Source organism: Micromonospora sp. NPDC005707, from assembly GCF_040631005.1.
In the GTDB taxonomy this organism is placed as follows: domain Bacteria; phylum Actinomycetota; class Actinomycetes; order Mycobacteriales; family Micromonosporaceae; genus Micromonospora.
On sequence record NZ_JBEXYR010000002.1, the window covers coordinates 338206 to 392787 of the forward strand.

66 protein-coding genes and 1 riboswitch (2 of these 67 cut by a window edge) are annotated in these 54582 nt (G+C 72.1%); of the genes, 10 read left to right on the plus strand and 56 right to left on the minus strand.

What is annotated here, in order from left to right; genetic code table 11:
- The 3 genes in view from nirB to ABZ452_RS04090 are tightly spaced (each overlapping or abutting the next) and all read left to right on the plus strand, a layout consistent with a single transcriptional unit that may run on beyond the window.
- Window positions 1-550: the final stretch of a nitrite reductase large subunit NirB gene (gene nirB / locus ABZ452_RS04080; RefSeq protein WP_357938731.1), read on the plus strand. Its footprint begins 1964 nt before the window's first position; the window shows 550 of its 2514 coding nt (coding positions 1965-2514); its start codon lies off the left edge, out of view; it ends in the stop codon at window positions 548-550.
- Window positions 547-894 (plus strand): nitrite reductase small subunit NirD, encoded by a 348-nt coding sequence (gene nirD, locus ABZ452_RS04085; protein ID WP_357938733.1) that lies wholly within the window; start codon window positions 547-549, stop codon window positions 892-894. Before nirB ends, nirD begins: the two co-directional genes overlap by 4 nt.
- Window positions 894-1982 (plus strand): uroporphyrinogen-III synthase, encoded by a 1089-nt coding sequence (locus ABZ452_RS04090; protein WP_357938735.1) that lies wholly within the window; start codon window positions 894-896, stop codon window positions 1980-1982. The genes nirD and ABZ452_RS04090 overlap by 1 nt, the downstream gene beginning before the upstream one ends.
- Window positions 1983-2002: 20 nt before the next feature.
- Here ABZ452_RS04090 and ABZ452_RS04095 read toward each other — a convergent pair whose 3' ends face one another.
- The 4 genes from ABZ452_RS04095 to ABZ452_RS04110 all read right to left on the minus strand — a co-directional run bounded on the left by ABZ452_RS04095 (window position 2003) and on the right by ABZ452_RS04110 (window position 6463).
- Window positions 2003-2620: an ATP/GTP-binding protein gene (locus ABZ452_RS04095; RefSeq protein WP_151463698.1), complete on the minus strand. Its 618-nt coding sequence runs from the start codon at window positions 2618-2620 to the stop codon at window positions 2003-2005.
- Complete coding sequence (locus ABZ452_RS04100) at window positions 2601-2963, minus strand: DUF742 domain-containing protein (RefSeq protein ID WP_091262733.1); 363 nt, start codon at window positions 2961-2963, stop codon at window positions 2601-2603. The genes ABZ452_RS04095 and ABZ452_RS04100 overlap by 20 nt, the downstream gene beginning before the upstream one ends.
- Window positions 2964-3029: 66 nt before the next feature.
- Complete coding sequence (locus ABZ452_RS04105; RefSeq protein ID WP_151463699.1) at window positions 3030-3437, minus strand: roadblock/LC7 domain-containing protein; 408 nt, start codon at window positions 3435-3437, stop codon at window positions 3030-3032.
- Window positions 3434-6463: a sensor histidine kinase gene (locus ABZ452_RS04110; RefSeq protein WP_357938738.1), complete on the minus strand. Its 3030-nt coding sequence runs from the start codon at window positions 6461-6463 to the stop codon at window positions 3434-3436. The genes ABZ452_RS04105 and ABZ452_RS04110 overlap by 4 nt, the downstream gene beginning before the upstream one ends.
- A gap of 447 nt (window positions 6464-6910) precedes the next feature.
- On the opposite strand from ABZ452_RS04110, the gene ABZ452_RS04115 reads away from it, so the two are divergent.
- Entirely contained in the window at window positions 6911-8092 is a 1182-nt protein-coding gene (locus tag ABZ452_RS04115; protein WP_357938740.1) for an ABC transporter substrate-binding protein, read from the plus strand.
- A 55-nt stretch (window positions 8093-8147) separates the two neighbouring features.
- Here the strand turns inward: ABZ452_RS04115 and ABZ452_RS04120 are convergent, their stop codons facing one another.
- Both ABZ452_RS04120 and ABZ452_RS04125 read right to left on the minus strand, forming a co-directional pair.
- On the minus strand, window positions 8148-8945 hold the full coding sequence (locus ABZ452_RS04120) for an ABC transporter permease (protein ID WP_357939095.1): 798 nt from the start codon (window positions 8943-8945) through the stop codon (window positions 8148-8150).
- A 142-nt stretch (window positions 8946-9087) separates the two neighbouring features.
- Window positions 9088-10116, minus strand: coding sequence for an ABC transporter substrate-binding protein (locus tag ABZ452_RS04125; RefSeq protein WP_357938742.1), 1029 nt, complete (start codon window positions 10114-10116; stop codon window positions 9088-9090).
- 287 nt (window positions 10117-10403) lie between these two features.
- Here ABZ452_RS04125 and ABZ452_RS04130 point away from each other — a divergent pair, with 287 nt between their 5' ends.
- The 4 genes from ABZ452_RS04130 (at window position 10404) to ABZ452_RS04145 (ending at window position 16149) form a co-directional block, all read left to right on the plus strand.
- The gene (locus ABZ452_RS04130; protein WP_357938744.1) at window positions 10404-11186 is read left to right on the plus strand and encodes an ABC transporter ATP-binding protein; all 783 of its coding nucleotides are present in this window, start codon (window positions 10404-10406) and stop codon (window positions 11184-11186) included.
- Between the two features lie 2 nt (window positions 11187-11188).
- Window positions 11189-12139, plus strand: a complete 951-nt coding sequence (locus tag ABZ452_RS04135; RefSeq protein ID WP_357938746.1) for an LLM class F420-dependent oxidoreductase — start codon at window positions 11189-11191, stop codon at window positions 12137-12139.
- The gene (locus tag ABZ452_RS04140; RefSeq protein WP_357938748.1) at window positions 12136-12444 is read left to right on the plus strand and encodes a cupin; all 309 of its coding nucleotides are present in this window, start codon (window positions 12136-12138) and stop codon (window positions 12442-12444) included. The genes ABZ452_RS04135 and ABZ452_RS04140 overlap by 4 nt, the downstream gene beginning before the upstream one ends.
- A 75-nt stretch (window positions 12445-12519) precedes the next feature.
- On the plus strand, window positions 12520-16149 hold the full coding sequence (locus tag ABZ452_RS04145; RefSeq protein ID WP_357938750.1) for a hypothetical protein: 3630 nt from the start codon (window positions 12520-12522) through the stop codon (window positions 16147-16149).
- 45 nt (window positions 16150-16194) lie between these two features.
- Here the strand turns inward: ABZ452_RS04145 and thiC are convergent, their stop codons facing one another.
- The 7 genes from thiC to thiE all read right to left on the minus strand — a co-directional run bounded on the left by thiC (window position 16195) and on the right by thiE (window position 22011).
- Window positions 16195-17787: a phosphomethylpyrimidine synthase ThiC gene (gene thiC, locus ABZ452_RS04150; RefSeq protein WP_357938752.1), complete on the minus strand. Its 1593-nt coding sequence runs from the start codon at window positions 17785-17787 to the stop codon at window positions 16195-16197.
- Window positions 17788-17804: 17 nt separating this feature from the next.
- Entirely contained in the window at window positions 17805-18593 is a 789-nt protein-coding gene (gene thiD, locus ABZ452_RS04155; protein ID WP_357938754.1) for a bifunctional hydroxymethylpyrimidine kinase/phosphomethylpyrimidine kinase, read from the minus strand.
- Entirely contained in the window at window positions 18590-19210 is a 621-nt protein-coding gene (locus ABZ452_RS04160) for a thiamine phosphate synthase (RefSeq protein ID WP_357939097.1), read from the minus strand. The genes thiD and ABZ452_RS04160 overlap by 4 nt, the downstream gene beginning before the upstream one ends.
- A 125-nt stretch (window positions 19211-19335) precedes the next feature.
- Window positions 19336-20115 carry a thiazole synthase gene (locus ABZ452_RS04165; RefSeq protein WP_357938755.1) on the minus strand — a complete coding sequence of 260 codons (780 nt, stop codon included), beginning with the start codon at window positions 20113-20115 and terminating at the stop codon, window positions 19336-19338.
- Window positions 20112-20312: a sulfur carrier protein ThiS gene (thiS, locus tag ABZ452_RS04170; protein ID WP_357938757.1), complete on the minus strand. Its 201-nt coding sequence runs from the start codon at window positions 20310-20312 to the stop codon at window positions 20112-20114. Before thiS ends, ABZ452_RS04165 begins: the two co-directional genes overlap by 4 nt.
- Entirely contained in the window at window positions 20303-21391 is a 1089-nt protein-coding gene (gene thiO, locus ABZ452_RS04175; RefSeq protein ID WP_357938759.1) for a glycine oxidase ThiO, read from the minus strand. Before thiO ends, thiS begins: the two co-directional genes overlap by 10 nt.
- On the minus strand, window positions 21385-22011 hold the full coding sequence (gene thiE / locus ABZ452_RS04180) for a thiamine phosphate synthase (RefSeq protein ID WP_357938761.1): 627 nt from the start codon (window positions 22009-22011) through the stop codon (window positions 21385-21387). Before thiE ends, thiO begins: the two co-directional genes overlap by 7 nt.
- Window positions 22006-22115: riboswitch (TPP riboswitch) on the minus strand. Its footprint overlaps the gene before it by 6 nt.
- 122 nt (window positions 22116-22237) lie before the next feature.
- Between thiE and ABZ452_RS04185 the strand changes: the two genes are divergently transcribed.
- A complete protein-coding gene (locus ABZ452_RS04185) occupies window positions 22238-23140 on the plus strand; it encodes a DUF559 domain-containing protein (protein ID WP_357938763.1) in 903 nt (300 codons plus the stop codon).
- A 429-nt stretch (window positions 23141-23569) separates the two neighbouring features.
- On the opposite strand, the gene ABZ452_RS04190 is transcribed toward ABZ452_RS04185, so the two are convergent.
- The 3 genes from ABZ452_RS04190 to ABZ452_RS04200 are packed head-to-tail and all read right to left on the minus strand — an operon-like array spanning window position 23570 to window position 26880.
- On the minus strand, window positions 23570-24532 hold the full coding sequence (locus tag ABZ452_RS04190) for an aldo/keto reductase (protein WP_357938765.1): 963 nt from the start codon (window positions 24530-24532) through the stop codon (window positions 23570-23572).
- A 21-nt stretch (window positions 24533-24553) separates the two neighbouring features.
- Entirely contained in the window at window positions 24554-26233 is a 1680-nt protein-coding gene (locus ABZ452_RS04195) for an ATP-binding cassette domain-containing protein (protein WP_357938767.1), read from the minus strand.
- Between the two features lie 41 nt (window positions 26234-26274).
- Window positions 26275-26880, minus strand: coding sequence for a methyltransferase (locus tag ABZ452_RS04200; RefSeq protein WP_357939099.1), 606 nt, complete (start codon window positions 26878-26880; stop codon window positions 26275-26277).
- A gap of 126 nt (window positions 26881-27006) precedes the next feature.
- Here ABZ452_RS04200 and ABZ452_RS04205 point away from each other — a divergent pair, with 126 nt between their 5' ends.
- On the plus strand, window positions 27007-28221 hold the full coding sequence (locus tag ABZ452_RS04205) for a hypothetical protein (protein WP_357938769.1): 1215 nt from the start codon (window positions 27007-27009) through the stop codon (window positions 28219-28221).
- Window positions 28222-28278: 57 nt separating this feature from the next.
- Here the strand turns inward: ABZ452_RS04205 and truA are convergent, their stop codons facing one another.
- The 40 genes from truA to ABZ452_RS04405 form a co-directional block, all read right to left on the minus strand.
- Window positions 28279-29112, minus strand: a complete 834-nt coding sequence (gene truA, locus ABZ452_RS04210) for a tRNA pseudouridine(38-40) synthase TruA (RefSeq protein WP_357938771.1) — start codon at window positions 29110-29112, stop codon at window positions 28279-28281.
- Between the two features lie 67 nt (window positions 29113-29179).
- On the minus strand, window positions 29180-29746 hold the full coding sequence (gene rplQ / locus ABZ452_RS04215) for a 50S ribosomal protein L17 (protein ID WP_357938773.1): 567 nt from the start codon (window positions 29744-29746) through the stop codon (window positions 29180-29182).
- 34 nt (window positions 29747-29780) lie between these two features.
- Window positions 29781-30803, minus strand: a complete 1023-nt coding sequence (locus ABZ452_RS04220) for a DNA-directed RNA polymerase subunit alpha (protein WP_007073009.1) — start codon at window positions 30801-30803, stop codon at window positions 29781-29783.
- A gap of 96 nt (window positions 30804-30899) precedes the next feature.
- Window positions 30900-31526, minus strand: coding sequence for a 30S ribosomal protein S4 (gene rpsD / locus ABZ452_RS04225; RefSeq protein ID WP_262283046.1), 627 nt, complete (start codon window positions 31524-31526; stop codon window positions 30900-30902).
- A 13-nt stretch (window positions 31527-31539) separates the two neighbouring features.
- On the minus strand, window positions 31540-31947 hold the full coding sequence (rpsK, locus tag ABZ452_RS04230) for a 30S ribosomal protein S11 (protein ID WP_148430066.1): 408 nt from the start codon (window positions 31945-31947) through the stop codon (window positions 31540-31542).
- Window positions 31948-31965: 18 nt separating this feature from the next.
- Complete coding sequence (gene rpsM / locus ABZ452_RS04235; RefSeq protein WP_154228713.1) at window positions 31966-32346, minus strand: 30S ribosomal protein S13; 381 nt, start codon at window positions 32344-32346, stop codon at window positions 31966-31968.
- 263 nt (window positions 32347-32609) lie between these two features.
- Window positions 32610-32723, minus strand: a complete 114-nt coding sequence (rpmJ, locus tag ABZ452_RS04240) for a 50S ribosomal protein L36 (protein ID WP_043965539.1) — start codon at window positions 32721-32723, stop codon at window positions 32610-32612.
- 92 nt (window positions 32724-32815) lie between these two features.
- A complete protein-coding gene (gene infA, locus ABZ452_RS04245; protein WP_007073013.1) occupies window positions 32816-33037 on the minus strand; it encodes a translation initiation factor IF-1 in 222 nt (73 codons plus the stop codon).
- A gap of 274 nt (window positions 33038-33311) precedes the next feature.
- A complete protein-coding gene (locus ABZ452_RS04250; RefSeq protein ID WP_357938775.1) occupies window positions 33312-33830 on the minus strand; it encodes a DUF1707 domain-containing protein in 519 nt (172 codons plus the stop codon).
- Window positions 33831-33963: 133 nt separating this feature from the next.
- Window positions 33964-34815 carry a type I methionyl aminopeptidase gene (gene map, locus ABZ452_RS04255; protein WP_357938777.1) on the minus strand — a complete coding sequence of 284 codons (852 nt, stop codon included), beginning with the start codon at window positions 34813-34815 and terminating at the stop codon, window positions 33964-33966.
- 90 nt (window positions 34816-34905) lie between these two features.
- Window positions 34906-35559 carry an adenylate kinase gene (locus ABZ452_RS04260; RefSeq protein WP_357938779.1) on the minus strand — a complete coding sequence of 218 codons (654 nt, stop codon included), beginning with the start codon at window positions 35557-35559 and terminating at the stop codon, window positions 34906-34908.
- Window positions 35560-36885 carry a preprotein translocase subunit SecY gene (gene secY, locus ABZ452_RS04265; RefSeq protein ID WP_357938781.1) on the minus strand — a complete coding sequence of 442 codons (1326 nt, stop codon included), beginning with the start codon at window positions 36883-36885 and terminating at the stop codon, window positions 35560-35562.
- Between the two features lie 235 nt (window positions 36886-37120).
- On the minus strand, window positions 37121-37564 hold the full coding sequence (gene rplO, locus ABZ452_RS04270; protein ID WP_355347940.1) for a 50S ribosomal protein L15: 444 nt from the start codon (window positions 37562-37564) through the stop codon (window positions 37121-37123).
- Entirely contained in the window at window positions 37564-37746 is a 183-nt protein-coding gene (rpmD, locus tag ABZ452_RS04275; protein WP_013473693.1) for a 50S ribosomal protein L30, read from the minus strand. The genes rplO and rpmD overlap by 1 nt, the downstream gene beginning before the upstream one ends.
- Window positions 37746-38360: a 30S ribosomal protein S5 gene (rpsE, locus tag ABZ452_RS04280; protein ID WP_091262790.1), complete on the minus strand. Its 615-nt coding sequence runs from the start codon at window positions 38358-38360 to the stop codon at window positions 37746-37748. Before rpsE ends, rpmD begins: the two co-directional genes overlap by 1 nt.
- Window positions 38361-38393: 33 nt before the next feature.
- The gene (gene rplR / locus ABZ452_RS04285; protein WP_151463669.1) at window positions 38394-38783 is read right to left on the minus strand and encodes a 50S ribosomal protein L18; all 390 of its coding nucleotides are present in this window, start codon (window positions 38781-38783) and stop codon (window positions 38394-38396) included.
- Complete coding sequence (rplF, locus tag ABZ452_RS04290) at window positions 38780-39322, minus strand: 50S ribosomal protein L6 (protein WP_357938783.1); 543 nt, start codon at window positions 39320-39322, stop codon at window positions 38780-38782. The genes rplR and rplF overlap by 4 nt, the downstream gene beginning before the upstream one ends.
- A 16-nt stretch (window positions 39323-39338) precedes the next feature.
- Window positions 39339-39746 (minus strand): 30S ribosomal protein S8, encoded by a 408-nt coding sequence (gene rpsH / locus ABZ452_RS04295; RefSeq protein ID WP_013288624.1) that lies wholly within the window; start codon window positions 39744-39746, stop codon window positions 39339-39341.
- A 96-nt stretch (window positions 39747-39842) separates the two neighbouring features.
- A complete protein-coding gene (locus ABZ452_RS04300; RefSeq protein WP_007073023.1) occupies window positions 39843-40028 on the minus strand; it encodes a type Z 30S ribosomal protein S14 in 186 nt (61 codons plus the stop codon).
- Window position 40029: 1 nt separating this feature from the next.
- Entirely contained in the window at window positions 40030-40599 is a 570-nt protein-coding gene (rplE, locus tag ABZ452_RS04305) for a 50S ribosomal protein L5 (RefSeq protein WP_357938785.1), read from the minus strand.
- On the minus strand, window positions 40599-40919 hold the full coding sequence (gene rplX, locus ABZ452_RS04310; RefSeq protein ID WP_192579888.1) for a 50S ribosomal protein L24: 321 nt from the start codon (window positions 40917-40919) through the stop codon (window positions 40599-40601). Before rplX ends, rplE begins: the two co-directional genes overlap by 1 nt.
- On the minus strand, window positions 40916-41284 hold the full coding sequence (rplN, locus tag ABZ452_RS04315) for a 50S ribosomal protein L14 (RefSeq protein ID WP_007073026.1): 369 nt from the start codon (window positions 41282-41284) through the stop codon (window positions 40916-40918). Before rplN ends, rplX begins: the two co-directional genes overlap by 4 nt.
- A 98-nt stretch (window positions 41285-41382) precedes the next feature.
- Entirely contained in the window at window positions 41383-41658 is a 276-nt protein-coding gene (gene rpsQ, locus ABZ452_RS04320) for a 30S ribosomal protein S17 (protein ID WP_091262798.1), read from the minus strand.
- The gene (gene rpmC, locus ABZ452_RS04325) at window positions 41655-41891 is read right to left on the minus strand and encodes a 50S ribosomal protein L29 (protein ID WP_013288628.1); all 237 of its coding nucleotides are present in this window, start codon (window positions 41889-41891) and stop codon (window positions 41655-41657) included. Before rpmC ends, rpsQ begins: the two co-directional genes overlap by 4 nt.
- Window positions 41891-42316 carry a 50S ribosomal protein L16 gene (gene rplP, locus ABZ452_RS04330; RefSeq protein ID WP_073834927.1) on the minus strand — a complete coding sequence of 142 codons (426 nt, stop codon included), beginning with the start codon at window positions 42314-42316 and terminating at the stop codon, window positions 41891-41893. Before rplP ends, rpmC begins: the two co-directional genes overlap by 1 nt.
- Before the next feature lie 3 nt (window positions 42317-42319).
- Window positions 42320-43192, minus strand: coding sequence for a 30S ribosomal protein S3 (rpsC, locus tag ABZ452_RS04335; protein ID WP_091262800.1), 873 nt, complete (start codon window positions 43190-43192; stop codon window positions 42320-42322).
- Window positions 43192-43647 carry a 50S ribosomal protein L22 gene (rplV, locus tag ABZ452_RS04340; protein ID WP_073834929.1) on the minus strand — a complete coding sequence of 152 codons (456 nt, stop codon included), beginning with the start codon at window positions 43645-43647 and terminating at the stop codon, window positions 43192-43194. The genes rpsC and rplV overlap by 1 nt, the downstream gene beginning before the upstream one ends.
- Before the next feature lie 40 nt (window positions 43648-43687).
- Window positions 43688-43969 (minus strand): 30S ribosomal protein S19, encoded by a 282-nt coding sequence (gene rpsS, locus ABZ452_RS04345; RefSeq protein WP_007073032.1) that lies wholly within the window; start codon window positions 43967-43969, stop codon window positions 43688-43690.
- Between the two features lie 12 nt (window positions 43970-43981).
- Complete coding sequence (gene rplB, locus ABZ452_RS04350) at window positions 43982-44821, minus strand: 50S ribosomal protein L2 (protein ID WP_088976123.1); 840 nt, start codon at window positions 44819-44821, stop codon at window positions 43982-43984.
- A gap of 12 nt (window positions 44822-44833) precedes the next feature.
- Window positions 44834-45136, minus strand: a complete 303-nt coding sequence (gene rplW, locus ABZ452_RS04355; protein WP_091317975.1) for a 50S ribosomal protein L23 — start codon at window positions 45134-45136, stop codon at window positions 44834-44836.
- Window positions 45133-45783 carry a 50S ribosomal protein L4 gene (gene rplD, locus ABZ452_RS04360; protein WP_355638003.1) on the minus strand — a complete coding sequence of 217 codons (651 nt, stop codon included), beginning with the start codon at window positions 45781-45783 and terminating at the stop codon, window positions 45133-45135. Before rplD ends, rplW begins: the two co-directional genes overlap by 4 nt.
- Window positions 45780-46445, minus strand: a complete 666-nt coding sequence (gene rplC / locus ABZ452_RS04365) for a 50S ribosomal protein L3 (RefSeq protein ID WP_357938788.1) — start codon at window positions 46443-46445, stop codon at window positions 45780-45782. The genes rplD and rplC overlap by 4 nt, the downstream gene beginning before the upstream one ends.
- An 11-nt stretch (window positions 46446-46456) precedes the next feature.
- Window positions 46457-46765 (minus strand): 30S ribosomal protein S10, encoded by a 309-nt coding sequence (rpsJ, locus tag ABZ452_RS04370; protein ID WP_007073037.1) that lies wholly within the window; start codon window positions 46763-46765, stop codon window positions 46457-46459.
- 353 nt (window positions 46766-47118) lie between these two features.
- Window positions 47119-48312, minus strand: a complete 1194-nt coding sequence (gene tuf / locus ABZ452_RS04375) for an elongation factor Tu (protein ID WP_355061519.1) — start codon at window positions 48310-48312, stop codon at window positions 47119-47121.
- A gap of 225 nt (window positions 48313-48537) precedes the next feature.
- Window positions 48538-50634, minus strand: coding sequence for an elongation factor G (gene fusA, locus ABZ452_RS04380; protein ID WP_357938790.1), 2097 nt, complete (start codon window positions 50632-50634; stop codon window positions 48538-48540).
- 75 nt (window positions 50635-50709) lie between these two features.
- Window positions 50710-51180: a 30S ribosomal protein S7 gene (gene rpsG / locus ABZ452_RS04385; RefSeq protein ID WP_088647009.1), complete on the minus strand. Its 471-nt coding sequence runs from the start codon at window positions 51178-51180 to the stop codon at window positions 50710-50712.
- Window position 51181: 1 nt separating this feature from the next.
- Window positions 51182-51556, minus strand: coding sequence for a 30S ribosomal protein S12 (gene rpsL / locus ABZ452_RS04390; RefSeq protein WP_007465318.1), 375 nt, complete (start codon window positions 51554-51556; stop codon window positions 51182-51184).
- A 535-nt stretch (window positions 51557-52091) separates the two neighbouring features.
- On the minus strand, window positions 52092-52514 hold the full coding sequence (locus ABZ452_RS04395) for a hypothetical protein (RefSeq protein ID WP_357939101.1): 423 nt from the start codon (window positions 52512-52514) through the stop codon (window positions 52092-52094).
- A 623-nt stretch (window positions 52515-53137) separates the two neighbouring features.
- Complete coding sequence (locus tag ABZ452_RS04400) at window positions 53138-53506, minus strand: hypothetical protein (protein WP_357938792.1); 369 nt, start codon at window positions 53504-53506, stop codon at window positions 53138-53140.
- A 110-nt stretch (window positions 53507-53616) separates the two neighbouring features.
- Window positions 53617-54582 carry the 3' end of a DNA-directed RNA polymerase subunit beta' gene (locus ABZ452_RS04405; RefSeq protein ID WP_357938794.1) on the minus strand. The gene runs 2922 nt beyond the window's last position, so 966 of the gene's 3888 nt are visible here — the last part of the coding sequence; its start codon lies beyond the right edge, outside the window; the stop codon is at window positions 53617-53619.

The following is a 54582-nucleotide window of genomic DNA, read 5'->3' on the forward strand; positions in this document are numbered from 1 at the left end:
CCCGCACAAGCTGAAGTCCGCGGTCTCCGGCTGCGCCCGGGAGTGCGCCGAGGCCCGGAGCAAGGACTTCGGCGTCATCGCCACCGAGAGCGGCTGGAACCTCTACGTCGGCGGCAACGGCGGCTTCCGGCCCCGGCACGCTGACCTGTTCGCCACCGACCTGAGCACCGCCGAGCTGGTCACCCTCATCGACCGGTTCCTGATGTTCTACGTCCGCACGGCCGACCGGCTGCAGCGCACCGCCGCCTGGATCGAGGCGATGGACGGCGGCCTGGACCACCTCCGTTCGGTGCTCGTGGACGACGCGCTGGGGCTCTGCGCCGACCTCGACGCGGCCATGGCCCGGCACGTCGCCGGATATTCCGACGAGTGGCGGGACGTGCTGGAGGACCCGGAGCGGCTGCGCCGCTTCACCTCCTTCGTGAACGCCCCCGACGTGCCCGACCCGTCCATCACGTTCGCCGTCGAACGCGGCCAGCCGGTGCCCGCCCGCGGCGCCGACGGTCGCCGCCCGCCGGTCGCGCTGGGCGTTCCGGAGGTACGGCGATGAGCGCCCCGACGATGCTGGCCTGGACGGCCGTCTGCCCGCTCGACCGGCTGGACCCGGACCGAGGCGTGGCCGCCCTGGTCGACGGGGTGCAGGTGGCCCTCTTCCGGACCGGCGGCGAGCTGTACGCGGTCGACAACCTCGACCCGGTCGGCGGCGCGCAGGTGATGTCCCGGGGGATCGTGGGCAGCCGTGGCGGCCTGCCGACGCTCGCCTCCCCGCTGCACAAGCAGGTCTACGACCTGACCACCGGGCGGTGCCTGGACCTCCCGGACGTGGCGCTGCGGCGGCACGAGGTGCGCTGCCGGGACGACCTGGTCGAGGTGCGGGTACGACAGGAGGGGTGATGCGGGAGGAACTGGCCGGCTTCACCATCGGGGTCACCGCGGACCGGCGACGCGACGAGCTGGCCGCGCTGCTCCAGCGGCGCGGCGCGCGGGTGGTGCTCGCCCCGGCGCTGCGGATCGTGCCGCTGGCCGACGACACCGACCTGCGCGAGGCCACCCGGGCCTGCCTGGAGCGCCCGCCGGACGTGCTGATGGCCAACACCGGGATCGGGATGCGCGGCTGGCTGGAAGCGGCCGAGGGCTGGGGGCTCGCCGAGCCCCTGCGCGGCGTGCTGTCCCGGTCGTACGTGGTGGCCCGCGGTCCCAAGGCCACCGGGGCGATCCGCGCGGCCGGGCTGCGCGAGCACTGGTCCCCCGCCTCGGAAAGCTGCGACGAGGTGGTCGAGCACCTGGTCCGGCGCGGGGTGGCCGGCCTGGTCGTCGCGCTGCAACTGCACGGCGAGCGGCAGCCGGAGTGCACCGAGGCGCTGGAGTCGGCCGGGGCCACGGTGATCGAGGTGCCGGTCTACCGCTGGGCGCCGCCGACCGACCCGGCGCCGCTGCACCGGCTGATCGACCTGGTCGCCGGGCGGATGGTCGACGCGGTCACGTTCACCTCCGCCCCGGCGGCCGAGGCGCTGCTGCGGGCGGCCGGGGACCGGACCGAGACGGTGCTGGCGGCGCTGCGCGGGGACGTGCTGGCCGGCTGCGTCGGTGCGGTGACGGCCGAGCCGCTGGTGCGGCGGGGAGTGCCGGTGAGCGCCCCGACCCGGGCCCGGCTCGGCGCCCTCGTGCGGACGATCGTCGACGAGTTGCCCCGCCGGACGGTGACCGTGAAGGCCGGCGGTCACCTGCTGACCCTGCGCGGGCACGCCGCGGTGGTGGACGGCGACCTGCGCCCGCTCGCGCCGGCCCCGATGGCGGTGCTGCGGGCGCTCGCGGCCGCGCCCGGGAAGGTGCTGTCCCGCACCGCCCTGCTGCGTACCCTGCCCCGGGGCGCGGACGAGCACGCGGTGGAGATGGCGGTCGCCCGCCTGCGGGTCGGGCTCGACGCCCCCCGCGTGGTGCAGACCGTGGTGAAGCGCGGCTACCGGCTGCGGGTCGACTGACCCGCCGCCGGGCCGGGGAGTCAGCCGACCGGGGCCGCGAAGCCGTGCTCGGCCTGGAGCCGGAGCATGGCGTGCTCGACCACCGTCACGAGCACCTGCTTGACCGACTCGCGCCGCCGCGCGTCGCACATCACCAGCGGCACGTCCGGCGAGATGGCCAGCGCCTCGCGGACCTCCTCCAGCTCGTACTGCGGCGCGTCGTCGAACCGGTTCAGCGCCACCACGTACGGCAGGTTGCGGTTCTCGAAGTAGTCCAGCGGCGCGAAGGCGTCGGTGATCCGGCGGGTGTCCACCAGCACGGCGGCGCCCACCGCGCCCCGGATGATCTCGTCCCACATGAACCAGAAGCGGGTCTGGCCCGGCGTGCCGAAGAGATAGAGGATCAGGTCCTCGGCCATGGTGATCCGGCCGAAGTCCATGGCGACCGTGGTGGTCTCCTTGCCGGGCACCTTCGACGGGTCGTCGATGCCGACGCCGGCCGCCGTCATCAGCGCCTCGGTGGTCAGCGGCTGGATTTCGGAGATAGCGCCGACCAGGGTGGTCTTGCCCACCCCGAAGCCGCCCGCGATGACGATCTTCGCGGAGATGATCTCCCGGCTGCGGTTCGCCCCCGCGGGGTCATAGTTCGCGAAGTCCACTTAGCACCCTTCCAAGCAGGTTCATCCGCGCCGCGAACCCTGTGGCGGGAGCGGCGGTGTGTAGCGTCAGCAGGCCCTCGGCCACCATGTCGGCGACCAGCACCCGGGTGACGCCCAGCGGCATCCGGGTGTAAGCGGCGATCTCCGCCAGCGACTGTGCCCGGCCCTCACAGACCGAGGCGATGCGGTACTTGTCGTGCCCGGCGAACCGCGCCTCGGCCGACTGGGTGGGCGTGCACGACAGCACCGCCTCGAGCGCGATGTTCTGCAACGGCTCGGTGCGGCCACGGGTGACCGCGTACGGCCGCACCAGCGCGCCACGCGGGTCTCGTCGTGGTTCCATCTCGCGATCACCTCCCCTCGTACGGAGCCGGACGGGCTCCGGGTCACCAGGTCACCGGACGGCCGGTCAGGGCCGGACGGCGTCCCTCGGAAGCGGGACCAGCGCCTGGCCGACCCGTTCCACCAGCAGCGCCATCTCGTAGCCCACCTGTCCGACGTCGCAGCTCCGCGCGGCCAGCACGGCCATCGACGAGCCGTCGCTGATCGACATGAGGAAGAGGTATCCGCTGTCCATCTCGATGACGGTCTGGAGCACCCCGCCGGCGCTGAACATCCGGGCGGCGCCCTCGGTCAGGCTCACCACGCCGGAGGTGATCGCGGCGAGCTGGTCGGCCCGATCCGTCGGCAGGTCGCGGGAGGAGGCGAGCAGCAGCCCGTCCGCGGACACCGCCACCACGTGGGCGATGCCCGCCACGCTGTCGGCGAAGTTGGTGAGCAGCCAACCCATGTCCTGCATGGCCGCTGGCCTGTTCATCGGTTCGTCTCCTTGGTCGAGTTGCTGTTCAGGTCCGCGCCGGCCGTCCGACCCCGCTGCACACCGCGGTGGTAGGCCGACAACAGGCCGCGTACTTCGTCCGGGGTGCGCCGGGCGGCCGCCCGGCTGCCCTTCGGCTCGATGCCGCCGGGCACGAGCTGGGCCTGCGGCACCCGCTTGGGCAGGCCGGAACGGGTGGTGCCGGCGTTGCTGGGCTCCGCGGCCTTGCTGGCCCGCGACCACCCCTCGTCGGCCGCCGTGCGCCAGGCCTCCGGGTCGATCGGCGGCGGTGCCGGCGCGGGCTCGGGCACGGCCGCGGCGGGCGCCGGGGACGGGACCGCCGGCGGGGTGTACGGCGGCGGTGTGGTCAACCCCGCCGCCCGGGCGCCCGGGGTACGGGTCGGCAGCGGCGGCAGCGGCGGCGCGCCGACGGGCTGCGCGGTCGCGGCGGGCTGGGCCGGGGCCGGTGGCTCTTCGTCGAACCGGGGCCGGGTGAAGATGGTGGTCTCGTCCTCGCCGTGCGAGCGGAACCAGACCGCCTCCATCTCCCGGAAGATCGGCGCCTCCGCCGGGCGGGCCGACCGGGCCACCACCGGGGCGGCCGGGGCGGGCTCGACCGCCGGCGCGGCCGGCTGGTAGGCCGGCGGCGCCACCGGGGCAGCCGTCGCCGCCTCGCCGCCCGGGGTCCGGTGCGGCAGCGGATCGAGGGCGGGTTGGCCGACCGTCTGCCCACCCGCCGACCAGCCGGCGCCGGAGACCGGGGCCGGCGCGACGGGGACGGGCGGCGCGGCGGCGACCGGCGCGGGAGCTGGCACGGTGGGCAGCGCGCCGGTCGCGCCGAACTGCACGGCCGGGGCGGTGTCCCGGGCCTCGGCGGGCGCCTGCCAGCGGGCGGGCGGCGGGGTGGCGGCGCTGCGCCACTGGTCGGCCAGGGTGGCCGTGCCGGCCCGGCCCGCGCCGGCGAGCGCGTCGGCGGCGCCCAGCTGGCTGAGCGGGGACTGCTCGACAGCGAGCGGCTGGCGCGGGCGGGTCAGCGGGGCCTGGCCCCGGTTCGCTGGCAGCACCACGGTGGCGTTCGGCAGGGTGACCTGGGCGACGGTGCCGCCCTCGACGTTGCGGCGCAGCTCGACCCGGATCCCGTAGCGGGAGGCGAGCCGGCTGACCACGGCCAGGCCCATGAGCCGGAACGCGGCCACGTCGACCGTGGGCGGGGCGGCCAGCCGGCGGTTGAGCGAGTCGAGCTGCTCGTCGCTGAGCCCGAGGCCGCGGTCCTCGACCTGGATGAGCACGTAGTCGCGGATCCGGCGGCCGTCGGCCACCACGATGGTGTTCGGCGGCGAGAACCGCGTGGCGTTGTCCAGCAGCTCGGCGACCAGCCGGACCACGTCGTTGACCGCGTGCGCGGCGACCGAGATGTCGGTGTCGACCGTGCCGAACTCGATCCGGTTGTAGAGCTCCACCTCGGACTGGGCGGCGCGCAGCACGTCGACCAGGAGCGCGTCGTCGCGGCGCGGCACGGCCGAGTCGGCGCCGGCCAGCACCAGCAGGTTCTCGTCGTTGCGGCGCATCCGGGTGGCCAGGTGGTCCAGCTCGAAGAGCTGGGCCAGCCGCTTCGGGTCCTCCTCGCTGCGCTCGATCGCGTCCAGCTCGCCGATCATCCGGTCGACCAGGCTCTGCGAGCGGCGGGCCAGGTTGAGGAACATCGCCGAGACGCTGGTCCGCAGCGCGGCCTGTTCGGCCGCCACCCGGACCGCCTCCCGGTGGACCACGTTGAAGGCCGACGCCACCTGGCCGACCTCGTCGCGGTTGGTCAGCTTGATCGGGTCCCGGACCTGCTGGACGATCTCGTCGACGCCGCCGTCGCCGATGGCGTTGACGTTCTGCAACCGGCTCACCGCGTCGGGCAGGTCGTGGTTGGCCACCGCCAGCGCGCCCTCGCGCAGCCGGCGCAGCGAGTCGTTGAGCGAGCGGGCCAGCACCACGGCCAGCGTCACGGCGATGGCCAGGGTGAGCAGCACCAGCAGGCTCTCCACGACGGCCTGCCGGATGACGTCGGTGCGCACCGCGTCGGCGTCGGCGAGCAGCTGGTTCAGCAGCTCGATCTCGGCCCACCGCATCAGGTCGCCGACCGCGCCGACGGCCGCGGCGGCCTCGTTCTGGTTGACCAGCGGAGCCTGCCCGACCGAGCGGGAGATGTCGTTGGCTACCCGGTCGGAGAGCTGCACGGCGTCACCGGAGACGGTGCGGTCCACCAGGGACCGCTGGGCCGGCTCGGCGGCCCGGGAGAAGGACAGCAGGGCCTCCTGCTGGCCGGTCAAAGTGGCCACGAAGGAGGAGAACTGCTCCTCGTCGATCCGGCCGGTGGAGAGCGCGGTGAAGGCGACCGCCTCCTCCTCGGCGACCTCCGCCTTGGCGTGGGCGAAGGCGGCCACCGCGCGGCGGGCGTCGGCAAGGGCCTCCGCACCGGGCTGCTGGGCCAGCGTGTCGCCGTACGCGACGAGGTCGTCGAGGATGATGCCGTAGCGCAGGCTCGCCTCGGAGACCGGCATCTGCTGCCGGTCCAGCACCTCCTGGCGGGTCCCGTTGAGCGTTCCCAGGTGATCGTCGATCACCTTGAGCCGGTCGCGCACCGAGGCCGGCACGTCGCCGAGCTTGCCCCGCTCCTCCTGGTAGGCGGCGATCCGCTCGTCCGTGCTCCGGACCCGCAGGTTGTAGGCGTCCGGCTTCTGGTTGGGCGCGACCAGAAAGGACGCCGCCGCCATCCGCTCCTTGTGCAGGTCCTGGGTGAGCGCCGAGACGTCGATCGACAGTGCGGTCAGCGACCGGATCCGGTTGGCCTCGTACGCGCCCTCGCCGACCGAGACGAGTCGGATAGTTGCCAGTGCGATGACAGCCGCCACCGGAACGACGAGGATGAGGGCGAGCTTGGAGCGGATCCGCGCGTCACGCAGCCGAGGCAGTCGCCGTCGCCGGTTCCGCTGATCGGCGTCGGGGCTCTCGGGCAGGGTCGTAGGTCCGGTGCTCACGACATCGCCTCCGTCGTTTCTTCCACGCTTGACCCGCCGACCCGTGCCTGGTGCAGCGGCCAGCGCCACGCGCGGCACGGCCGCGATTTCATCAGACGAGATCCTGTTTGGGAAGCGGCAGTGAGGCAGAAAACGGTCGGGGCCGACGGAACCCGTGATCCGATCACCTAATACCTTCTTTTCTCCAGCCCCCTGAACAGGGCATGTGACTCCAGAGTGGTCGGACGTATCTGCGCAGTAATTGTCGGTTAACGTTCTGTGTCCCCAGCATGTGGGACGGCTGTCCCGAAACGACTCCCGACATCCGCGCTTGACCACAGGGCCCGGCATTGGCAAGGTTTTGCAGGCTTCGCGCACACCGTACGGCACACCAATCCCGATCCTCTACTGAGGACGGACGAGCGGCGGTGGTCGGGCGCTGGCCCGCGCCGCACCTGGAGGACTGAGTTGAGCCCCATCCGCTCCGCGAGCATCGCGGTGCTCGCATCGGCCGTGCTGGCCACCACGCTCACCGGCTGCGGGATCGGCGGGGAACCGCAGGACACCAGTCCGATCGTGATCGCCGCGGACCTCGAACTGTCCGGTGCCTCCGCGTCGATCGGGAAGGTCTACCAGCGGGCCCTGGAACTGAAGAAGGAGCAGTTGAACGCCTCCGGCGCACTGGGTGGCCGGAAGATCGAACTGAAGGTGAAGGACAACCGCTCCGACGCCGCGGAATCGTTGCGGAACATCAACGATTTCAGCGCTGACTCACGGGTCAGCGCCATCATCATGGGCGGTTGCAACGAATGTGCGATCGGCGCCGCTCGCACGATCGGTGAGAAGCGCATTCCCACCATCGCGCTCGCCTCCTCCGGGGAGGTCACGGAACCCGTCGCCGAACGCCGCTATGTCTTCAAGCTGGCACCGAATGCGGCGGACAGCGCCGCGGCCCTCACCGCCGAGATGGTCCGCCGCAACATCCGCAAGGTGGCCGTGCTGCACAGCGCCGACAAGTACGGCGAGGAGGGGCTGGCCGCGTTGGTCAGCCAGTTCGCCAAGGCCGACATCAAGCTGACCCGTGCCGAGTCGGTGCGGACCACCGACACGGAGGTCAGCACCCAGATCGGCAGCCTGGTCGCCAAGAAGCCCGACGCGATGGTCGTCTGGGCCCCGCCGGAGCAGGCGTCGCTGGCGGCCGCCACGGCCCGGCAGAGCCGCTACACGGGCGCGCTCTTCTTCGACGCCTCGGCGGCCGGTGACCTCTTCCTGGGCGCCTCCGCCCGATCCACCGAGCAGACCACGCTGATCTTCACCCAGACCATGGTGATCGACGACGTCATCGCCACCACCCCGGCCAAGGCCGCCCGGCGGCAGTGGTTCCAGGAGTACACGGCCCGGTTCGGCGGCTACAACGGCTTCTCCTCGTTCGCCGCCGACGCCGTCCAGCTCATCGCCGACGCCGAGCTGCGGGCCGGCGGCAAGCCGGGCGAGGTGGACCGGGGCGCCCTGCGCGAGGTCCTGGAGACCGCACAGCTCGACGGCCTCTCCGGGCCGATCCGGATGACCCCGGACAACCACTCCGGCCTGATGCCGCAGGCGCTGACCACGCTCGTGGCGCGCGGCGGCCGCTGGCGCCTGGCCGGTTAGTGGTCGCGGCTGCTCCCGGCGGGAGGCGGGAGACGTCTCCTGCCGGGAGCAGCCGTCAGCGGGCCGAGGTGGTGGCGCGGACCCACGGCAGGGCCAGGCGCTCGACCAGGCTGAGGGCCGAGTAGAGCACGATGCTCATCAGCGCCACCAGCACGATCGCCGCCCACGCGGTCGGGGTGTCGCCGGCGCCGTTGTACTGGAGGATCTGGTAGCCCAGCCCCGGCTGGTCCGAGTAGAACTCCCCGATCACCCCGCCGATCGCGGCCAGCGGCATGGCCACCTTCAACCCGACGAAGATCTGCGGCAGCGCGGCCGGGAAGCGGACCTTCCGGAACGCCTGCCACCAGGACGCGTTCAGCGAGCGGCCCAGCTCGGCCAGGTCCGCCGGCGTGGTGGTCAGCCCGGTCGCCGTGGAGAGCACGATCGGGAAGAAGCAGAGCAGGAACACCATGGTCAGGATGGGCTTCTGTCCCCAGCCCACCGAGATCACCAACAGCGGGCCGAAGGCGATCTTCGGCACCGCGTTGACCGCCACGAGCAGCGGGGCGAACATCCGCTCCACCCGGCCGGACGCGGCCAGCGCCATGCCGATCAGCACCCCGGCGAGCGACGAGAGCAGGAAGCCGAGCAGGGTCATCCAGGTGGTGATGCCCAGTGCCGGCAGCAGCACGTCGGTGGTGTCGACCAGCGAACGCCACACCGCCTGCGGCGGGGGCAGCGCGGCCGGGTGGACCAGGTGCAGCCCCGACGTGACCAGCCACCAGGCGGCCACCGCGATGACCAGCCCGAGCGCCGGCAGGCCCACCGCCGCCGGGCGTACGACGAGCCGGCGGGCATCCGCGGCGGGCTCCACGGTGGCCGGCGCCTCGGCCCGGGTCCCGGTCAACTGCGTCAACGTGTCCTCCTCTTTCGGCCGGCGCGACGACCGGCACGCGAAGGGGGTGCGCCCCACCGGGTGTCCCGGCGGGCCGCACCCCCGTTGCCCGAGCCGACCGTCAGGCCTTCGGCGCGAGGTTGAAGTCGATGATCTGGTCGGGGGTGAGGTTCTGCTTGAGCGCGCCCGCGCCCTGGAGCAGGGCGATGGTCTTGGCGACCCGCTCGTTGTCCACGGTGCCGATGGCGGTGCCGGAGTTGTTGGAACGGACGTACGCGGCCATCAGCTGGAGCTCGGCGGCGGCGGCGGCCGGGTTGGCGGCCGGCACGTTCTTCTTCAGGATCTCGCCCGCCTCGTCCGGGTGGGCCAGCGAGTATTCGAGGCCCTTCAGCAGCGCCGTGGTGAAGCGCTTGACCATCTCCGGCTTCTCCTTGGCGATCTTGCTGGACGTGACCAGCACGTTGCCGTAGAGGTCCTGCATCACGTTGCTGTAGGGCAGCACGACCGGCGTCTTCTTGGTCACCGTCTGGATGGTGGGCTGGCCGACCACGAACTGGCCGATGCCGTCCACCGCGCCCGAGCCGAGCAACCCGATCAGGCCCTGCGCGTCACCGTTGACCCAGGTCACCTTGCTGGCGTCGATGCCGGCCAGCTTGGCGTACGTCGGGAAGAGCATGCGCACGACGGAGGTGGGGGTGTCGGCGAGCTTCTTGCCCTCGAGGTCCTTCGGGGTGGCGATGTTCTTGCCCTCGACCGTGGCGATGGCGGCCATGGTGCGCTGCTGGATCGCGGCGACGGCGACGAAGTCCTTGGCCTGCCCGTTGGCGAGGAGGAGGATGGCGCCGGTCAGGTCGACCGGGGCGAAGTCCGCCTGCCCACCGGCGACCTGGACCACCCCACCGGTGCCCTGGCCGGGCTTGATGTCGACGTCGAAGCCGGCCTCCTTGAAGAAGCCCTTGTCCTTCGCCACCCAGGCGTAGGAGTCACGGCCGAAGTTGCCGAACGAGGTGAGGTAGGTCACCTTCTCCAGCGCCGCGCCGTTGCCGCCCTTGGCATCGTCCGACTTGTCCGAGTCGCTGCTGCAACCGCCGACGAGGGCGAGGGCGGTGGCCAGCGCTGCGGCGGCGACCGTACGGGTCAGCCTTCTCATCAGTGCACCATGTCCTTTCCGACCAGGGCACGTTCGCCCGGTCGGGTCGTGGGTCCGACGGTGTCGGCAGGAGGGGGAAGCCGACAGGATCGTCGTGAGGGGACTCTTCGCGCGCAACAGCGTACGAGAAGGCCGATGACGTCCGGCGGGCGTACGGGTTGCGGAACGGAAACGAAGTTGCCTGACGGAAAGGAGACTGACGTCCACCCTGGATAGTGCTATAAGGACGGCCGCCCGCTACGCTAGCCCGGCTCACGATCGCGACTGTGGAAGGGAGCCGGCGGGCGATGATCCGACTGTCCGGGGTGTCCCGCACCTTCGACGGCCGCTCGGGGCGGGTCGAGGCGCTGCGCGGCATCGACCTCGACGTCGCCGAGGGTGAGTTCGTCGCTATCCTCGGCCGCTCCGGGTGCGGCAAGTCCACCCTGCTCCGCATGGTCGCCGGGCTGCTCCCGGTCACCGAGGGCGAGATCACCGTGGCCGGCACGCCGATCACGAAGCCCCGCCAGGACATCGCCATGCTGTTCCAGCGGCCCGCCCTGCTGCCCTGGCGCACGGTGCTGGACAACGTCCTGCTTCCGGTGGAGATCTTCGGCTGGAGCCGGGCCAAGCACCGCGACCGGGCCCGCGAGCTGCTGGAGATGGCCGGGCTTGGCGGCTTCGAGAAGCGCCTCCCGCACGAGCTCTCCGGCGGCATGCAGCAGCGGGTCTCGCTCTGCCGGTCGCTCATCGGCGAGCCGCGGGTGATGCTCATGGACGAACCCTTCTCCGCGCTCGACGCGCTCACCCGCGAGGAGCTCTCCGGCGAACTCCAGCGGGTGCACATGGAGACGAAGGCGACCATCGTCTTCGTCACCCACTCGATCGACGAGGCGGTGCTGCTCGCCGACCGGGTCGTCGTGCTCAGCCCGCGCCCCGGCCGGATCCGCGAGGTGGTCGAGGTGGCCGTGCCCCGGCCCCGCACCCTGGGCCGCCACGCGCACCTGGCCGAGGTGGCCCGGATCAGCGCCGAACTGCACGAACTACTCATGGAGCGCGACGCCGGCGGCGTCGTCGCGGGAGGACTCTGACCATGCGGGTGTCCGTCTTCACCGAGCCGCACCGCGGGGCGAGCTACGACGACCAGCTCCGGTTCGCCCGGCTGGTCGAGGAGACCGGCTTCGACGGCTTCTTCCGGGCCGACCACTACCGGGCCATGGGCGACGAGCCCGGGCTGCCCGGCCCCACCGACGCCTGGCTGACGCTCGCCGCGCTGGCCCGGGAGACCTCCCGGATCCGGCTCGGCACCCTGGTCACCTCGGCCACCTTCCGGCTGCCCGGACCGCTGGCCGTGATGGTCGCCCAGGTCGACCAGATGAGCGGCGGCCGGGTCGAGTTGGGCATCGGCGCCGGCTGGTACGAGCGCGAGCACACCGCCTACGGCATCCCGTTCCCGGCCGTCACCGAACGGTTCGACCGGCTGGCCGAGCAGCTGGAGATCGTCACCGGGCTGTGGCGCACCCCGCCCGGCGAGACCTACAGCTTCACCGGGGACCACTACCGGCTGGTGGACGCGCCCGCGCTGCCCAAGCCGGTCCAGCAGCCCGGCCCGCCCGTGATCGTCGGCGGCCGGGGCCCGAAGCGCACCCCCGAACTGGCCGCCCGGTACGCCGACGAGTTCAACATGCCGTTCAAGACCGTCGCCGAGACGGCCGCCGCGTACGAGCGGGTCGCCGAGGCGTGCGACCGGACCGGCCGCACCGCGTCCGGGCGGGCGCCGCTCGTGCTCTCCGCCGGCATCGTGGTGGCCATCGGGCGCACCGACGCCGAGGCGCAGCGCCGGGCCGCGCCGCTGCACGTCAAGAGCGCGCTCCCGCCGGAGGACCCGGTGGTCGGCTCCCCCGCCCAGCTCGTCGACCGGCTCGGCGAGTTCGCCGCCATCGGGGCCACCCGGGTGCACCTGCGGCTGATCGACTTCGACGACCTCGACCACGTGGAGCTCATCGCCGCCGACGTGCTTCCCGAACTGGACGGACCACGATGACCGAACTCTCCGCCGACCTCGAACTCGGCCCGGTGGGCCAGGAGATCGTCTTCGAGAACGACCGGGTACGCGTCTGGCACATCCGCCTGGAGCCGGGCGAGCGGCAGCCGCTGCACCGGCACGACCACCCCTACCTCGTGGTGGCGGTCCAGGGCGCGAAGAACGTGGTGCAGACCATCGACGGCACCACCATCGACGCCGACGAGCCGACCGGCGGGGTGGTCTACCGCGACCCCGGCGCCGTGCACATGCTGACCAACGTCGGTGACACCACCTACCTGGCCCGGCTCGTCGAGCTGAAGTAGCCACGCCGACGCCATCTCGCCGCGCCACGGGTGGCAAGGTGGCGATCGGGTGCACCGGGCCGTAACGTGCCCGACATGGCCTTTCGGACGTGGGGCAGGCTGCTGCTCACGGCGCTCGGGGTGAGCGTGCTGGCCGGGGCCGGCCAGCTCGGCATCGCGTACGGCTTCGGCGTCGTACGCCTCGACGGCGCGTTCGTCGACGACTCGGTGAACCGGTGGCCCGCCCAGCTCGCCTGGGTCGGCTGGTTCGCCGCGGTCGCCACAGTCGCCGGGGCCGTCCTCACCGAACGCCTCGCCCGCCGGGACGCCTCCCCGGCCGGCACCACCGAGCTGCTCTCCATCGCCGGCGTCAGCGGGCTGGCCGCCATCGTGGTCGCCCCGCTCTGCATGCAGCCGGCCCGCGCCGCCGAGCTGGGCGGCACCGTCGACCCGGTGTGGGCCGTCGGCATCTGCGCCGTCCTCGGGGCGGTGGTCGGGGCGGGCACGGCGATCGCCGTGCTGCTCAAGCCGCCGTTCGGGTGGAGCATCGCGCTCAGCGCCGCGGCCGTCTGGCTGCTCGCCCTGATCTCCGTCGCGCCGTCGGTCGCGTCGACCGGCACGCTGCCCACCGTACGCCTCGGGGTCCTCGAACCGTCCTGGCTGGACCCGGCCGCGGCCCAGCGCCTCGCCATGCTGCTGCTGCCCACCCTGGCCCTGCTGGCCGGCGCGGCCGTCGGCGTGCTGGCCCGCCGGGCCGGCTACCTGCCGCTGGTCGGCGGCGCGGCCGGCGCGGCCGGCCCGGTCCTGCTGGCCTTCGCCTACCTGACGGCCGGCCCCGGCACGGCGGCCGACCGCTACCAGCTCGCGCCCTACTACGGCGCGCTCATCGCGGTCGCCGCCGGAGCGCTCGGCTCGACCGCCACCACGGTGCTGCCCCGACCGGTGACCACGGCCACCGGGCCGGACGCCATCGAACCCACCGACATCCTCCAGCCCCTGCCGTCGTCGCCGGCCACCCCCGGCGCGGCCGACCCGGTCCCCGCCGCACCGGTGGCCCTGCGCCCCGCCGGGGCACCCAGCCCGGCCCACTGGGACTGGCCGGCCGCCGGAGGGGTCACCCCCGCGCCCGTGCCGGCCGGGCTCACCCGCCGGTCCCCCGGTCGCCCGGCCCCCGAGCGGCCGGCGGACCGGGACGAGCCGATCCCGGCGCACGGGTCGGGCCCCACCGGCGAGCGCGAGGCGACCCGGCCCGGCTTCCTCGGGCACCGGTCCGACGCGGCGCCCTCCGCCGTCGTCGCCGGCGAAGCGGCCGATCCGGCCCCGGACGCGCACGGTGCGGAACTGCCGGCCGCCCCGGGTACCGCGGCTAGGCCCGGCACGGCCGACGGGATCACGGCGCGGCACCTGGCACCGGACCCGGACGGCCGGCCCGCGACGGCGGGCGCGGCACCGGGCGTCGCCCCCGAGGACAGCGAGGGGTTCGACCCGCCGAGGTCGGTCTTCATCCCGGAGCCGGGCCCGGACGTCGCACCTCCGGACCGGCCGTCCGACGAGACGAGCCTCGGTCAGCTTCCCGGGTCGCCTCCCCCGGGGCGGCGGACCTCGGCCATCGACGTGCTCGCCGCTGGCCGCCCGACCCCGCCGGCCGAGCCGGAGCGGGCGACGCGCCCCGCCCCGGCGGCGGAGCTGGCCCACCCGACCGCATCGCACGCCGAGGCCACGAGGACCACCGGCCGGGCGGAAGCGGGGTCCGTCGCGCCGGAGCCGGTCACGCGCCCCGCCCCGACGACCGAGCCGGCTCACCCGGCGGCACCGCACGCCGGGGCCCCGAAGACGACCGGCCGGACCGAAGCCGCGCCCGTTGGGCCGCTCCCGGTCACGCGCCCCGACCCGGTGGCGAAGCCGGCGGCAGCGGATGCCGAGGCTACGAGGGTCACCGGCCGGGCGGAAGCGCAGTCGGCCACGCCGCGTCCCGCGCTGGACCGGGCGGAAGCGGCGGCCCCGGCGGCGGCGGAACGCGCGGTGGCCGAAGCCTCCCCCGCCGAACCTGCGACGGAGGCCGCTGCGACGCGGCCGACGCGATCGAGGCGGAGCCGCGCCGCCGCCTCGACGCCCACGTCCCGGCCTGCGGACGACGCATCCCCGAAGCCCCGCCCGACGGAGGACACGCGCTCGAAGATGCGCCCGGCGGCGGAGGAGCCCTCGCAGGCCCGGACGCTCGACGGTGCGCTCCCGACGACCCGACCGGTGGACGACGCTCCGTCGGCGGGTCGCCCGGCGGACGACACCGCCGCGGAGGCAGCGGCCGAGACGGGTGGATCCACCCCGGCCGCGCCGGCTCCGGCCGGCCGCGCCAAGCGCACCCGCAAGTCCCGGGCCACCCGGACCAGCCCGGACCAGCCGACCGGCACCACACCGGACAGCACCGCCGAGCCGGCCGCGACCAGAGCGGCCACCACGGCGCAGGCCGCCGCCACCACGCCGGACGGAACCTCCGTGCGAGCCGGAACCGCGCGGGACAACACCTCCGGGCCGGCCGGGAGCACACCGGACGGCGCCTCCGCGCCTGCCGCCGGGAGCACGCCGGACGGTGCCTCCGCGCCGGCCGGGAGCACGCCGGACGGTGCCTCCGCGCCGGCCGGGAGCATCCCGGCCGCCGCCCAGGAGGCCACTCCGCACCTCTCGCCGACCGGCGCCGAGCCGGCTGGCGAGACGCGGGCCACGGAAGCACCGGCGCCGGCCGAGGCCGGCCCGGGCGGCGGCACGCCGACCGCCGGCGAGCGGCGGAGCTTCTTCTTCGATCCGGAGCCGGCGCCGGCTCACCTGCCCGAGCCTCCGGCGTCGCCCCGGCCGCGGATCCCGATCTTCGAGGACGCGGCGCCGGGGAACGTCCGGCCGGCCTGGCCGGTCGCCCCCGCCGCGAACTGGCCGGTCACCCCGCGCGGTGGCACCGAGCCGGACGCGCCGGACGGCCCGACCGCCGGCCGGGACGCCGGCACCGAGGGCACCACGACGGGCGGCGCCACCCGGCCCGAGCCGGCACCGCGCCCCCGGCACCGCGCCCTGCCCGACCTGGGCCGGAGCACCGGCTGGGACGCACTCGCCAACGCCCGCCCCGCCGACCCGCCCGCTCCACCGCCCACCGGCCGGACCCCGGACCACACCGCCCCCACCGGCCCGGCCCGGGAGGTCACCGACACCGCCGGCCGGTCCCAGAAGAACAGCGACACCATCGGCCGGACCCCGGAAAACACCGGCCCGCTCCCGGAGGCCGCCGCCCACATCGGCACGGCCGCGGAGACCACCGGCACAGCCTCGGAGACCACCGGCACAGCACCGGAGACCACCGGCACGGCACCGAAAGCCCCCGGTACGGCCCCCGAGAGCACCGGCGCGGCCGACCGCACACCGGAGGTCACCCGTTCGATACTCGCGGCCTGGGACGGTCCGGCCACGGGGGCCGCCGGCAGCGCGACCGGCGGTCGGCACGCCGACGTGTCCGGGGCGGACGGGAGCACCGAGGCCGCCGGCGGGAAGTCCAAGGCCCGGCGCAGCCTGTTCCGGCGTAACCGGGGCAAGGGCAGCGAGGCGGCCGAGGTCGACCGCGAGTCTGAGCCGCTCGCCGCGCAGGACGAGGAGTACGTCGACTGGGTCGCCGGCCTCGCCTCCGACGACAACGCGGACGACGCCCGGTCGCTGCGTACCGGCCGGCACCACCGCGACTGAGCCCCGCGGGGCCGGGCCGACCAGCGGCCCGGCCCGCGGAGGCGCTCAGGCGAGTGGCAGGTAGACCCGCGAGCCGCCGGCCACGAACTCCTCGGACTTGTCCTTCATGCCGCGCGCCGCGTACTCCTTCAGCTCCTGGGTGATCTTCATCGAGCAGAACTTCGGCCCGCACATCGAGCAGAAGTGCGCGGTCTTCGCTGGCTCCGCCGGCAGCGTCGCGTCGTGGTACGACCGGGCCGTCTCCGGGTCCAGCGCGAGGTTGAACTGGTCCTCCCAGCGGAACTCGAACCGGGCCTTGGAGAGCGCGTCGTCCCAGGCCTGGGCCCCCGGGTGCCCCTTGGCCAGGTCGGCCGCGTGCGCCGCGATCTTGTACGCGATCACACCCGCCTTCACGTCGTCCCGGTCGGGCAGACCGAGGTGCTCCTTCGGCGTGACGTAGCAGAGCATCGCGGTGCCGAACATGCCGATCATGGCGGCGCCGATGGCCGAGGTGATGTGGTCGTACGCGGGCGCGATGTCCGTGGTCAGCGGGCCGAGCGTGTAGAACGGCGCCTCGTGGCACCACTCCTGCTGGAGGTCCACGTTCTCCTTGATCTTGTGCATGGGCACGTGGCCAGGACCCTCGATCATCACCTGTACGTCGTGCGCCCAGGCGACCTTCGTCAGCTCGCCGAGGGTACGCAGCTCGGCGAACTGCGCCTCGTCGTTGGCGTCCGCGATCGAGCCGGGCCGCAGCCCGTCGCCGAGCGAGAACGTCACGTCGTAGCGCGCGAGCAGCGCGCACAGCTCCTCGAAGTGGGTGTAGAGGAAGTTCTCCTCGTGGTGCGCCAGGCACCAGGCGGCCATGATCGAGCCGCCGCGGGAGACGATGCCGGTCACCCGGTCCACGGCGAGGGGCACGTACGGCAGCAGCACCCCGGCGTGCACCGTCATGTAGTCGACGCCCTGCTCGGCCTGCTCGACCACCGTCTCGCGGAACACCTCCCAGCTCAGCTTCACCGGGTCGCCGCCGACCTTCTCCAGCGCCTGGTAGATGGGGACGGTGCCGATCGGCACCGGCGAGTTCCGCACGATCGCCTCGCGGGTCTCGTGGATCCGCTTCCCGGTGGACAGGTCCATGACGGTGTCCGCGCCCCACCGGGTGGCCCAGGTCAGCTTCTCCACCTCCTCGGCGACCGAGGAGGTCACGGCCGAGGTGCCGATGTTGGCGTTGACCTTGACCAGGAACGCCTTGCCGATGATGGCCGGCTCGCACTCCGGGTGGTTGACGTTGAGCGGCAGCACGGCCCGCCCGGCCGCGATCTCGTCCCGGACGAATTCCGGCGCGACCCCCTCCCGGATCGCCACGAACTCCATCTCCGGCGTGACGGTCCCGGCCCGGGCGTACGCGAGCTGCGTGGGCCGGCGACCGTCCACGCCGGCCAGCGGGGTGCCGGCGCCGCGCACCGGGGCGACGTCCCCGCGCGCCGCGATCCACGGCCCGCGCAGCGGCGGCAGCCCCACCTCCGGCTCCGAGCCGGGACCGGACGTGTCGTAGAGCCGGACCGGCGGGTTGTCCCCGGTCAACTCCACCTCGGCGAACGGCACCCGGATGTCCGGGCGGGATCCCTCGACCCAGACCTTGCGACGTGCGTGCATGACAGCCTCCCTGTCGCTCAAGCGGACCAGCCGAAGTGGTCCAGCGGGCCGCGTCCCGCCCCCAGCTCCCAGTGCCGCGCGCCGGTCAGCGCGCGGGTCACGTACTCCTTGGCGGCGGCCACCGCGACCGGCACCGGGTCGCCCGCCGCCAGCCGGACGGCGATCGCCGCCGAGAACGAGCAGCCGGTGCCGTGGTTGTGCCGGGTCGGCACCCGGGGCGCGCGCAGCAGCGTGGTCGAGCCGCCGCCGGCCAGCACGTCCACCGACTCGCCGGCCGCGTCCACGTCGCCGCCGGTCACCACCACGTACGCCGGGCCGGCGGCCGCCAGCGCCTCGGCCGCCGCGACCATCTCCTCGACAGTGGTCACCGGGCGTCCGGTGAGGGCCGCGGCCTCCGCGCAGTTCGGCGTCGCCACCTCGGCGTACGGGAGCAGCCGCTCGACCGCCGGCGCCACGCCGAGCCGGTGCCCGCTGGTGGCGACCAGCACCGGGTCGACGACCAGGCGGGGCAGCCGGCCGGCCTTCGCCGCCTCGGCCACCGCTTCGGCGACCGCGGGCGTGCCGAGCATGCCGGTCTTCACGGCCCGTACGTCGAAGTCGCCGAGCACGCTGTCGAGCTGGTCGCGCACGGTCTGCGGGGGCAGGGGCAGCACGGCGTCCACGCCCCGCGTGTTCTGCGCGGTGACCGCGGTGATCACGCTGGTGCCGTAGGCGCCGAGGGCGGCGAAGACCTTGAGGTCGGCCTGGATGCCGGCGCCTCCGCCCGAATCGGATCCGGCGATCGTGAGGAGTGTTTTCGGAGTCATGGCTTTTTCCTGGTTGCGGGTGAGGGCTGGTGGGCCGCCGTCAGCATGGCGGCGACCTCGGTGGGGTCCTCGGCGCGCATCAGGGCGCCGAGCACGGCCACCCCGGCCACTCCCGCCGCGACGCAGGCCGCCACCTGTTCCGGGGTCTCGATGCCGGCGAGCGCGAGCACCGGCACGGGGCTGGCCGCGACCAGCTCGCGCAGCCCGTCGGGGTGCAGGGGTGGGCCGTAGCCGGGTTTGGTCCTCGTCGGGAAGACCGGCGACAGGGTCGCGTAGTCCTCCGTGGTGAGCCGGGCCAGCTCCGTGGCGTCGTGGCAGGAACGGCCGACCAGCCCGACGGCCGGCGGCGGGTACGGGCCGGCGGCCGGCAGGTGGACGGCGTCCCCGCCGAGCGGGTCGGGCCCGGCCACGACCAGGGTGCCGCCGGCCTCGGCGAGGATCGCGCGCAGCTCGGTGGCCAGGGCGGCGCGCTCGGCCCGGGACAGGTCCTTCTCCCGCAGCACCACCCAGCGCACTCCCCCGGCCACGGCCGCCTCCACGACCTCGACCAGAGGTCGCCGCGCCACCCGCCGGTCGGTCAGCAGAACCACGCCCGACGGCACGGCCTTGCCGGAGATCGTGCAAGGTTCCGGCCCCTCCACGGGCCATTCGGCGCCAAGAGCTGCGGAGCAGACCGCGATCCCGGTGCTGGGTGGCGCTTCGGCCGGTGTTCTCGTGCTGAGATCGACCGGGGAGCCCGCCGTCACAGCTCGGGCCTTCCCTCGTCCGGAGTGGAGGCGAGGGCGTGGAAGCGGCGGGCGATCCGGCCGGCCCCGTACGCCAGCCGCCCGGCCTCGACCGCGTGCCGCATGGCGGTGGCCATCGCCACCGGGTCGGCGGCCCGGGTGACCGCGCTGGCCAGTAGCACGGCGTCGCAGCCCAGCTCCATGGCGAGCGCGGCGTCGGACGCGGTGCCGATCCCCGCGTCGAGGATCACCGGCACGTCCACGCCCTGCCGGATCAGCCGGATGTGGTGCGGGTTGGTCACCCCCAGCCCGGAGCCGATCGGCGCGCCGGCCGGCATCACGGCCGCACAGCCCACGTCGGCCAGCCGCCGGGCCAGGATCGGGTCGTCCGACGTGTACGGCAGCACGGTGAACCCGTCGGCCACCAGTTCCTCGGCGGCGCGCAGCAGCTCCACCCCGTCGGGCAGCAGCGTGCGCTCGTCGCCGATCACCTCCAGCTTCACCCAGTCGGTGTCGAACGCCTCCCGGGCCAGCTGGGCCACCTTCACCGCCTCGGACGCGGTGTAGCAGCCCGCCGTGTTCGGCAGCAGCCGTACCCCGCACCGGTCCAGCAGGTCGAGCAGGCCGCCGGCGGCGGCCGGTGCGGTGTCCACCCGGCGCAGCGCCAGGGTGACCAGTTCGGTGCCGGAGGCGCGGATGGCCTGCTCCAGCACGTGCAGATTGGCCGCGCCGCCGGTGCCGAGGATGAGCCGGGAGCCGAAGCCCACCCCGCCGATCTCGAAGGTCATCCGGCTCACCCGCCCTGGGCGGCGCTGAGCACCTCGACCCGGTCGCCGGCGCGCAGCACGGTCGCCGACCAGCCGCCGCGCGGCACCACCTCGCCGTTCACCGCGACCGCGAGGCCGCGCTCCTGGGCGGTGACCGCGCGGACCACGTCGGCGACGGTCGAGCCGCCGGGCAGGTCCCGTCCCGCGCCGTTGACGATCAGTTCCACCTGGGCTCCTTCCCGAACCGGTCCGGGGTGAAGGGGGCGAGCAGCGGATCCGGCTCGCCGGTGACGATCAGCTCGGTGACCAGGTCGGCGGTGACCGGGGTGAGGACGATGCCGTGCCGGTGGTGCCCGGTGGCGACGAGCACGCCGGGCCGGCCGGGCAGCCGCCCGATGATCGGCGCGTTGTCCGGGGTGCCGGGGCGCAGCCCCGCGGTCGCCTCGACCAGGTCGTACTCGGCCAGCTCCGGCACCAGGTCCACGGCGGCGCGGAGCAGCCGGAGCACCGCCCCGGCGGTCACCTCGGTGTCGGCGCGCTCCTCGACGGTCGCCCCGACCACCACCTCGCCGCTGTCCCGGGGCACCAGGTAGATCGACTCGCCGTCGGCGTACCCCCGGATCACGTGCCGGAAGTCCGGCGCGCCGCGACCGGGTGCGCGGAGCCGGAGCACCTGGCCCTTGACCGGCCGGACCGGCAGCCCGGTCAGCGCGGCGGCGCCGCAGCCGGCCGCCACCACGGTGACCTTGGCGTCCACCTCGGACAGCGCGCCGACCCGGGCCGGGTTCAGCACCGCGCCGGCCCGCCCGGCCGCCGCCCGCAGCGCGGAGACCAGCCGGCGCGGGTCGACCTGGTGGTCGCCGGGGGCGACCGCGCCGCCGCGCACCCGCGGGGCCAGCGCCGGCTCGCGGTCGCGCAGCTCCGAGGGGCGCAGCGGCGTGATCGGCAGTCCCAACCCCCGCTGGTACGACCAGAGCCGCCGCGCCTCGGCCAGGTCGTCGGCGGTGAGCCCGACCACCAGGGTGCCGTCGGCCCGGTACCCGACGTCGGCGCCGGCCGCCTCGGCCAGGTCGGCGGCGAAGCGGGGCCAACGGGCGGCGGACTCGGCGAGCAGGCCGGTCAGCTCGTGCTCGCCGAAGTAGGCCTCGGCGACCGGGGAGAGCATCCCGGCGGCGACGTGCGAGGCCCCGGAGCCGGGAGCGGGATCGTGGACGGTCACGCGCAGCCCCCGCGACGCGCACCGCCACGCGATCGCCAGCCCGACCGGTCCCGCCCCCACGATGGCGACGTCCGGTCGGGTCAGCACGTCAGCGCCGCGATCAGCTCGGCGGTCGTGCGGCCGGGATCGGGGCTGGCGGACAGCGCACCCACCACCGCCACCCCGTACGCCCCGGCGGCCCGCAGCGCCGGCACCGACGCGGCGGTCACCCCGCCGATCGCGATCACCGGCACGTCAACGGCACCGGCCACCGCGCGCAGCCCGGCGGGGCCGATCGGATCGGGCAGGCCCGACTTGGTGGTGGTGGCGTGGCAGGGCCCCACGCCCAGGTAGCTCGCCCCGGCGGCGACCGCCGCGGCGGCGGCGACCGGCTCCCGCGCGGTCGCACCGAGCACGGCGTCGGCGCCGAGCACCCGGCGGGCGGCCGCCACCGGCAGGTCCTCCGCGCCGACGTGGCCCCCGGCCGCGCCGACCGCCAGCGCCACATGCAGCCGGTCGTTGACCAGGCACGCCGCCCCGTACGGCCGGCACAGCTCGACCACCCGCCGGGCCAGCTCGTACGCCTCCCGGTCGCTGGCGTCGTCTTCGACCCGGACCTGGACGACCAGCTCGGCGCGGGCCACCGGCAGGGCGGCACGCAGCACGGCGAGCGGGTCCCGCCCCGGGCGGGTGTCGGTGATCAGATGCAGTCGTCCCAGGGACGGCACGGCAACTCTCCTCCCTGCGCCGGCATTACCCGGATCAGGTTCGACGGTCGGGGGCTTCCAGCCCCCCTCTCAGCCCGGTGGCACCGGGCTCCCGTGGGTCACTTGCGGGCCTACCGTACGACGTGCGCGCGCATCCGCCAAGGGGCACGTGGGGAATTTCCCACCGACCGTCCCGAGTGGAGGACGGGGACAGCACGTGATCTCCCGGTCACGTCATGCTGTCGGGATGCCCTCGTCCGCCCACGTTCCCCGCCGGCTGTCCGTCCTGCCGTTCCGAGGCGGCAACGCCGTCGCCGAGGGCCTCCTGACCTGGGCGATGCTGCAGGGTTCAGCCTGGTGCCGCCTCCTGCCCGACGTGTACGTGCACCGCGACGGCCACCGCCCGGACGACCATCGCATGTGGTGCGACGCCGTGGCGTTGCGACTGCCGCCGGGCGCGGCGATCGCGGGGCGCAGCGCGGCCTTCCTCTGGGGCGCCGACCTGCTCGCCCGGGACGCACCGGTCACGGTGCTGCTGCCCCGGGCCGCCCGGATGCGGCCGCATCCCCGCGTCCGCCAGGTCCGTTCCGTGCTGCCGGACACCGACCGCACCCGCTTCGCCGGGCTGCCTGTCACCACCCCCCTGCGCACCGCCTTCGACCTCGGCCGGCAGGGCCCGCGCGTCGACGCGCTGGTCGCCGTCGAGGCGTTGCTGCAGCGCCGGGTGGTGAAGCTGCCCGCCCTGCGGGCCTACGCGGCGGCGCATCCCGGCTGGCCCGGCGCGGCGCTGCTGCGGGAGGTGCTCGCGCTGGCGGAGCCGCTGAGTGAGTCGCCGATGGAGACCCGCCTCCGGCTGCTCCTTCTCGACGCCGGCCTCGGCCCCCTCACCGCCCAGCACGACGTGCGCGACGCCACCGGCCGCTTCATCGCCCGGGTCGATCTGGCCTGGCCGGCTCTCCGGGTCGCCGTCGAGTACGACGGCGACCACCACCGGGAACGGGCCCACTTCCGCCAGGACGTGGCGCGACTGAACGCCCTCCGCGCGGCCGGCTGGCTGGTCCTCCGCTTCACCGCCGACGACGTCCTCCGCCACCCTGCCGCCACCATCACCCTGGTCCGCCAGGCGCTCCACGAACGCAGCACCCGCTGACCGCCAGCCGTCAGTGGAACCCCATGTAGGTCAAACCCGCCCGGTGACCTCCATAGCGTTCCACCGACGCCCGCGTGGCGTGTGTGGTGCGCGGCACGACGCCCTGGCGTCATCCCCGAGAGGCCCGCACGCCGCGCCTCGGCGCGTCCCGCCATACCGCCGCCAGCGCCAGTCCCGCCGCCCGCCCATCGTCGGTGGAACGCTATGTAGGTCAAACCCGCCCGGTGACCTCCATAGCGTTCCACTCACGCCCGGTCACGCGCTGGCGCGCGCCACTCCCGCCGGCACCAGCAGCGCCTGCAGGCGCCGTCGACCGCGGCGCGGCGCAGGGCGTGGGGCGCGCCGGGGCGGGCGCCGCGGCGCGGCGGGGCGCGGACAGCATGCTGCCCCGGCGGCCGGGCAGGCGGGCCGGGGCAGCGAGCGGGTCGGTCAGAGGATCGCGTCGAGGGTGTCGAGGTCCTCGTCGGTGGGCTGCCAGGTGCCCGCCTCGGCGTTGGCGCGTACCTGCTCGGGCGTGGTGGCGCCGGCGATCACCGAGGTCACCGCCGGCCGGGCGGCGAGCCCGCCGATGGCCACCTGGAGCATGCTGATCCCGCGCTCGGCCGCGTACGCCTCGATGGCCTCGATGGTGTCCCAGTCGGCGGCGGCGAGGCGCTCGGCGTACCGGCCGCCGCCGGAGAGCCGGCTGCCGGCGGGCGGGGTCTCGTCCCGCTTGTACTTGCCGGTGAGCAGGCCGTTGGCCAGCGGGAAGAACGGCAGCATGCCGAGGCCGAACCGCTCGCACGCCGGGATCACCTCGGCCTCGACGGACCGTTCCAGCAGCGAGTAGTGGTTCTGCGCGGAGATGAAGCGCGTGCGGCCCTGGGAGGAGGCGGTCCAGTCGGCGTCGGCGATCTGCCAGCCGGCGAAGTTCGAGTTGCCGAGGTAGCGCACCTTGCCGGCGGTGACCAGGTCGTCCAACGCGGCGAGGGTCTCGTCGATCGGGGTGCCCGGGTCGGGCTCGTGCATCTGGTAGAGGTCGATGTGGTCGGTGTCGAGGCGGAGCAGCGAGGCCTCGACCGCCCGGGCGATGTAGCGGCGGGCGCCCCGGGCGCCGTGGTCCGGCCCGTTGAGCCCGTGCATGTCCATGCCGAACTTGGTGGCGACCACCACGTCGTCCCGGCGCCCCTTGAGCGCCTGCCCGAGGAGTTCCTCGGACCCGCCCTGCGGCTCACCGTAGATGTCGGCGGTGTCGAAGAAGTTGATCCCTGCGTCGAGCGCGGCGTCGACGACGGCGCGGGTGCCGTCGAGGTCGAGCTTGCGGCCGAAGTTGTTGCAGCCGATGCCGACGACGGACACCACGAGTCCGGAGTCGCCGAGCCGGCGGTAGGTCATCTCAGTCACGAGATCCACCCTATGCCGCCGCGCCCGGCGTCACCTGACGTCCCAGACCGGCTCCGGGGTCTCCACCACCTCGCCGTCGCCGCGGAACAGCACGAACCGGTCGAAGGAGCGGGTGAACCACCGGTCGTGGGTGACCGCGACGACCGTCCCGGCGAACGCCTCCAGGCCCGCTTCGAGGGCCTCGGCGGAGGCCAGGTCGAGGTTGTCGGTCGGCTCGTCGAGCAGCAGCAGGGTCGCCCCGGACAGCTCCAGCAGCAGCACCAGGAAGCGCGCCTGCTGGCCGCCGGACAGGGTGCCGAACCGCTGGTCGCCCTGCCCGGCCAGCTCGTACCGGGACAGCGCCGCCATGGCGGCGTTCCGGTCCATGCCGGCCCGGTGTTCGTCGCCCCGCCACAGGATGTCGACCAACGTCTTCGCCATCAGCTCGGGCCGGTCGTGGGTCTGGGAGAAGTGGCCGGGCCGGACCCGGGCGCCGAGGCGTACCTGGCCGTCGTGCGCGACGGGCGTGAGCGCCGCCGCGCCGTCGACCGGGGTGTTGGCCGGGTCGGGGTCGGTGCCGCCGCGGGCCAGCAGGCGCAGGAAGTGCGATTTCCCGGTCCCGTTCGCGCCGAGCACCGCGAGCCGGTCGCCGTACCAGAGTTCCAGGTCGAAGGGGTAGGTCAGGCCGTCCAGTTCGAGCTGCTCGGCGATCACCGCCCGCTTGCCGGTCCGCCCGCCGGTCAGGCGCATCCGGATGTCCTGCTCCTTCGGGGGTACGGGCGGGGGCCCGGCCTCCTCGAACTTGCGCAGCCGGGTCTGCGCGGCCTGGTAGCGGGAGGCCATCCCGTCGTTGTACGCGGCCTTCTGCTTGTACATGAGCACCAGCTCGCGCAGCTTCTGGTGCTCCTCGTCCCAGCGGCGGCGCAGCTCGTCGAGGCGGGCGTGCCGGGCCACCCGGGCCTCGTGCCAGCTGGCGAAGCCGCCCGGGTGCACCCACGCGCTGCCGCCCTCGACGGCGACCACCCGGTCGGCGGTCTGGGCGAGCAGCTCCCGGTCGTGCGAGACGTAGAGGACGGACTTGCCGGACTCGCGCAGCCGGGCCTCCAGCCAGCGCTTGCCGGGCACGTCGAGGAAGTTGTCGGGCTCGTCGAGGAGGAGCACCTCGTCCGGGCCGCGGAGCAGCAGTTCCAGGGCGAACCGCTTCTGCTGGCCGCCGGAGAGGGTCCGCACCGGGCGGTCCCGGGCGGCGTCCCACGGCAGGTCGAGGACGATGGTGGCGACGGTGTCGAAGAGCACCTCGGCGTCGTACCCGCCGGTCTCGCCCCAGGCGGCCAGCGCGTCCGCGTACGCGAGCTGGGCCTTGCCGGCGGCGCTGCTGTACTTGCCGCGGACCTCGGCCGCCCGCATGGCCGCCTCGGTGTCGGCGAGGCGGCGACCGGCGTCGCGCAGCGCGGGCGGGGCGAGCGACAGCGCCAGGTCGGCGAGGGTCGACTCGTCGCCGATCATGCCGATGAACTGCCGCATCACGCCGAGCCCGCCGGAGCGGGCGACGGCGCCGGTCTTCACCGGCAGGTCGCCGGCGACCATGCGCAGCAGGGTGGTCTTGCCGGCGCCGTTGGGGCCGACGAGGGCCACCTTGGCGCCCTCACCGACCCGGAACGACACCTCGGCGAAGAGTTCCCGGCCGTCCGGGAGGATGTGCCCGACCGCTGCCACGTCCACGTATCCCACGCGGGCATCCTGCCCGAGGGGCGGGCGCGGGCGACACCCGATTACCGGGTGACCCGGAGCACCCGGTAGCCCTTCTGGCTGGCGTGCCGCTCGACCTGCCAGCCCTGTTCGACCAGCCAGCGGTGCAGCGAGTCGCCGCCGAGGTGCCGGGCGACGACCAGCCAGGCCACCCCGTCCGGGGTGAGCCGGGGCAGCCAGCGCCGCAGCAGCTCGTGCAGCTCCGGCTTGCCGATGTGGATGGGCGGGTTGGACCAGATCTGGGTGAAGGCGAGGTCGGCGGGTACGTCGTCCGGCGCGGCCACCCGGACCCGGTCGGCGGCCCCGACCCGGGCGGCGTTGGCGGCGGTGAGGTCGCGGGCCCGCTGGTTGACGTCGACCGCCCAGACGGTGGCGGCCGGGGCGGTGCCGGCCAGCACGCAGGTGATCGGCCCGAAGCCGCACCCGATGTCGAGGAGCGGGCCGGTGGCGTCGTGCGCCGGCAGTTCGGCCTTGCGCAGCAGCACCGCCGTGCCGGGGTCCAGCCGGGCGGCGGAGAAGACGCCGGCGGCGGAGGCGAGGGTGTAGTCGCGCCCGGCGACGGAGAACTCGACCTCGCGCGGCTGGGCGGGGGTCGCGGGTTCAGCGGTGAAGTAGTGGTCGCCGGTCACGTCGGGCATTGTCGCACCGCCCGGGAGCGGCGCCCGCGACGGTGCGGCGGGCAGGACGGAACGCCACTCCGCCGGATTTTGCCGATATTACCCACGAAAGGGACAATGGCCCCTACTGTAGCCAACATGGTGTATCGGTACGAGTCCGATGAGGACGCCTTCCTGGAGTACCCGCGGCCCGGGTCGGACCCGTCCGTGCCCGGGGACGTGGCGGCCCCGCCGGCGGGTCCCTCGCCGTCCCGCTTCCCCACCCCGTCGCTGCCGCCACCGGTCCGGCCCGCCCCGGCGGTCGAGGCCGCCCGGGCGCCGGCCCCGCCGCCACCGGCACCGGCACCGGCGCCCAGCCGGCCCGCCCCGCCCCGGGAGCCCGCCCCGGTGCCGCAGCCCACGCCGGTGGCGCCGCCCGCACCACCGGTGCCGCAGCCGACGCCCGCCGCCGCGCCCCGACCGGAGATGTCGGCCCCTTCGACGCCCCGACCGGAGATGGCGGCCCCGGCCGACCCCGTCGTCCGGACCACCGATCCGCTGGACCTGGCCCGGTCCCGCCACGCCGAACGCCGGCGCGGCGGCGGCCGGGCCTGGCAGGTGCTGATCGGCGGCGCCGCCGTGCTGATGCTGCTCGCCCTCACCGGGCTGGCCGTCGCCGCCCTCCTGGAGGACCGGACCGCCACGCCACCGGCCAGCCAGCAGAGCAGCCAGCCGGTGGTGGAGCAGTCCCCCGCGGCCGACGGACACGACCTGGACTCCCGGGACACCGACCAGGCGGCGCTCACCGCCAAGGAGGTCTTCCCCGGCCAGCAGGTGGTGGTGGCCGACGGGCAACCGGCGTACCGGGTGCTGAAGACGCACTCCAGCGCGAGCTGCGCGGTCGCGGCCACCGGCGAGATCGCCGACCTGCTGGTCCGCCTCGGCTGCAACCAGGTGGTCCGGGCCACCCTCCGCTCCTCCGACGGCGACCACCTGCTCACCGCGGGCCTGTTCAACCTGACGGACGTGGCCAGCGCCCAGCGGGCCCGCGACCGGATCCGGCCGATGCTGGACGAACGGCAGGGCCGGTTCCGCGGCATGGCGGCGAGCGAGGACACCGAGGCGGTCGCGACGGCCGCCGCCCGGGTCGGCTGGCAGGTCCGCGGCCACTACCTCGCCTACTGCGTGGTCACCCGGGCCGACGGGGAACGGATCAGCTCCGGCGACACGAAGGCCCGGGACATCCTGTACGACATGATCGAGGTCTACCTGAACCGGGGAGTGCTGGAGCGCCGGGCCAGCGGCGGGGTGGCCAGCCAACCCACCGACGGCCCGACCGACGGCAGCGCCGGCCAGGACGGCACCCGCAACTGAGATCGACCACCACGGCCCGTCGCTCCCACACCCGGGCGGCGGGCCGTTCCCTTGTGCTCAGCCCTCGGCGACCGGCACCCGCAGCCGGCGGGTGAGGTCGGCGCGGCGGGCGTACTCGGCGGGGTCGGCCGGGTAGCCGACCTCGACGAGGGCCAGCCCGTGCGCGGGCGCCACGGTCACCTCGCTGGCGCGTTCCCGGCGGCTCAGCAGGCCCGCGGGCCACTCGACCGGCCGGCGGCCGTCCCCGGCCACCAGCATGGCGCCGACCAGGCTGCGGACCATGTTCTGGCAGAACGCGTCGGCCCGCACCGTGGCGACCAGGATGCCGTCCGGCTCGCGCCGCCAGTCCAGCCGGGTCACCTCGCGCAGCGTGGTGGCGTTCTCCTTGCGCCGGCAGTACGCGGCGAAGTCGTGCTCCCCCACGAGGCCGGCCGCCGCGGCGTTCAGCGCCGCCAGGTCCAGCGGCTTCGGCCAGGCCAGGGTGTCGGTGCGGCGCAGCGGCTCGGCGCCCCACGGCGCGTCGGTCACCCGGTACTCGTAGCGGCGGAAGGTGGCCGAGAAGCGCGCGTCGAAGTCGGCCGGCACCTCGGTCATGGTCCGTACCCGCACGTCGGGCGGGAGCAGCCGGGCCAGCCGGCGCAGCAGCCTGCCGTCGTGCTGCCGCCACACCTCGGTCGGCAGGTCGAGGTGGCAGACCTGCCCGGTGGCGTGCACGCCGGCGTCGGTGCGGCCGGCCACGGTCAGCCCGGTCGCGGTGCCCGCGCCGAGGACCAGGTCCAGGGCCTCCATGAGCACCCCGGCGACCGTGCGCCGGGCGGGCTGGGCGGCCCAGCCGGAGAAATCGGTGCCGTCGTACGAGACGTCCAGCCGCAGCCGGGTCCGCTCGTCCACCTCGTACCTCCTGTGACGGAACGGGCCCGGCACCCCGAGGGGTGCCGGGCCCGGCCAAGCCCGATGATCAGGCCTTGCCGTTCTCCTCGGTCGCGAGGTCGCTGTCCTCGCGGGCCTCGGCGGTGTCACCGGAGGCCGAGACCGGAGCCTCGGCGTCCTGGTCGGCGGCCTCGCTGGAGCGCGGGGTCTCCTCGGCCGGGGCCAGGGCCTCGACCTTGTCCTGCTGCGCGGCCTTGCGGGCGGCGGTCTTCTTGTTCGCCTTCGGCTCGGCGACCTGAAGCTCCTCCACCAGCTCGATGATCGCCATCGGAGCGGCGTCACCCTTGCGCGGACCGGTCTTCACGATCCGGGTGTAGCCACCGTTGCGGTTGGCGTACCGGGGCGCGATCTGGTCGAACAGGGCGTAGACCACGTCCTTGTCCTTGACGACGCCCAGCACCCGGCGCCGCGCGGCGAGGTCGCCGCGCTTGGCCTTGGTGATGAGCTGCTCGGCCAGCGGACGCAGCCGCCGGGCCTTCGTCTCGGTGGTCTTGATCTTGCCGTGCTGGAACAGCGCAGTGGCCAGGTTGGCCAGCATCAGCCGCTCGTGCGCGGGGCTGCCGCCGAGGCGGGGGCCCTTGGTGGGCGTGGGCATGCTTGGTGCTCCTCAGGTGTGGCGGCAGCGCGGACTAGAGCTGCTCGGTCTCGCGGTAGTCGTCGGTGTCGTAGTCGGCCTCGCCGAAGGCGTCCACGACGTGCGCCGGGTCGAAGTTCGGAGCCGAGTCCTTCAGCCCCAGGCCCATCCCGGCGAGCTTCATCTTGACCTCGTCGATCGACTTCTGACCGAAGTTGCGGATGTCGAGGAGGTCGGCCTCGGTACGCCCGATGAGCTCACCAACGGAGTTGATGCCCTCGCGCTTGAGGCAGTTGTAGGAGCGGACGGTCAGGTCCAGCTCCTCGATCGGCAGGGCCAGGTCGGCCGCCAGCTGGGCGTCCTGCGGGGACGGCCCGATGTCGATGCCCTCGGCGGTCTCGTCCAGCTCCCGGGCGAGCCCGAACAGCTCCACCAGCGTCGAGCCGGCCGAGGCCAGCGCGGTACGCGGGCCCATCGACGGCTTGGTCTCGACGTCGATGATCAGCCGGTCGAAGTCGGTCCGCTGCTCGACACGGGTCGCCTCGACCCGGTAGGTCACCTTGAGCACGGGCGAGTAGATCGAGTCGACCGGGATCCGGCCGATCTCGGCGCCCGCCTGCTTGTTCTGCGCCGCGGTGACGTAGCCGCGACCCCGCTCGACGGTCAGCTCCATGTCGAGCCGGCCCTTGCCGTTCAGGGTGGCGAGCTTGAGGTCCGGGTTGTGCACCGAGACACCGGCCGGGGGCTGGATGTCACCGGCGGTCACGTCGCCCGGGCCCTGCTTGCGCAGGTACATGCTGACCGGCTCGTCGTGCTCGGAGCTGACGCACAGCTCCTTGATGTTCATGACGAGCTCGACCACGTCCTCCTTGACACCGGGGATGGTGGTGAACTCGTGCAGGACACCGTCGATCTTGATCGAGGTGACCGCCGCACCCGGGATGGACGACAGCAGCGTGCGCCGCAGCGAGTTGCCCAGGGTGTAGCCGAAGCCCGGCTCCAGCGGCTCGATGGTGAACCGGGAGCGGGTCTCGTTGATCGACTCTTCGGAGAGAGACGGTCGCTGGCTGATGAGCATCTTTTCTCTTCTCTTCCGGGGCGCCCGCTATTTGACGCCCACGACACAAACTGTTCCGGTGGCCCGCCCCGGAGGGCGGGCCACCGCAACGAGCCCTTACTTGGAGTAGAGCTCGACGATCAGCTGCTCCTGGACCTGGGTGTCGATCACCTGGCGGGCCGGGAGCGAGTGCACGAGGATCTTCATCTGGCTGGGGATCGCCTCGAGCCAGGCCGGAACCGACCGCGAACCGGCCTGAGCCTGCGCCACCACGAACGGGGTGAGCTGCTTGCTCTTCTCCCGGACCTCGATGATGTCGTGCTCCTTGACGCGGTACGACGGGATGTCGACCTTCTTGCCGTTCACCGTGAAGTGACCGTGCTTGACCAGCTGGCGGGCCATGTCCCGGGAACCGGCGTAGCCGGCCCGGTAGACCACGTTGTCCAGCCGCGACTCGAGGATCTGCAGGAGGACCTCACCGGTCTTCGCCTGCTTGCCCACGGCCTCCTCGTAGTAACCGCGGAACTGCTTCTCCAGCACGCCGTAGACCCGGCGGGCCTTCTGCTTCTCACGGAGCTGGAGCAGGTACTCCGTCTCCTTGGTGCGGCCGCGGCCGTGCTGCCCGGGCGGGAACGGCCGGGACTCGAACGGGCACTTCGGGCCATCGCACTTGCTGCCCTTGAGGAACAGCTTCATCTTCTCCCGCCGGCAACGGCGGCAGTCAGCACCGGTGTAACGAGCCATCTCTCTCTACCTCTCAGACCCGACGACGCTTCGGCGGACGGCACCCGTTGTGCGGCTGCGGGGTGACGTCGGAGATCTGCCCGACCTCCAGCCCGGCGGCCTGCAGCGAACGGATGGCGGTCTCCCGGCCGGAGCCGGGGCCCTTGACGAACACGTCGACCTTGCGCATGCCGTGATCCATGGCCCGGCGCGCGGCGGCCTCGGCGGCCAGCTGAGCGGCGAACGGGGTCGACTTGCGCGAGCCCTTGAAGCCCACCTGGCCCGAGGAGGCCCAGGAGATGACGGCACCGGTCGGGTCCGTGATGGACACGATGGTGTTGTTGAAGGTGCTCTTGATGTGCGCCTGCCCGTGGGCGACGTTCTTGCGTTCCTTGCGCCGGACCTTCTTGACGGCGGCTCCGGCACGAGCCTTCGGTGGCATAAGTCTGTGCGCTCCTAGTTACTTCTTGCCGGGCTTCTTCTTGCCGGCGACGGTCCGCTTCGGGCCCTTCCGGGTCCGCGCGTTGGTCTTGGTCCGCTGGCCACGGACGGGCAGGCCCCGGCGGTGCCGGATACCCGCGTAGCAGCCGATCTCGACCTTGCGGCGGATGTCTGCGGCGACCTCGCGGCGAAGGTCACCTTCAACCTGGTAGTTGGCCTCGATGTGGTCGCGGAGCTGCACGAGCTCCTCGTCCGTGAGGTCCCGAGCGCGCTTCTCCGGCGAGATGCCGGTGGCGGCGAGCGTCTCCAGGGCGCGGGTGCGACCGACCCCGAAGATGTAGGTGAGCGCGATCTCCATCCGCTTGTCGCGGGGGAGGTCGACGCCGACTAGACGTGCCATGTGCGGGCGTACTCCTCGTGATGTTGTGCGGAGGTGTGGACCCGTCCCACCCCGCTACCGACCGTCCCTGTCCTTCCGGCGCGTTCAGCGCCGGCGACCGGGATCGGTCGCTGCCCGAGCGGGCCCCGGCCTCCGACCGGGGGTCAACCACGAGGAAGTACGCGCTGCGTACCGCTCGCGGCTGGGACGAGCTGGTGATGTGTGTGCGGGATCTGCCACCCGGGCCGGTTCCGCCGCCGCTCGTCACGGTCGGCGGGAACGGATCAGCCCTGGCGCTGCTTGTGGCGCGGGTCAGAGCAAATGACCATGACCCGGCCGTGCCGGCGGATCACCCGGCACTTGTTGCAGATCCTCTTGACGCTCGGCTTGACCTTCACGGTTGCCTTACTTCCCATCTGGCCCGGAGACGCGACGGTGCGCGACCCGGACGTCGAAGACGGACACGGGGACGTCCCGGCCGTCGTCAGGCTTACTTGTAGCGGTAGACGATGCGCCCGCGGGTCAGGTCGTACGGCGAGAGCTCTACGACGACCCGGTCCTCCGGCAGGATGCGGATGTAGTGCTGCCGCATCTTGCCGCTGATGTGAGCCAGCACCTTGTGGCCGTTCGCGAGCTCCACCCGGAACATGGCGTTCGGCAGGGGCTCGATGACCCGACCCTCGATCTCGATGGCTCCGTCTTTTTTCGGCATGTACTCCGCTGTCCTGACGTCGGTTGCTCCGGACGGCCCACAACGTCTTACACGGGCTCCGGCGGAGATCGCCGAGCCCGAGCCAGCCGCGGCTCCGAACTCCCACCGAAGCGCAGGGTGGGCATGCCGGAGTGGACGCTGTGCGCCGATCTGAAAGTGTACGCCCGCCTGCGGGCCGTCGCCAAACCGACCACCGGGCCGGTCACCGTGACGGAGGAAATTCGCACACCTCGGCAGCCGGCTGTGAGGCCGACCACAGCCGGCGGGCGGTGGATCAGCGGTGCCGGCGCCGGTCCCGCCGGGCCCGGTCCCGCCGGGCGCGGACACGTCGCTCGGCCGGGCGCCACCCGTGGTCGTGGCCGCCCACGGTGCGCATCAGCAGGAAGAAGCCCCACGGGCCGATCGCCCAGACCGGCCAGTAGTGCCCGAGGTGCCCGGAGCCGAGCGAGGCGAACAGCCAGATCGCGGTGAGGATCGCGGCGACCCGCAGCCACGGCGACCAGATCGCGAGCAGCCGGCCACTGCCGCGCCCGCTGTCCACGACCGGGGCGCCGGCCTCGGGCGCGGCGGGCGGCGTCGCCGGTGCCACTGCGGCGCGCTGGGCGGGCGTCGTCCCGGGCAGGTCGGCCACCACCTCGTCCAGGTCGGCGTAGGTCTTCGCCCCGTACGCGCGGCCCAGCCGCTCGTCGTACTCGTGCAGGCCGAGCCGGCCCTCCTCCAGCGCCACCCGGAGCCGCTCCGCCGTGGCCTCCCGGTCGGCGTCGGCCGCCCGCATCCCGCTCCGCCCGTCCATGACGGCAAGCATGCCACCGGTGTGCCACCGCCCGGTAACCCCTGCCCCCCGCGTACGGCGGCGACGGGCGGCTGCCGGAGACGCCCCGGCGGGCCGGAAATCGCCGAGCCGCGCCGAAACGGGCACGGACCGGTCAGACCGCCGGGGAACCGGCCGTCTGGCGGGACGTGACCAGATCGCCGAGCCGGGCCCGGCCGCCGTCCTCGGCGGTCAGCACCCAGACGCCGTCGTCGAGCAGCGCCATCGAGTGCTCGACGTGCACCGCCATCGAGCGGTCGCGGGTCACCACGGTCCAGCCGTCGGCCAGCTCCTCGGTGCGCGCGGAACCCATGGTGATCATCGGCTCGATGGCCAGCGCCAGGCCCGGCACCAGACGCGGGCCCTTGCCCGGGCGTCCGTGGTTCAGCACGTGCGGATCCTGGTGCATCTCCGTGCCGATGCCGTGCCCGCCGTAGCCGTCCACGATGCCGTACCGGCCGCCCTTGCGGACCGCGGTCTCCACCGCGTGGGAGATGTCGGTGAGCCGGCCCTTGCCGCTCGCCGCGCCCCGGGCGGCGGCCGCGATGCCCGCCCACATGGCGTCCTCGGCGACCGCGGCCATCTTCAGCAGGGCGGGCTCGACCTCACCGACGCCGACCGTGATGGCCGCGTCGCCGTGCCAACCGTCGAGCACCGCGCCGCAGTCGATCGAGATGAGGTCGCCCTCGCGGAGCACCTGCTCCGGCGACGGGATGGCGTGCACCACCTGCTCGTTGACCGACGAGCAGATCGACGCCGGGAAGCCGTGGTAGCCCTTGAACGACGGGACGGCGCCGGCCTCCCGGATGGTGGCCTCGGCGATCGCGTCGAGATCGGCAGTGCTCACGCCGGGGGCGACCGCCTCCCGCATACGGTGCAGCGCGCGGGCGACCACCAGACCGGCGGCCCGCATCAGCTCGATCTGCTCGGGGGTCTTCAGCTGGATGTCCAGCTGGGGACGACGCATGGAGGCGATACCTTTCGTTGCGCGGAACAGCGGGGCACGTCGCACGTACCCCGCTGTTCGCACTCTATCCGCCGGAGTTCCGGCGGGACGTCAGCCGCCGTACGAGCGGAGGGCGTCGATGGCGCGGACGGTGACGTCCTCCACCGGGCCGGTCGCGTCGATGCCGACGAGCTTGCCCTGGGCGCCGTAGTAGTCGACCAGCGGCGCGGTCTTCTCGGCGTACTCCCGGAGCCGGGCGGCGATGGTCTCCGGCTTGTCGTCGTCCCGCTGGAACAGCTCCGCGCCGCAGCGGTCGCAGATGCCGTCCCGGGTGGTCGCGTCGAACTCGACGTGCCAGATCTTGCCGCAGCCACGGCAGGTGCGCCGGCCGGAGAGCCGCCGGATCACCTCGTCGTCGTCGACGACCAGCTCCAGCACCAGGTCCAGCGCGGTGCCCAGGTCGGCGAGGAGCTTGTCCAGCTCGGCGGCCTGCGGCGTGGTCCGCGGGAAGCCGTCGAGGAGGAAACCCTCACCGGCGTCCGGCTCGGCGAGCCGGTCCCTGACCATGTTGATGGTGACGTCGTCCGGGACCAGCTTGCCGGCGTCCATGTAGCGCTTCGCCTCGACCCCCAGCGGCGTGCCCTGGGTGACGTTGGCCCGGAAGATGTCCCCGGTGGAGATCTTCGGCACCGAGAGGTGAGCGGCGATGAACTCCGCCTGTGTGCCCTTGCCCGCGCCCGGCGGGCCAACCAGAACGAGTCGCATCTACCGCAGGAACCCTTCGTAGTTCCGCTGCATGAGTTGGCTCTCGATCTGCTTCACGGTCTCCAGACCGACGCCGACCATGATGAGCACAGCGGTGCCGCCGAACGGGAAGTTCTGGAACTGCTGGTTGTCGAGCCAGATGAAGAAGAAGTTCGGCAGGATCGCGACGATGCCCAGGTAGAGCGCGCCCGGCAGGGTGATCCGGCTGAGGATGAAGTCGAGGTACTCGGCGGTCGGCTTGCCGGGGCGGATGCCCGGCACGAAGCCGCCGTACTTCTTCATGTTGTCCGCGACCTCGGTCGGGTTGAACGTGATCGACACGTAGAAGTACGTGAAGAAGATGATCAGCAGGAAGTAGATCGCGATGTGCTCCGGCGCGGCGGCCTTCACGATGTGGTTCTGGATCCAGGCCTGGGTCTTCCCCGGGTTGTTCTGGTCGAAGAACTGGAGCGCGAGCTGCGGCAGGTAGAGCAGCGACGAGGCGAAGATGACCGGGATGACGCCGGCCTGGTTCACCTTGAGCGGGATGTAGGTGGAGGTGCCGCCGTACATCCGCCGGCCGATCATGCGCTTGGCGTACTGCACCGGGATCCGGCGCTGGGCCTGCTCGATGAAGGTGACCGCGGTGATGACCAGCAGAACCAGGGCGATGACGAGGAGGAACATCCCCCAGCCCTTGGTGGTCTTGATCTTCCAGCCCTCGCTGGGGAGCCGGGCCGCGATCGAGGTGAAGATCAGCACGGACATGCCGTTGCCGACGCCCCGGTCGGTGATCAGCTCACCGAGCCACATCACCATGCCGGTGCCGGCGGTCATCGTCATGACCAGGATGGTCAGCGTCAGCCAGTCCGGGATGCCGGTGCCCCGCGGGACGATCGGGAACTGGTCGCACTGGTTGTTGAAGAGCTGACCCGAGCGCGCCAGCGCCACGAACGCCGAGGACTGGAGGATGCCCAGGCCCAGCGTGAGGTAGCGGGTGTACTGGGTGATCTTCGCCTGGCCGGCCTGCCCCTCCTTGCGGAGCTGCTCCAGACGCGGAATGACCACGGTCAGCAGCTGCAGGATGATCGACGCGGTGATGTAGGGCATGATGCCCAGCGCGAAGACCGACAGCTGGAGCAGCGCCCCACCGGAGAAGAGGTCCAGCAGGCCCAGCACACCGGTGCCGCCCTGGACGGTGTCGAGGCACTTCTGCACGTTGCCGTACGACACACCTGGGCTGGGCAGCGTGGCGCCCAGCCGGTAGACCGCGATGATGCCTACTGTGAACAGCAGCTTCTTGCGCAGGTCAGGCGTACGGAACGCACTGAGAAAGGCGGACAGCAACTTCTTCCTCCTGCGCGACGCGGGCCGCCGGTGATGATCCCTGGCGGAGCGGGGTGGGTGCCGGGCGGACCGCCCGATATCCATAGCTGGGAAGGGACTCTAACAGCCCGACCCGGGTCCGGGCAGATGTGCCCGGCTACATAAAACGAATCCGATGTTACCCGGCGCAGTTTCGCCCGGTAGAGCATGACGCCCGCCCAGTTGCGGACAACTGAGCGGGCGCCACGAGCGTGCCTTACAGCTCGGTGACCGAGCCGCCGGCCGCGGTGATCTTCTCCTTGGCCGACGCGCTGAACGCGTGCGCCGACACCTGGAGCGCCACACCACCGAGGTCGCCGGTGCCGAGCACCTTGACCGGGTGGCCCTTGCGGACCGCACCGGCCTCGACCAGCTCGACGGGGCCGACCTGGCCGCCGTTCGGGAAGAGCTCGGCGAGCCGGTCCAGGTTGACCACCTGGAAGACCACCTTGAACTTGTTCTTGAAGCCCTTCAGCTTCGGCAGGCGCATGTGGATGGGCATCTGCCCACCCTCGAACGCCGCCGAGATGTTCTTCCGGGCCTTGGAACCCTTGGTACCGCGACCGGCGGTCTTGCCCTTCGAGCCCTCACCGCGACCCACACGGGTCTTGTCGGTCTTGGCTCCGGGCGCCGGGCGCAGGTGGTGCACCTTGATCGTCATTACTCGACCTCCTCGACCTTCACGAGGTGGTTGACCGTGAAGATCATGCCCCGGATCTCCGGCCGATCCTCCTTGACCACCACGTCGTTGATCCGCTTGAGACCGAGCGAACGCAGCGAGTCACGCTGGTTCTTCTTGGTCCCGATCTCGGACCGGACCTGGGTGACCTTCAGGCGTGCCATCAGGACGCCACCCCCGCCCGCGACGCCAGCATGGCGGCCGGCGCGACGTCCTCGACCGGCAGACCACGACGGGCCGCGACCTGCTCCGGCGACTCGAGCGCCTTCAGGGCCGCCACCGTGGCGTGCACGATGTTGATCGGGTTCGACGAGCCGAGGCTCTTGGAGAGCACGTCGTGGATGCCCGCGCACTCCAGCACGGCACGGACCGGACCGCCGGCGATGACACCCGTACCGGCCGAGGCCGGCTTGAGCAGCACCACACCGGCCGCGTCCTCGCCCTGCACCGGGTGCGGGATCGACTGGCCGATCCGCGGCACCTTGAAGAAGTGCTTCTTGGCCTCCTCGACACCCTTGGCGATCGCCGCGGGCACCTCCTTGGCCTTTCCGTAGCCCACACCGACGGTGCCGTCGCCGTCGCCCACGATCACCAGGGCGGTGAAGCTGAAGCGACGACCACCCTTCACGACCTTGGCGACGCGGTTGATCGCGACGACCCGCTCGAGGTGCGGGGTCTTCTCGACGGGCGCGTTTCCGCGGCCGCCCTCACGGCGGTTGTCGCGGCGACCACCCTCGTTGCCACCGGACCCGCCGCCACGGCGCTGTTGACCTGGCATCAGCAGCCTTCCTTCTCTCTCGTGACGGGGTTTCTAGAACTCGAGCCCGGCTTCGCGGGCGGCTGCGGCAAGCGCGGCGACCCGCCCCGCGTACCGGTTGCCACCGCGGTCGAAGACGACCTTCGAGACGCCGGCGGCCTTGGCGCGCTCGGCGAGCAGGGCGCCGACCTTGCCGGCCAGGGCGCTCTTGTCGCCCTCGGCGCCGCGCAGCGAGGCGTCCATGGTCGAGGCCGACGCCAGGGTGTGACCCTTGGTGTCGTCCACGATCTGGGCGACGATGTGCCGCAGGGACCGGGTGACGACCAGGCGGGGACGCTCGGTGGTGCCGCTGACGTTCTTGCGGACCCGGAAGTGCCGGCGCGCACGCCCGACGGCCCGCTTGGCGGCGACGCCGCGGCGGCGCTTGAGCAGCGTGGCGCTCACTTCTTACCTGCCTTTCCAGCCTTGCGGCGGATGACCTCGCCCTGGTACTTCACGCCCTTGCCCTTGTAGGGCTCCGGCGGGCGGATCTTCCGGATGTTGGCGGCGACCTCGCCGACCTGCTGCTTGTCGATGCCGGCCACGTGGAACAGCGTCGGCCGCTCCACCGTGAAGGTGATGCCCTCCGGGGCCGGAACCAGCACCGGGTGCGAGAACCCGAGCGCGAACTCGAGGTCCTTGCCCTTGGCGGTCACGCGGTAACCGGTACCGGCGATCTCGAGGCTCTTGCGGTAGCCCTCGGTCACGCCGACGATCATGTTGGCCACCAGCGTACGGCTCAGGCCGTGCAGCTCCTTGGCCTTGCGCTCGTCGTTGGGCCGGTTGACGTGCAGCTCGCCGCCCTCGCCCCGCTCCGCCGTGATCGGCTCGGCCAGTACGTGGCTCAGCTCGCCCTTGGGGCCCTTGACCTTGACGGTCTGGCCGTCGATGGTGATGTCGACGCCGGCTGGCACCGGGATCGACTTACGTCCAATACGCGACATTTCTACCTGTCTCCCGTTACCAGACGAAGGCGAGGACTTCCCCGCCAACGCTCCGCTTGCGGGCCTGCCGGTCGGTGAGCAGCCCCTGGGACGTCGAAATGATCGCCACGCCCAGCCCGCCGAGCACCCGCGGGAGCCCGTCCGACTTGGCGTACACCCGGAGACCGGGCTTGGACACGCGCTTGATGCCGGCCAGGCTCCGCTCCCGGTTCTGGCCGTACTTCAGCTCGACGACCAGTCGCTTGCCGACGGCGCCCTCCTCGGGCTCCTCGACCGACCAGGTGGCGATGTAACCCTCGGCCTTGAGGACCTCGGCGATGTTCGCCTTGATCTTCGAGTAGGGCATCGTCACCCGGTCGTGGTACGCCTGGTTGGCGTTACGCAGACGCGTGAGCATGTCTGCGATCGGGTCGGTCATCGTCATGAAATTCGTCAACCTTTCTCGCCGGGGTTCCCCGGGCCAGGCCCGGGGCCTACGGCGAAGAGACAGTTCAGCTGACGCGCGAAGCGCGCCGGGCTATTACCAGGAAGCCTTGGACACGCCGGGCAGCTCACCGCGGTGGGCCATCTCCCGGATGCACACCCGGCAGAGACCGAACTTGCGGTAGACCGCCTTCGGACGCCCGCACCGCTGGCAGCGGGTGTACGCGCGAACCGAGAACTTCGGCTTCGCGGCCGCCTTGAGGATCAGCGCCTTCTTGGCCATCTCAGTTCTCCTTGAACGGGAAGCCCAGGAGCTTGAGCAGCGCCCGGCCCTCGTCGTCGGTCGTGGCGGTCGTGACCACCGTGATGTCCATGCCCCGCTGGCGATCGATCTTGTCCTGGTCGATCTCGTGGAACACCGACTGCTCGGTCAGACCGAACGTGTAGTTGCCGTGGCCGTCGAGCTTGCGCCCGTCCAGGCCGCGGAAGTCGCGGATACGCGGCAGCGCGATGGAGAGCAGCCGGTCCAGGAACTCCCACATGCGGTCGCCCCGCAGGGTGACCTTCGCGCCGATCGGCATGCCCTCACGCAGCTTGAACTGCGCGATGGACTTGGTCGCCCGCCGCACCAGCGGCTTCTGGCCGGTGATGGTGGCCAGGTCGCGGACGGCGCCGTCGATCAGCTTGGCGTCCCGAGCGGCCTCGCCGACGCCCATGTTCACGACGATCTTGACGAGCCCCGGGACCTGCATGGGGTTGCCGTAGTTGTACTGCTCCTGCAGCTTCGCCACGATCTCGTTGCGGTACCGCTCCTTGAGGCGCGGCAGGGTCTTGGTTTCGGTAGCCGTGGTCATCAGAGGTCCTTACCAGTGCTACGCGCGATGCGGACCTTCTGGCCGTTGTCGTCGACCCGGTAACCGACGCGGGTCGGCTTGCCGTCGGAGTCCAGGACCTGCACGTTCGAGACGTGGATCGGGGCCTCCTGGGTGACGATGCCGCCGGTCTTGGCGCCACGCTGGGTGGTGCTGATGCGGGTGTGCTTCTTGACCCGGTTCACGCCCTCGACCAGGACCTTGTCCTGCCGCGGGTAGGCCGCGATGACCTTGCCCTTGGCACCCTTGTCCTTGCCGGCGATGACGACGACCGTGTCGCCCTTCTTGACCTTCACGGTCACAACACCTCCGGCGCGAGAGAGATGATCTTCATGAACCGCTTGTCCCGCAGCTCGCGGCCCACCGGGCCGAAGATGCGGGTACCGCGCGGGTCCCCACCGTCCTTGATGATGACGGCGGCGTTCTCGTCGAAGCGGATGTACGAGCCGTCCGGCCGCCGCTTCTCCTTGGCGGTGCGAACGACGACGGCCTTGACGACGTCGCCCTTCTTCACACCGGCACCGGGGATCGCGTCCTTGACCGTGGCCACGATGACGTCGCCGATGCTCGCGTAGCGCCGACCGGAGCCACCGAGAACCCGGATGCACAGGATCTCCCGGGCACCCGTGTTGTCGGCGACGCGCAGTCGCGACTCCTGCTGAATCACGTCTATCTCCTATGTCTGCCGGTTCTCCGGCCGCCGGGGGCGGCCGGAGCCTGGCGGAACCTGCGCCCGACCGAAAGCCGGCCGAGCTCGAGCCTTCGCTACTTGGCCTTCTCGAGGATCTCCACGAGCCGCCACCGCTTGGTGGCGGACAGCGGCCGGGTCTCCATGATCAGGACCCGGTCGCCGATGCCGGCCGAGTTCTGCTCGTCGTGGACCTTCAGCTTGCTGGTCCGGCGCATGATCTTGCCGTACAGCGCGTGCTTGACCCGGTCCTCGACCTCGACCACGACGGTCTTTTCCATCTTGTCGCTGACCACGAGACCCTCGCGAACCTTGCGACGGGCCCGCGCGGCGGCGGTCGTGTTCTCACTCATGATGCAGTCACCTCAGTCGGCGCGGCCGAGAGACCCAGCTCACGCTCACGCATGATCGTGTAGATCCGGGCGATCTCCCGACGGATGACCTGCAGCCGCCGGTTGTTGTCCAGCTGCCCGGTTGCGGCCTGCACGCGGAGGTTGAACAGCTCCGCCTTGGCCTCGCGCAGCTTCGTGACCAGCTCCTCCTCGGAGAGCTCACGCAGCTCGGAAGGCTTGACGCCAGCTGCCATCAGGATTCACCCACTTCGCGCGTAACAATGCGGCACTTCATCGGGAGCTTGTGGATCGCGCGACGCATCGCCTCTCGCGCGATCTGCTCGTTGGGGAAGGACATCTCGAAGAGAACCCGCCCCGGCTTGACGTTGGCGACCCACCACTCGGGCGAACCCTTACCGGAACCCATCCGGGTCTCGGCCGGCTTCTTGGTGAGGGCCTGGTCCGGGAAGATCGTGATCCAGACCTTGCCGCCACGCTTGATGTGACGGGTCATCGCGATACGCGCCGACTCGATCTGGCGGTTGGTCACGTACGCCGGCTCGAGAGCCTGGATCCCGAACTCGCCGAACACCACCCGGTTACCACCCTTGGACGCGCCGTGGCGGTCCGGGTGGTGCGGCTTGCGGAAGCCCTTCGGGGGCTTGCGCGGCATCAGCATCTGTCAGCCCTCCTGCTGCGTTTCTGCCGGCTGGGTCGCGGCCGCGGCCACGGCTCCGGCGTCGACCGGCTCACCGGCCGGCGTCTCCGCCTGCTGCGCGATGGTGGTCGCGGCAGCCCGGCCGGCCTCGGTGCCACCGGCGGTCGTGCCCGACGAACCCGACCGGCCACGGCGCGGCCGCTCCGGCCGGTCGCCACGGTCGCGGCGCGGGCCGCGCGACGGGGCGGCCTCGGCCGGGGCCTCACGGCCCGGGACGGCGTCGCCCTTGTAGATCCACACCTTCACGCCGATCCGGCCGAAGGTGGTACGGGCCTCGAAGAAGCCGTACTCGATGTTGGCCCGCAGCGTGTGCAGCGGGACCCGGCCCTCGCGGTAGAACTCGGTCCGGCTCATCTCGGCGCCGCCGAGGCGACCCGAGACCTGGACCCGGATGCCCTTGCAGACCGGGTTCTTCATCGCGGACTGCATCGCCTTGCGCATGGCCCGACGGAAGCTGACCCGGCTGGACAGCTGCTCGGCGACGCCCTGGGCGACCAGCTGCGCGTCCGACTCGGGGCTCTTCACCTCGATGATGTTCAGCTGAACCTGCTTGCCGGTGAGCTTCTCCAGCTCGCCGCGGATCCGGTCGGCCTCCGCACCCTTACGGCCGATGACGATGCCCGGCCGGGCGGTGTGGATGTCGACGCGGACCCGGTCCCGGGTGCGCTCGATGTCGACCTTGGAGATCCCGGCGCGCTCGAGGCCCTTGGACATCATCCGGCGGATCTTGACGTCCTCGCCGATGTAGTCCTTGTAGAGCTTGTCCGCGAACCAGCGGGACTTCCAGTCGGTCGAGATGCCGAGCCGGAACCCAGTGGGGTGAACCTTCTGACCCATTACTCGGCACCTTCCGTCGTGCTCTGCCCCTCAGCGGCCTCGGCCTGCTTGGCCGGGGCGGCCTTCTTCGCCGACTTCTTCGGCGCGGCCGGCGCGACCGCCTCGACCGCCACGGTGATGTGGCAGGTCCGCTTGCGGATCCGGTACGCCCGGCCCTGCGCCCGCGGCCGGAACCGCTTCATCGTCGGGCCCTCGTCGACGAACGCCTCGCTGACGAGCAGCGCGTCGGGGTCCAGCCGCTCGTTGTTCTCCGCGTTGGCGATCGCGCTCGCGAGCACCTTGTACACCTGCTCGCTCGCAGCCTGCGGCGCGAACTGCAGCACCGTGAGCGCCTCCTTCGCGGGCAGGCCGCGGACGAGGTTGACCACCCGGCGCGCCTTCATCGGCGAGATGCGCACGTGCCGCGCAACCGCCCGCGCGCCCGGAAGCACCGGAGCGTCGCCCTTTCCTGGCATCGCTGTAACCCCTTGTTCCTCTATCCGTATGCCCGCGGCGTCAGCGCCGGCGGCTCTTCCGGTCGTCCTTCTCGTGACCCTTGAACGTGCGGGTCAGCGCGAACTCGCCGAGCTTGTGCCCGACCATGGCCTCGGTCACGAAGACCGGGACGTGCTTGCGTCCGTCGTGCACGGCGATCGTGTGACCCAGCATCTCCGGGATGATCGTCGAGCGCCGCGACCAGGTCTTGATGACGTTCTTCGAGCCCTTGTCGTTCTGCGTCTCCACCTTCTTGAGCAGGTGGTCGTCGACGAACGGGCCCTTCTTCAGGCTGCGAGGCATGTCTTATCTCCCTCAGCCGCGCTTACGCGTGGCGTAGCGGCGGCGGACGATCAGCCGGTCGCTCGGCTGGCCCTTACGACGGGTGCGGCCCTCGGGCTTACCCTGCGGGTTGACCGGGTGGCGACCACCGGAGGTCTTACCCTCACCACCACCGTGCGGGTGGTCCACCGGGTTCATGGCGACACCACGGACGGTCGGGCGCTTGCCCTTCCACCGCATCCGGCCGGCCTTACCCCAGTTGATGTTCGACTGGTCGGCGTTGCCGATCTCGCCGATGCTGGCGCGGCAGCGCACGTCCACCCGCCGGATCTCGCCGGACGGCATGCGGAGGGTCGCGTAGGCGCCCTCACGGCCGAGCAGCTGGATGCCGACGCCGGCCGAGCGGGCCAGCTTGGCGCCGCCGCCCGGACGCAGCTCCACGTTGTGGATGGTGGTACCGACCGGGATGTTGCGCAGCGGCAGGTTGTTGCCCGGCTTGATGTCGGCGCTCGGCCCCGACTCCACCCGGTCGCCCTGCTTCAGGTCCTTCGGCGCGATGATGTAGCGCTTCTCGCCGTCGGCGTAGTGCAGCAGCGCGATGCGCGCGGTGCGGTTCGGGTCGTACTCGATGTGCGCGACCTTCGCCGGCACGCCGTCCTTGTCGACCCGCTTGAAGTCGATCAGACGGTACTGCCGCTTGTGGCCGCCACCGTGGTGCCGGGTGGTGATCCGGCCGTGGGCGTTGCGTCCGCCCTTCTTCGGCAGCGGAGCCAGCAGCGACTTCTCCGGCGTCGACCGGGTGATCTCGGCGAAGTCGGCGACGCTCGAGCCACGCCGGCCCGGCGTCGTCGGCTTGTACTTACGGATAGCCATTGTCTACACCCCTCAGCTGACCGGGCCGCCGAAGGCCTCGATACGGTCACCGTCAGCCAGCTTCACGATCGCCCGCTTGGTCGACTTGCGCTGACCGAAGCCGGTCTTGGTGCGCTTGCGCTTGCCCTCGCGGTTGAGCGTGTTGACCGTCAGGACGCGGACGTTGAAGATCTGCTGGATAGCGATCTTGATCTCGGTCTTGTTGGCGTCCGGGTGCACCAGGAAGGTGTACCAGTTCCGGTTCAGCTCGCTGTAGCTCTTCTCCGAGACGACCGGAGCGACGATGATGTCGCGCGGATCGGCGATCGTGCTCACTTGCCACCCTCCTCGGTGGTCTCGGCGGGAACGCCCAGGAACTCGTCCAGGGCCTCCTTCGTGAAGACCACGTCGTCGGCCACCAGCACGTCGTACGTGTTGAGCTGGCCGGCCTCGATCAGGTGCACCCGCGGCTCGTTGCGCAGCGACACCCAGTTCAGCTCGTCGGTGCTGCTCAGCACGACCAGGACCCGACGGGCCTCGGTCAGCTTCGCCAGCGTGGCCAGCGCGGCCTTGGTCGACGGCTTCTCGCCCGAGACGAACGCCTCGACGACGTGCACCTGGCCGGCGCGGGCCCGGTCGGAGAGGGCGCCACGCAGGGCGGCGGCCTTCATCTTCTTCGGGGTGCGCTGGCTGTAGTCGCGCGGCACCGGGCCGTGGACCACGCCACCGCCGGCGAACTGCGGCGCGCGGATCGAGCCCTGGCGGGCACGACCGGTGCCCTTCTGCTTGTACGGCTTCTTGCCTCCACCGGAGACCTCGCCGCGGGTCTTGACCTTGTGCGTGCCCTGCCGGGCCGCCGCCAGCTGAGCCACCACGACCTGGTGCATCAGCGGGATGTTGGCCTGGGCGTCGAAGATGTCGGCGGGCAGCTCGACGGAGCCGGCCTTGTTGCCTTCGACGTTGAGGACGTCAACGGTGGTCACTTGGCCGCACCGCCCTTCTTCACCTTGGTCTTGGCCGCGGTGCGGACCAGGACCAGCGCGCCCTTCGGGCCCGGAATGGCGCCGCGGACGAGCAGGAGGTTGTTGTCGGTGTCCACCGCCTGGACGGTCAGGTTCTGGACGGTGTAGCGAACGCCACCCATCCGACCCGCCATCCGGGTGCCCTTGAAGACGCGACCCGGGGTCGCGCAGGCGCCGATCGAGCCCGGCGAGCGGTGCTTGCGCTCCACACCGTGGCTGGCGCGCAGACCGTGGAAGCCGTGCCGCTTCATCGGGCCGGCGTAGCCCTTGCCCTTGGTCTTGCCGGTGACGTCGATGGTCACGCCGGCCGGGAACTCCTCGACCGTGACCTCCTGGCCCGGCGAGTAGTCCGCGGCGTCGACGGTGCGCAGCTCGACGATGTGCCGGCGCGGCGCGACGTCCGCCTTGGCGTAGTGCCCGGCGATCGGCTTCTTGACCTTGCGCGGGTCGATGGCCCCGTACGCCAGCTGGACCGCGGAGTAACCGTCCTTGTCGGCGCTACGAACCTGGCTCACGACGCACGGGCCGGCCTGAACCACGGTCACGGGAACAACGCGGTTGTTGTCCCAGACCTGGGTCATGCCGAGCTTTGCGCCCAGGATCCCCTTGACTTGCCTGTCCATTTGTCCGGTCCCTACAGCTTGATCTCGATGTCGACGCCAGCCGGCAGGTCGAGGCGCATGAGCGAGTCGACCGTCTTCGGGGTCGGGTCGATGATGTCGATCAGACGCTTGTGCGTGCGCATCTCGAAGTGCTCGCGCGAGTCCTTGTACTTGTGCGGCGAGCGGATTACGCAGAAACGGTTGATCTCCGTGGGCAGCGGCACCGGGCCAGCGACCTGCGCCCCGGTACGCGTCACCGTCTCGACGATCTTCCGAGCCGAGGAGTCGACGACCTCGTGGTCATAGGCCTTGAGCCGGATGCGGATCTTCTGTCCCGCCATGGTGGCTTCTGTTCCTTCTCTCGATGCCGCTGTGTTGCGGGCGCCTGTACCGGCTGGTACAGGCCCACTTCGCCGACCCCCGCGGTCGGGCGTGTCGCGCCCGTGGGCCGGGCTCCGCCCCGGGACTCCGGAGCGATTTCCGACCACGCGGTGGGTCATGGCGCCGATCGCGGTGACCGCGACCTGGACGCCGCGCGAGGGTGGTTGACCGCCAGTGGCGATCAACCACCCCACGCGAGACTGTCTGACACCCGGAGGTCCAGCGTTAACCGGACGCAGGCGACTGACCGTCGTTACGCAACCTGACTAGTATGCCGCACGACCGGCGGCGACGCTAATCGGGGTTACCCAGCTCACTTGACGATCTTGGTGACGCGACCAGCGCCGACCGTGCGGCCACCCTCCCGGATCGCGAACTTGAGGTTTTCCTCCATCGCGATGGGCTGGATCAGCTTCACGGACATCGTGGTGTTGTCGCCCGGCATGACCATCTCGGTGCCCTCGGGCAGCGTGACGACGCCGGTAACGTCCGTGGTCCGGAAGTAGAACTGCGGACGGTAGTTCTGGAAGAACGGGGTGTGCCGGCCGCCCTCCTCCTTGGAGAGGATGTAGACCGTCGCCTCGAACTCCGTGTGCGGGGTCGTGGTGCCCGGCTTGATGACGACCATGCCGCGCTCGACGTCCTCGCGCTTGATGCCGCGGAGGAGCAGACCGACGTTCTCGCCGGCCCGGGCCTCGTCGAGCAGCTTGCGGAACATCTCGATGCCGGTGCAGGTGGTCTTCATCGACTTCTCGCGGATGCCGACGATCTCCACCTCCTCGTTCGGCTTGAGGATGCCGCGCTCGGCGCGACCGGTGACGACGGTGCCACGACCGGTGATCGTGAACACGTCCTCGATCGGCATCAGGAACGGCTTCTCGGTCTCGCGCTCCGGCTGCGGGATCGCGGTGTCGACAGCGTTCATGAGGTCCATGAGCTTGCCGGTCCACTCGGGGTCGCCCTCGAGGGCCTTCAGCGCCGAGACCCGGACGACCGGCAGGTCGTCACCCGGGTACTCCTGCGACGAGAGCAGCTCGCGGACCTCGAGCTCGACGAGCTCCAGGAGCTCCTCGTCGTCGACCATGTCGCTCTTGTTGAGCGCCACGACGATGTACGGCACACCGACCTGACGGGCCAGCAGCACGTGCTCGCGGGTCTGCGGCATCGGGCCGTCGGTCGCCGCCACCACCAGGATCGCGCCGTCCATCTGGGCGGCACCGGTGATCATGTTCTTGATGTAGTCGGCGTGACCGGGGCAGTCGACGTGCGCGTAGTGACGCGCCTCGGTCTGGTACTCGACGTGCGCGATCGAGATCGTGATGCCGCGGGCCTTCTCCTCCGGCGCCTTGTCGATCTGGTCGAACGGCGTGTACGGGTTGAGGTCCGGGAACTGGTCGTGCAGGACCTTCGTGATGGCCGCCGTCAGCGTCGTCTTACCGTGGTCGATGTGACCAATGGTGCCGATGTTGACGTGCGGCTTAGTCCGCTCGAACTTCGCCTTCGCCACTGGTGTCCTCCTGTGGACTTTCTTGGTTCGTTCGCCCCGGTGCGCCGGTCGGCGCTTAGGACTCTGTCGACAGCCTTTCCGACCTGACGGCCGGAGAGCCTTTTTGTGGGTTCTGCGGCGATGAAGCCTACAGGCCCGGAATTCACACAACCCGACCGAGGTGGCCGCGGGCGGGAGATCCCTCCCGCGACCGGCCCCGGATCATCGGGTCAGCTCAGGTGAGCGTCACTCACCCGTCGCCTTGGCGATGATCTCCTTCGCCACGCTCTGCGGAACCTCGGCGTAGGAGTCGAACTGCATGCTGTAGCTAGCCCGGCCCTGGGTCTTCGACCGCAGGTCGCCGACGTAGCCGAACATCTCCGACAGCGGCACCAGGGCCCGGACGATGCGGGCGCCGCTGCGCTCCTCCATCGCCTGGATGATGCCCCGCCGGGAGTTGAGGTCGCCGATGACGTCACCCATGTTCTCCTCAGGGGTGGTGACCTCAACGGCCATCATCGGCTCGAGCAGTGCCGGGTCGGCCTTGCGGGCCGCCTCCTTCATCACCATCGAGCCGGCGATCTTGAATGCCATTTCCGACGAGTCGACCTCGTGGTACTGGCCGTCCAGCAGCGTCAGCTTGACACCCACCAGCGGGAAGCCGGCGAGGATGCCGTACTGCATGGCGTCCTGGGCGCCCGCGTCCACCGACGGGATGAACTCCCGGGGGATGCGGCCGCCGGTGACGGCGTTCGCGAACTCGTAGGTCGGCGAGTCGTTGTCCAGCGGCAGCGGCTCGATGCTCACGATCACACGGGCGTACTGGCCGGAGCCACCGGTCTGCTTCTTGTGGGTGTACTCGATCTTCTCCACCTTGCGGCGGATCGTCTCGCGGTACGCCACCTGCGGCTTACCGATGTTCGCCTCGACGTTGAACTCGCGGCGCATCCGGTCCACCAGGATGTCCAGGTGAAGCTCGCCCATGCCGGAGATGACCGTCTGGCCGGTCTCCTCGTCCAGCTTGACGCGGAAGGTCGGGTCCTCCTCGGCCAGCCGCTGGATGGCGGTGCTGAGCTTCTCCTGGTCGGCCTTGGTCTTCGGCTCGATCGCGACCTCGATGACCGGCTCCGGGAAGGTCATCGACTCCAGGATGACCGGGTTGGCCGGGTCGCAGAGCGTGTCGCCGGTGGTGGTCTGCTTGAGACCCTGCACCGCGATGATGTCGCCAGCCTGGGCCGAGCCGCGCTCTTCCCGCTTGTTGGCGTGCATCTGGTAGATCTTGCCGATCCGCTCCTTGCGGTCCTTGGTGGAGTTGACCACCTGGGTACCGGTCTCGACCACACCGGAGTAGACCCGGACGTAGGTGAGCTTGCCGAGGTGCTTGTCGGTCTGGATCTTGAAGGCCAGGCCCGAGAACGGCTCGGCCTTCGACGGCTTCCGCTGCATCGGCGTCTCGCCGTCGGTGGCGGTGCCCTCGATGGCCGGGACGTCCAGCGGCGACGGCAGGTAGTCGACCACGGCGTCGAGCATGGGCTGCACGCCCTTGTTCTTGAACGCCGAGCCGCACAGCACCGGGTTGGCCTTGCTGGCGATGGTGGCGCGCCGGATGGCGGCCTTGATCTCCTCGACGGAGATCTCGTCGCCCTCCAGGTACTTCTCCATCACCGAGTCGTCGACGTCGGCCAGGGTCTCCATCAGCTTCTCGCGCCACTCGGCCGCGGAGTCGGCCAGGTCGGCCGGGATCTCCTCGATCGCGTAGTCCTCACCCTTCTGGGTCTCCCCACGCCAGGTGAGCGCGCGCATGTTGACCAGGTCGACGACACCGATGTGGTCGCCCTCGAGCCCGATCGGGATCTGGAGCACCAGCGGGGTGGCGTTGAGCCGGTCGATCATCATCTGCACGCAGCGGAAGAAGTCGGCACCGGTCCGGTCGAGCTTGTTGACGAAGCACATCCGCGGCACGTGGTACTTGTCGGCCTGCCGCCAGACGTTCTCCGTCTGCGGCTCAACGCCGGCGACACCGTCGTAGACCGCGACCGCACCGTCCAGCACCCGCAGCGACCGCTCGACCTCGACCGTGAAGTCGACGTGACCGGGCGTGTCGATGATCTGGATCGTGTGGCCCTTCCACTCACACTTGGTAGCAGCGGAGGTGATGGTGATGCCACGCTCCTGCTCCTGCTCCATCCAGTCCATGACGGCAGCGCCCTCGTGGACCTCACCGATCTTGTACGTGATACCGGTGTAGAACAGGATCCGCTCGGTGGTCGTGGTCTTACCGGCATCGATGTGCGCCATGATGCCGATGTTGCGTACGTTGGCGAGCGCGTCTGCGGCGGCCACTTCAATCCCTACTTATCGTCGTCTAGACACAACTGGTGGCGGTTCCGGCGCCTCGTGGGCGCCGGAACCAGGGTGTTACCAGCGGTAGTGCGCGAAGGCCTTGTTGGACTCGGCCATCTTGTGCGTGTCCTCGCGCCGCTTGACAGCGGCACCGAGGCCGTTGCTCGCGTCCAGCAGCTCGTTCATCAGCCGCTCGACCATGGTCTTCTCGCGACGGGCCTTGGAGTACGTCACCAGCCAGCGCAGGCCGAGGGTGGTCGCGCGGGCCGGACGAACCTCGACCGGCACCTGGTAGGTGGCGCCACCGACCCGGCGGCTGCGCACCTCGAGGGTGGGCTTCACGTTGTCCATGGCGCGCTTGAGCGTGACGACCGGGTCGGTGCCGCTCTTCTCGCGGCACCCCTCCAGGGCGGCGTACACGATGCGCTCGGCGAGCTGACGCTTGCCGCGCATCAGGATCTTGTTCACCAGCTGGGTGACCAGGGGCGAGTTGTACACCGGGTCAGCGACCAGCGGCTTCCGCGGAGCGGGTCCCTTACGCGGCATGTCAGCTCTTCTCCTTCTTCGCGCCGTAACGGCTGCGAGCCTGCTTGCGGTTGCGGACACCCTGGGTGTCCAGCGAGCCGCGAACGATCTTGTACCGCACGCCGGGGAGGTCCTTCACACGGCCGCCGCGGACGAGCACGATCGAGTGCTCCTGCAGGTTGTGGCCGACGCCCGGGATGTAGGCGGTCACCTCGATCTGGCTGCTGAGCTTGACACGAGCGACCTTGCGCAGCGCCGAGTTCGGCTTCTTGGGGGTGGTGGTGTACACGCGGGTGCACACGCCGCGCCGCTGGGGAGACCCCTTGAGCGCCGGGGTCTTGGTCTTGGTCGTCTTGGCCTGACGGCCCTTTCGGACCAACTGCTGAATGGTGGGCACCGGGTTTCTCCGCTCCCTTCGGCCGCTGCGAGGCGACCGCGCTGTCTGCTCCAGCCGGCCTGATGGACGGCTCTCCTACATTCCAACCAGGGCCACCTGACGGGGGTCCCAGCACCCGCGGTCGGGCGTGTCGCCCGAGTCACGGTCCCGGCCCGGTCACTCGCGTGTCCCACCGGGGTTTTGTCACCGGCGCAGGAAACTCCCGACGCCAGGTCTTGCGGCTCTAGTCGTGCGGCCGCGCGATCACCGGTCAACCGGTTCCGGCGCACGCACGCATTGCCCGGGCTGGCCCGGGCACAAGGGGAAAGAGTACCTACCACAGCCGCGCAGGTCAAAACGGAGCGGTCCGGGAGAACCGCGTCGCGGTCCGCCGGCCGATCGCATCGTGCCCGCGCGCCCGTCATGGGCACCTACGGTGACAAGTGTACCGGCTTCCACAGCAGTCGGCCCGGCGGCCCCGGTTCCACCCGCGCACCGGAGTTCCCGGCAAACCGGTCGTAACTGGTCAATGCGCGGGGCCACCGGGCGCACCGGGTTACGTGATCTGCACCACCAGGGCCAGCACCAGGCCGGCCAGGCTCACCAGCAGGCCCACTCCCCCGCAGCTGAGCCCGGCGACAGCCAGGCCGCGCCCCGTGAACCGGACGGCCGGCGGCGGCGCCGGCCGCCTGATCTGCCGCCGGGCCAGCAGCCCCGCCACGACGGCCGCCGTGCCGGCGATCACGCCCAGCACGGTGAACGCCCCGGCGGCCCAGGCGCCGCCGTAGTTGGGCCCGGCGACGCCGAAGCAGAGGACCAGCAGCGACACCAGGATCGAGGCGATCCCGATCACCAGGGAGCCGATGGCGAGCCCCGACGTGACCGGCGGCACGTCCAGGTGGACCACCCCGAACGGGGTGCCCGCGACCGCATCGACGCGCTTCGGCGGGCGCGGCGCCTCGCGCGGGGGCGGCGGCACCGACGCCGGGGGCACCGGACCCCAGCCACCGCCGGCCGGCGCGCTTCCCGGCGCCGCCCACTGACCGCCGGTCGCCGGCTGGTTCCCCGGGTACGCCCCGGACGCCGGCCAGCCGGCCGGGTTCGACGGTCCGGGGGCGCCAGGAGCCGGGTACCCGGCGTGATACGACGGCGAGCCGGACGGTCCGGCGGCGTACCCCGCGTTATGCGACGGCGAGCCGGGCGGAACCGACGGGCCGGCGGCGTACCCCGCGTGGTGCGACGGCGAGCCGGGCGGAACCGGCTGTCCGGCGGCGTACCCCGCGTCGTGGGACGGCGAGCCGGGCGGGGCCGACGGGCCGGCGGCGGGAGGAGCGGGGTGCCCGGCGTGGGGTGACGGGGAGCCGGGCGGCGCGGGCGGGTACGGCCCGGCGGGCGGCCAGGCCCCGGGCGCGGCCGGCTGCGGCGGCCCGCCGGCGTCCGACCCGGTGCCGGGGCGGGCCGGGTCGCCTCCCGGCGGCGAGGCCGGTTCCGTCACGGGGTCCTCCTGTCGACGTGGCTCGCCCGCCGCGCGGCGGACACCGGCCAGGCTACCGTCGCGCGTCCCGCCGGCGGGGTCGGGCGCGAGGCCGCTCCCCCGCCCGGTCAGTCGACGTTCGGGGCGAAGTCGTGCCCGAACGGGGTTCCCGCCAGCCGGACCAGGCCGATCACCACGGCCGCCACGATCGCGACGGCCGCGAGCAGCAGGCCCGTCCAGGCCAGCTGCTCCCCCCGGCGCAGCCAGCCGGCGCCGGTCAGGAAACCACCCGAGACGTAGGCCTCGCGGCGGGCCTGCCGGGCGAGGATGAGCGCGATGGTCGCGGGCACCACCCCGCCGACGAAGAAGCCGGTGAGCGCCCCGATCAGCCCGAGGGCGAAGACCGCGCGGGCCTTGGTCGAGCGGACCGGCTCGGGGTCGAGCGGATGGCGGTGCCCCTGCTGGATGACGGGCACCTGCCCGGGCACGGTCGTCATGCCCACCATCATGCCCCGCCGCGCCGCCCGAGGGTTCCACGGCCGCTCGACCCGCCCGTGGACGCGACGAGGCCCCCGGCGGATGCCGGGGGCCTCGTCGTCACTACTGCTTAGCGGTACGACCCGAAGTCGAAGTCGTCCAGCGGCACGGCCTGGCCGCTGGCCGGCCCGAAGCCGTAGTCGGTCTCCGGGTAGCCGGTCATCGAGTAGACCTTGGCCTTCGCCTCCTCGGTCGGCTCGACCCGGACGTTGCGGTACTTGCTGATGCCCGTACCGGCCGGGATGAGCTTACCGATGATCACGTTCTCCTTGAGGCCGACCAGCGAGTCGCTGCGCGAGTTGATCGCCGCGTCGGTCAGCACCCGGGTGGTCTCCTGGAAGGAGGCCGCCGAGAGCCAGGAGTCCGTGGCCAGCGAGGCCTTGGTGATACCCATCAGGACCGGACGACCGGCGGCGGGCTCGCCACCCTCGCCGACGAGCCGGCGGTTCTCCGACTCGAACAGCGCCCGGTCGACCAGCACGCCCGGCAGGAACTCGGTCGAGCCGGAGTCGATGACCGTCACCCGCTTGAGCATCTGGCGGATGATGATCTCGATGTGCTTGTCGTGGATGAGCACACCCTGCGAGCGGTAGACCTCCTGGACCTCCTGGGTCAGGTGGACCTGGACCGCGCGCGGGCCGAGGATGCGCAGCAGCTCGTGCGGGTCGATGGTGCCCTCGGTGAGCTTCTCGCCGACCTCGACGTGGTCGCCGTCGTGCGCCCGGAGTCGGACCCGCTTCGAGATCTTGTCGTAGACGATCTCGTCGCTGCCGTCGTCCGGGATGACGACGATCTTGCGGGACCGCTCGCCGTCCTCGATCCGGATCCGACCCGGGGTGTCGGCGATGGGCGCCTTACCCTTCGGGACCCGGGCCTCGAAGATCTCCTGGACACGGGGCAGACCCTGGGTGATGTCCTCACCCGCGACACCACCGGTGTGGAAGGTACGCATCGTCAGCTGCGTACCCGGCTCACCGATCGACTGGGCGGCGATGATGCCGACCGCCTCGCCGACGTCCACGGTCTTGCCGGTCGG

What these genes read in the sequence shown, in the direction of transcription:
- rpsM (WP_154228713.1), bottom strand. Translation starts at nt 32,346, where the DNA reads ATGGCACGTCTAGTCGGCGTCGACCTCCCCCGCGACAAGCGGATGGAG.
- rpsJ (WP_007073037.1), bottom strand. Translation starts at nt 46,765, where the DNA reads ATGGCGGGACAGAAGATCCGCATCCGGCTCAAGGCCTATGACCACGAG.
- rplC (WP_357938788.1), bottom strand. Translation starts at nt 46,445, where the DNA reads ATGGACAGGCAAGTCAAGGGGATCCTGGGCGCAAAGCTCGGCATGACC.
- infA (WP_007073013.1), bottom strand. Translation starts at nt 33,037, where the DNA reads ATGCCGAAAAAAGACGGAGCCATCGAGATCGAGGGTCGGGTCATCGAG.
- ABZ452_RS04260 (WP_357938779.1), bottom strand. Translation starts at nt 35,559, where the DNA reads ATGCGACTCGTTCTGGTTGGCCCGCCGGGCGCGGGCAAGGGCACACAG.
- ABZ452_RS04090 (WP_357938735.1), top strand. Translation starts at nt 894, where the DNA reads ATGCGGGAGGAACTGGCCGGCTTCACCATCGGGGTCACCGCGGACCGG.
- rpsS (WP_007073032.1), bottom strand. Translation starts at nt 43,969, where the DNA reads ATGCCTCGCAGCCTGAAGAAGGGCCCGTTCGTCGACGACCACCTGCTC.
- ABZ452_RS04100 (WP_091262733.1), bottom strand. Translation starts at nt 2,963, where the DNA reads ATGGAACCACGACGAGACCCGCGTGGCGCGCTGGTGCGGCCGTACGCG.
- ABZ452_RS04400 (WP_357938792.1), bottom strand. Translation starts at nt 53,506, where the DNA reads ATGACGACCGTGCCCGGGCAGGTGCCCGTCATCCAGCAGGGGCACCGC.
- rpsG (WP_088647009.1), bottom strand. Translation starts at nt 51,180, where the DNA reads ATGCCGCGTAAGGGACCCGCTCCGCGGAAGCCGCTGGTCGCTGACCCG.
- map (WP_357938777.1), bottom strand. Translation starts at nt 34,815, where the DNA reads ATGCGTCGTCCCCAGCTGGACATCCAGCTGAAGACCCCCGAGCAGATC.
- rplO (WP_355347940.1), bottom strand. Translation starts at nt 37,564, where the DNA reads ATGACGATCAAGGTGCACCACCTGCGCCCGGCGCCCGGAGCCAAGACC.
- rpmC (WP_013288628.1), bottom strand. Translation starts at nt 41,891, where the DNA reads ATGGCAGCTGGCGTCAAGCCTTCCGAGCTGCGTGAGCTCTCCGAGGAG.
- nirD (WP_357938733.1), top strand. Translation starts at nt 547, where the DNA reads ATGAGCGCCCCGACGATGCTGGCCTGGACGGCCGTCTGCCCGCTCGAC.
- ABZ452_RS04140 (WP_357938748.1), top strand. Translation starts at nt 12,136, where the DNA reads ATGACCGAACTCTCCGCCGACCTCGAACTCGGCCCGGTGGGCCAGGAG.
- rpmD (WP_013473693.1), bottom strand. Translation starts at nt 37,746, where the DNA reads ATGGCACGCCTGAAGGTCACCCAGGTCCGGTCCGAGATCGGGACCAAG.
- rplE (WP_357938785.1), bottom strand. Translation starts at nt 40,599, where the DNA reads ATGACCACGGCTACCGAAACCAAGACCCTGCCGCGCCTCAAGGAGCGG.
- rpsE (WP_091262790.1), bottom strand. Translation starts at nt 38,360, where the DNA reads ATGCCAGGTCAACAGCGCCGTGGCGGCGGGTCCGGTGGCAACGAGGGT.
- ABZ452_RS04205 (WP_357938769.1), top strand. Translation starts at nt 27,007, where the DNA reads ATGGTGTATCGGTACGAGTCCGATGAGGACGCCTTCCTGGAGTACCCG.
- ABZ452_RS04135 (WP_357938746.1), top strand. Translation starts at nt 11,189, where the DNA reads ATGCGGGTGTCCGTCTTCACCGAGCCGCACCGCGGGGCGAGCTACGAC.
- thiD (WP_357938754.1), bottom strand. Translation starts at nt 18,593, where the DNA reads ATGACTCCGAAAACACTCCTCACGATCGCCGGATCCGATTCGGGCGGA.
- ABZ452_RS04130 (WP_357938744.1), top strand. Translation starts at nt 10,404, where the DNA reads ATGATCCGACTGTCCGGGGTGTCCCGCACCTTCGACGGCCGCTCGGGG.
- ABZ452_RS04145 (WP_357938750.1), top strand. Translation starts at nt 12,520, where the DNA reads ATGGCCTTTCGGACGTGGGGCAGGCTGCTGCTCACGGCGCTCGGGGTG.
- ABZ452_RS04185 (WP_357938763.1), top strand. Translation starts at nt 22,238, where the DNA reads ATGCCCTCGTCCGCCCACGTTCCCCGCCGGCTGTCCGTCCTGCCGTTC.
- ABZ452_RS04105 (WP_151463699.1), bottom strand. Translation starts at nt 3,437, where the DNA reads ATGAACAGGCCAGCGGCCATGCAGGACATGGGTTGGCTGCTCACCAAC.
- rplV (WP_073834929.1), bottom strand. Translation starts at nt 43,647, where the DNA reads ATGCCAGGAAAGGGCGACGCTCCGGTGCTTCCGGGCGCGCGGGCGGTT.
- thiC (WP_357938752.1), bottom strand. Translation starts at nt 17,787, where the DNA reads ATGCACGCACGTCGCAAGGTCTGGGTCGAGGGATCCCGCCCGGACATC.
- rplQ (WP_357938773.1), bottom strand. Translation starts at nt 29,746, where the DNA reads ATGCCCACGCCCACCAAGGGCCCCCGCCTCGGCGGCAGCCCCGCGCAC.
- rplP (WP_073834927.1), bottom strand. Translation starts at nt 42,316, where the DNA reads ATGCTGATGCCGCGCAAGCCCCCGAAGGGCTTCCGCAAGCCGCACCAC.
- rpsK (WP_148430066.1), bottom strand. Translation starts at nt 31,947, where the DNA reads ATGCCACCGAAGGCTCGTGCCGGAGCCGCCGTCAAGAAGGTCCGGCGC.
- rplF (WP_357938783.1), bottom strand. Translation starts at nt 39,322, where the DNA reads ATGTCGCGTATTGGACGTAAGTCGATCCCGGTGCCAGCCGGCGTCGAC.
- ABZ452_RS04220 (WP_007073009.1), bottom strand. Translation starts at nt 30,803, where the DNA reads ATGCTCATCAGCCAGCGACCGTCTCTCTCCGAAGAGTCGATCAACGAG.
- rplB (WP_088976123.1), bottom strand. Translation starts at nt 44,821, where the DNA reads ATGGCTATCCGTAAGTACAAGCCGACGACGCCGGGCCGGCGTGGCTCG.
- ABZ452_RS04250 (WP_357938775.1), bottom strand. Translation starts at nt 33,830, where the DNA reads ATGGACGGGCGGAGCGGGATGCGGGCGGCCGACGCCGACCGGGAGGCC.
- rpsH (WP_013288624.1), bottom strand. Translation starts at nt 39,746, where the DNA reads ATGACGATGACCGACCCGATCGCAGACATGCTCACGCGTCTGCGTAAC.
- rpsQ (WP_091262798.1), bottom strand. Translation starts at nt 41,658, where the DNA reads ATGAGTGAGAACACGACCGCCGCCGCGCGGGCCCGTCGCAAGGTTCGC.
- rpsC (WP_091262800.1), bottom strand. Translation starts at nt 43,192, where the DNA reads ATGGGTCAGAAGGTTCACCCCACTGGGTTCCGGCTCGGCATCTCGACC.
- ABZ452_RS04125 (WP_357938742.1), bottom strand. Translation starts at nt 10,116, where the DNA reads ATGAGAAGGCTGACCCGTACGGTCGCCGCCGCAGCGCTGGCCACCGCC.
- rpsD (WP_262283046.1), bottom strand. Translation starts at nt 31,526, where the DNA reads ATGGCTCGTTACACCGGTGCTGACTGCCGCCGTTGCCGGCGGGAGAAG.
- ABZ452_RS04300 (WP_007073023.1), bottom strand. Translation starts at nt 40,028, where the DNA reads ATGGCCAAGAAGGCGCTGATCCTCAAGGCGGCCGCGAAGCCGAAGTTC.